Below are 57671 nucleotides of genomic sequence, written 5' to 3'. Positions count from 1 at the left end.
CTACACTGTTTTTAGTGATATTTACTACTAATTTCTTCCTTGTTCATTAGGATATAAGGACGGAAGCGAATCACTTTGCCAAAATTCTTTGGTATCGATATCTAGGATAGTAAGTTTTCCTTTGAAACCTGCTCCCGTATCCATGTTCCAGAGGTTATAGGCTTTTATAGGAGTATCCTTACCATATACAATAGTAGGGGTATGCCCGATATAAATCTCTGAATAATGACTAAATCGTTGTGGAGGGTCATCTCTCAAAGTTACCTCTCCCACTTCATCGGCTAGCATAGCCGATTCCCATAACGTTCGATCCCAATAATAATTAGAATCATACTCCTCATTACCGACTCCGTGCATAGATGTAAACCCTGCATGTACAAAAAGTCTACTTTCTTCATCCAGATAGTAATCTTGTAGTGTATTAAAAAACGCTTTATGAGTTTTTTTGGTAAGCAATCCTGACTGAACATAACTATTGATTGTCTCTTTTCCTCCATGCTCTAACCACACAGGATTAGTTGCTCCTTTTTCTAGCCATAACCCGCACCACAGGTCATGATTTCCTCGTATAAAAACACATGTATTAGACCTAGAAAGGTTTATAAGTTCTTGTATTACTGCAGCCGATTCGCTCCAGCCATCTACATAATCTCCCAAAAAAATCAGGGTATCTTCTGAAGTTACGTTTGCTCGGTCTAAAACCTGAAGCAAAGCCCTATGACCGCCATGTATATCTCCAATTACTAAGGTTCTCATGATCATATTATGATTTAAACTCAATATATTCTGGAGCTACTATATCGGTTAACCACACTTCATTATCCGATTGATAAAACTCTATTCCCCTAGTATACATTTCGCCCGATCTCACCGTTAGAATAATAGGTTTTCCTCTTCTTGATCCTACTTTTATGGCCGTTTCTCTTTCTTCACTAAGATGTACATGATGTCTGTTCATTTTTAGCAATCCTTTTTCTCTAATGGCCTCCATAAATTTGGCTACTGTACCGTGATACAAGAATTCTGGCGGTTGCTTTGGTTGATATTCTAAATCTACCTTGATCGAGTGGCCTTGATTCGCTCTAATCCTGGTATGATCTTCATTAAAAGCAAAGCGCTGTTTATCACAGGATGCTACAACTTCTTCTAATACATCCATATTTAATCCCGGTCGGTGTCTTTTTACTTTTTGTAGTAACTCCTGTACATCTGTCCAACCATTTTCATCGAGTTGTATCCCTACTTTATCAGGATTATGCCTTAGAATAAGGCTTAAAAATTTACTTATATGTTTATTGTTTGTTTTCATTTTTCATTCAAAATCATAGACATAAACGTCTAATTGTTTTTTTAAAAGTGTATTTGTAATAATAGGTTCAATCATTTCCCATCTTCCTCCTGCTAATCCACAACCAATTCTAGGCATATGTATACTTGCATTAAGTTGTTCCGCTTTAATTGCAATTTGTTCTAAACATTGTCTAACTGCTTCATAACGAATCGGAATTTCATTTTTCTTTATTTTTATTCCTTGTTGCCCTATCATATTACCTACATACAGTTTTTCCGAAACTTGAATTAGTTGAACTGCACCTAACTCAAAATCATTATTTGCTCGATCACGATACCACTTTCTGTACGCTTTCTCTGGTTCTGTCCATTTTTTGGATATTGCTAACACAAAACCTTTTCCCCAACCTCCTAAATCATTACAAATATGTACTATAATCTTAATTCCTTCTGCTTCTGGAACGGTTGCATCTCCTTTTATATATGTTATTGTTTTCATTTTAGCTTCAAATATGCATTCAATTTTTCATCCTTAAATACCAGTGGTCTCTCTGCCGGAGTGATCAGGTTTTCTAAATCTTTATTTTTGACAAATTCATATTGCTCACTAACAAAATCAGAAACATCTTCAATCTCCAAAATATCATCTTTTGCATAGCTTTTTATATACTTCTTTCTTAATCCAATCTGGATGGCTCGTCTTTCTAATTTCACTCCATATGGATCATGATCGGGATCCCATTGTAATCTCACGTTTGAGTTTGCAACATCCTTCTGCCAGGCTTCATACGACGCATATAGCTCTGGTTTAAACGATGAATACACCGCATTTTTAACATAGCTCTCAAAAGCTTCTTTTCTAATATGTATGGCTAATACTACTTCTTGTCCTTCTTTTGTTCCCCAACCATTTCTGTACATCATCCATAAAAAATTAGGTTTAATCCATGTCATTCGGTCTAAGCTAAAAGCTCCACCAAAAAATTGATGTTTTACGGCAAAATTTCCTATTTCAGGCCGGTAGGATTGGTATACTATTATTTTCTCATCATCATATTGTGCCATAATATGATACCCGCTTTGGGGCCATTCTTTCTGTTGTTCTTTATATTTTTTAAGTTGTAATTTCATTTTAATTTCTTCTTTACTTCATTAATCAGTTCTTCTAAGCTATTCACTTTTTGTACTCCGTACTGCTCACAGACAACATCTACATTTCCTTTTCTCCAAAATCCATCTGGGCAACATACTACCAATTTATTACTCCTTGCGTACAATCCTAATTCTAGTAATGTTATAGGTGATTTTGTCTTTTTATCAAAATACATAATGATCATATCTGCTTTTTCTAAAGCTTCTAACTCCCAAAGTACTTGCTCTTTAAAAACAGGGTTGTCAAGTTTTTGTTCCCAACTGGCATCCCAACTCGATCTTCTGGGGTTTAACAGTGTGACATTTTCTTCTGATAGTTTCTCTACCACCTTATCCTGCCATTTTTGGGCAACACCTGATTCAATGCTTCCTGCTAAAAAAACACTTAGGTCTTTATTCAATTCCGGAATAATTGGTGGTACTATTAGATTCATATTTTATTATTTATTGTCACAAAACAGATTCTTGTTTATTTTTAGATAACAGGAATTTGCACTACTTTTTCTTCATTTATATCTCTAAAGGAATTTGTTGTAAAAATGGTATCGAACGATTTTGTTAATTCTTCATACCCTTTACTAAAAATACCATGGCTGATAATCAAACTTAGTTTACCTGCATTCTTTTCTTTTAGTGCTGTTGCCAATCCCAGAAAGGTTCCTCCTCCATCACAAATATCATCAACAATCACACAATGTTTCCCTTCTAAATCATCTTCATATACTCTAAAACCAGACAAGGTTCCTGTTTTTACATCTCGTTTTTTAGAGCATTCGACCACTTCTACTCCGCCCAGATACTCAGATACTTTATAGATTTTTTTTAATGCTCCTCCATCGGGAGAAATTAGTACCACTTCTTCTTTTATGATATCTAAACATTGTTTGACAAATTCATAATTCTGAATCACATGTACACGATCTAATAACGCAGGAGTCACTTCTGAATGTGGATCAAAAATTGTTACCATATTATAGTTTTGTGCGTTAATACTATCTGCATATACTTTAACACTAAGTGATTCTCCTGCAACCATTACCCTATCTTGCCTAGCAGCAGGAAAATATGGAATAAATACATCAATCTGCTTTACATTCATTCTACGTAACGCATCGGTAGCAATCAACAACAATCCTAAATCATTAAACGAATTGATTCGTTGTGTAATCGTTACACTGTTCCCAATATTTTTATCTAAAATATTTATATGTGGTTCTCCTCCATTGAAAACAAATGATTTAAAATCAACAGATTTTTCAAAAGGTGTAAACGATGGGTCCAAATGTAAATACTTCATAATTGTGTTATTTTTACGCAAATTTATAACAGAAATATGGTACTACAAAATATTTTGCGTAAAAATTACATTATTTTGATAAAATATATCTTTCTGAAGATCAATAGTATTGAAACAGTGATACTATTATTTGATATCGAAGAGAAAACCTTCTTCTTTAAGTTTGAAGTATTGTTTTTTATTAAATTTAAATAGATTTGCCGGTCTGCCCCTTCCTTCCGAAATTTTTTCATCTAACTCTTCAAGGATTCCGAAACTCAGTATTTTTTTTCTAAAATTTCTACGGTCAATTACCTTTTGAAGAATAGTCATATATAACTTTTCGAGATCCGAAAACAAAAACTTATCAGCAAGTAGATCGAATCCCACGGGTTCGTATGTGAGTTTATTCTGCAATCTCTTTTTTGCAGTTTCCAAAATTTGAATGTGATCAAATGCCAAATCCGGAAGTTCGGTTACATCAAACCATGCAACATCTTTTGCATCGGTATCTGCTTTAATTGCATGATGTTCTGGTTTAACCAATGCGAAATAAGTAACACTTACTACCCTGTTTCTTGGATCTCTCCCGGGATTACCAAAAGAATACAATTGTTCTAAATAATCTATAGTTACATTGGTTTCTTCTTTAAGTTCTCTAACAACAGCTTGTTCTAAACTTTCGTTTTCCAAAACCAAACCTCCTGGTAAAGCCCAGGAATCTTTAAAAGGGTCTATATTTCTTTTTATCAACAAGACGTTAAGTGTCTTGTCTTTATATCCAAAGACTACAGCATCAACAGCAACTTTTATATTTTGGCGTACCATATACGCAAATTTACATATTTCTCTTATGGAATAAAAAAACTTATCAATTTATATTTAAGAGATGTAGAACTTCAATACCAACTTATTTCTTCAAATTAGCATTATGATAATATTCGCTATACCAATTGAATACAAAAAAGTAGTATTTTTATAGATAAGCTCATGTCCTGAGAGCTATACAAAGTTCGGGATTATTACACAAAAGATTATGAAAAATACACTTTTAAACCTAGGGAAAAAATTATCCAGAACAGAACAAAAACAAATTAATGGTGGTGGCAATCCATGTAATACTTACAATGGACCAATAATTGTTAGTTGCAGTCAATATGAAGCATTGCCAGATCATCATAAAAATTGTGTTATGGTTAGCGTAGACTGTTTTCCTCGTTAATTCATTTCAAATCCAAACAAAAAAACTCCCAAATATCATCTTTGGGAGTTTTTATATATTAATTGCTCTTTTATATTATTGTCTTAGGCATTCTGCTTTTTAATCAAGTTTAATGCAGAACCTTCTTTAAACCATTCTATTTGTGAATCATTATAGGTATGATTTAACATCGCAGTATCTTTAGATCCATCTGCATGAACAATTTCTAATGTTAATTGTTTTCCTGAGGCAAATTGATCAAGATCTGTAAAGTTAAAGGTATCATCTTCTTGTATCAAATCATAATCACTTTCATTAGCGAATGTTAAACCAAGCATCCCTTGTTTTTTAAGGTTGGTTTCGTGGATACGAGCGAATGATTTTACAATTACTGCACACACTCCTAGATGACGTGGCTCCATTGCTGCATGTTCTCGTGATGATCCTTCTCCGTAGTTATGATCCCCTACAACAATAGTAGGTACTCCTGCAGCTTTATAGGCTCTTGCAGTATCTGGCACACCTCCAAACTCTCCTGTTAATTGATTTTTAACAAAGTTTGTTTTTTTACCAAATGCATTTACAGCTCCAATCAAACAGTTATTAGAAATATTATCCAAATGACCTCTGTAACGTAACCATGGCCCTGCCATAGAAATATGATCTGTAGTACATTTACCAAATGCTTTTATTAGCAATTTAGCTCCATTAATTTCGCTACCTATTGGCACAAATGGTGTTAATAACTGTAATCTTTCTGAGGTTGGACTTACTTTAACCTCTACACCACTACCATCTTCAACTGGAGCTAAATATCCATTATCTTTTACTTCAAACCCTTTTGGTGGTAGTTCCCATCCTGTTGGCTCATCGAACATTACCTCTTCACCATTTTCATTAATTAACTTATCAGTTAATGGGTTAAAATCTAGTCGTCCCGAAACTGCAATAGCAGCAGTTAATTCTGGTGATGCAACAAAAGCATGTGTATTAGGATTACCATCTGCACGCTTAGCAAAGTTTCTATTAAAAGAGTGTACGATACTATTTTTTGGTGCATTTTTTGGATCGTTATATCTTGCCCATTGTCCAATACAAGGTCCACAAGCATTGGTAAATATTTTTGCATCTAGTTTTTCAAATATCCCAAGGATACCATCTCTATCTGCTGTATATCTTACTTGTTCAGAACCTGGATTGATTCCTAATTCTGCTTTCATTTTCAAACCTTTGTCCAACGCTTGTTGTGCGATCGAAGAAGCACGAGATAAATCTTCGTAAGAAGAGTTTGTACAAGATCCTATTAGTCCCCATTCTACTTGAATTGGCCAATCATTAGCTTTTGCTTTTTCTGTCATTGTACTACCAACTGCTGTTGATAAATCTGGTGTAAAAGGTCCGTTTAACAATGGTCCTAATTCAGATAAATTAATTTCGATTACCTGATCAAAATATTGTTCTGGATTTGCATATACCTCTGGGTCTGCTGTTAAGTGTTCTTTTACTTTGTTTGCTGCATCTGCTACATCTGCTCTTTCTGTCGCTCTTAAGTAACGCTCCATAGACTCATCATAACCAAAGGTAGATGTTGTTGCACCAATTTCGGCACCCATATTACAAATAGTCCCTTTTCCTGTACACGACATTGATGTCGCCCCAGGTCCAAAATATTCTACTATAGCACCAGTTCCTCCTTTTACAGTAAGAATTTCTGCTACTTTTAAAATTACGTCCTTAGGTGCTGTCCAACCAGATAACTTACCTGTTAATTTTACACCAATTAACTTAGGGAATTTTAATTCCCAGGCCATACCTGCCATAACATCTACTGCATCTGCTCCACCTACACCAATTGCAACCATTCCTAGACCACCTGCATTTACTGTATGAGAATCTGTTCCGATCATCATTCCACCTGGGAAAGCATAGTTTTCTAGTACTACCTGGTGAATAATACCTGCTCCTGGTTTCCAGAATCCAATTCCATATTTATCAGATACCGATTCTAAGAAGTTAAACACTTCACTACTAATATCATTAGCATTTTTTAAATCTTTTGCTGCACCCTCTTTTGCTTGGATCAAGTGATCACAATGCACTGTCGTTGGCACTGCTACTTTATTTTTACCAGCTTGCATAAATTGCAATAATGCCATTTGAGCTGTTGCATCCTGACAAGCGATACGATCTGGTGCAAAATCAACATAATCTTTACCTCTTGTAAACGCTTTTTTAGTTTTTACGTCCCACAAGTGTGAATACAAAATTTTCTCTGCCAAGGTTAAAGGTTTACCTGTAACTTCGCGTGCTGCATCAACACGGTCGGCTACCTGACTGTATACCTTTTTTATCATATCGATATCGAATGCCATCTCTAATTATTTTTTAGTATTGAAAAGTCTTGCGAAAATACGAATTTTAAAGGATTTTCTTAAATGAATACATTTAATCCCTTCTTTTTGCATTTTTAAAAAAATATAAGGCTTCATTTATTGAAATTCATAAATTAGAATTACGAAAATTACAATATCGCTAAAAATTAAGATAAGAAAATACTTCGCTATTTCTTCAATTCACGAAAACGTTATAGTTATTTTTCAAAAAATGATCTAAAAAAGGTAAAAACCGGTATAAAATAAAAAAGTGAAGCCATATGACCTCACTTTTTATAACTGCAAAACTTCTAATATTTATACTAATCTTTTCTTTTTCTATGTCTTTCCTTTCTGTGTTTTCTTTTTCTTAATTGCTCATATTGTTCTAATTGAGCTTCTGAGAGCGATGTTTTAAATTCCTCATTTTTATCTTTCATAATGGTTTTATGATTTTCACGCATCTCTTTTTGTGCCTCACTAAGGGTGAGCTTCAATGCTTTTCTTTTTCCTTTCCTAGAAAGATCTTCATTTTTTACAATTGCTAATTGTTCTTTGGTAAAACTGGCATGCATCGCCTTTCTTTGCTCTTTTCTAAGTTCCTTTTTGTTTTCTAATTCCTTTTTCTGGCTTTTCGACAGGCTTTCATAAAATTCTTTTCTTAATGCCTTGCGATCTCTATGATTATCCTCGGATTGGGCTGATATTGCAATAGTTCCTATAAATAGAACCATAATACATATTATACTATTTTTCATCTTTTTCTTTTTCAATTTTTTAAATATTAAACAATACTCTGTTGAACGTTCAATACTATGACCATTAAATATGAAAAAGGTTTAATAGTAATAAAGAAAAATAATTTCTGACAATGCGGGGTTAATTATATGCATCAATATTGAGGACTGACTATATCAGAAATCAACATTTTTTTAAGAGTTTTTATCTTGTAGCTCCTTAAAACAGGCTATGAATCACATCTTCTACGCTAATACCTTCTGCTTCTGCTTTGTAGTTTTTAATAATACGGTGGCGAAGAATACCCATGGCTACAGCTTGTACATCTTCTATATCTGGAGAATATTTCCCTTTGATAGCTGCATTGGCTTTGGCTGCCAGGATTAAATTTTGAGAAGCTCGTGGCCCAGCACCCCAATCTATATAATTTTTCACCAATTCTGTTGCTGTTTCTCCATCAGGTCTTGTTTTACCAACCATGCCTACAGCATATTCAATTACATTATCTGCAACCGGAATACGGCGAATTAAATGTTGAAAATCAATAATTCCCTTAGCAGTAAACAATGAATTAACAGTAGCGGTAGTATCTCCTGTAGTACTTTTTACTACATCTACTTCTTCCTGAAAACTTGGATATTTAAGTTCTATAGCAAACATAAATCGATCTAGTTGTGCTTCTGGTAATGGATATGTTCCTTCTTGCTCAATTGGGTTTTGGGTGGCAAGAACAAAATATGGCAAATCCAAAGTATAATGGTGACCAGCAACGGTTACAGATCTTTCTTGCATTGCTTCAAGAAGTGCTGCCTGGGTTTTTGGCGGAGTACGATTAATCTCATCTGCCAGAATAATATTAGAAAATATAGGTCCTTTAATAAATTTAAAGTGTCTAGTTTCATCCAGTATTTCACTTCCTAATATATCACTAGGCATTAAATCAGGAGTAAACTGAATTCTTTTAAAATCTAATCCCAAAGCTTGTGAAATGGTATTAACCATTAGGGTTTTGGCTAGTCCTGGAACACCAATTAATAATGCGTGACCGCCAGAAAAAATAGAAATAAGTATCTGATCGATAACTTTTTCTTGCCCAATAATGACTTTGGATATTTCTTTTTTGAGTTCTGAATGTTTTTTTACTAGTTTTTCTATAGCCGCTACGTCGTCTGACATATTATTTTATTTTTTTAACCAGTTACCACTATACTCACAGTCTCTATACTCTCCGTTTATTTTAATATACGTATCCATTATTTTTTCACTCTGCCACTTACGAATTGCATCAATTTGCTTTTTCCTTAATGCTAATTCCTGTATTTTAAGATAGTCATTTGCGTAATCTGCTATATGCTCATCATATCGATTAAGTACTGTTATTAATTTATACTTTTTTCGACCTTGACGATCCTGATCAGGAATTACCAAAGAAACTTCATTCATTTTTAGTTTAGATACTTGATCGTACAATATAGGGTCAATTTTGGTAAGTTCAAAACGGGTATCTCCTGTTGTTGGATTAAGTAGTTGCCCTCCATCTTCACGAGTTTCTTTTTCATCACTAAATTTTCTTGCTGCCTCTTTAAATTCGATAGAACCCGAAACAATACTTGTTCGTATAGAATCTATTAATCTTTTGGCTTCATCAACTGTTTTTCTGGTCACTTCGGGAGTAAGTAATATGTGTCTTACATCGATTTCTTCTCCTCGTATTTTATCAACTTTTACAATATGCCATCCAAAATCTGTTTTAAACGGTTCACTTACTTCTCCTTCTTGCAAACTAAAAGCAACATCTTTAAATTCTTTGGCAAAGTTTGTTTTACGATCAAGCGTATATTTCCCACCAGTAGATTTAGAACCCGGATCCTGAGAGTATAATACTGCTTTGGTAGCAAAACTACTACCGTTCTCTACAATATCTTCTCTAAACTGGTTTAATCTATCGATTACTTTTTGCTCTTCTTCATCTGGTATTTCTGGTTCTATTACAATCTGAGCTAATTCAAGTTCTGTACTAAAAAGTGGTCTTTCATCTTCTGGAATGTCATCAAAAAATTCTCTGATTTCTTCTGGAGTAATTTCGATATCTTCGATAATCTTGGTTCTCATTTGCTCTGACAACCTATTCGATTTATTGATTTCAAAAAGTTCTTTTCTAAAATCTACCAGATTATCTTTTTTATAAAACTTTAATACTTTCTCTACAGTACCTAGCTCATTTGTCATATATGCCAATTGTTGATCAACCATAGAATTAACTTCTGCGTCTCTAACCACTATGCTATCCTGGATAGCATGATGGGAATACAATTTGGATTCAAATAAACTACCAGCAAGTTCACAACGACTTACATCAGAAGCTGAAGTCCCTTCACTCATCAACTGCCGATAAGCAATATCTATATCACTATCCAAAATTACATTTTCTCCTATCACTGCAGCTACTCCGTCTATTTTGGTCCTTTGAAATGGGGCTTTTACAGTTTCTACTGCCGTATTTATGGTATCATTTACTATGGGACTGTTCTGCCCATTAATGGTATCCTGTGTTACTATGGAATCCTGCGCTACTTCTTCAATAATCTCTTGTGCATAAAATTGTGTATTCATACTAAAAGTAAGTATAGCACAAAGTACTGTAGTTTTAATCATAAACTTCAAATTGTTTGTTCTCAACTGCATCTCTTGTAATGTCTTTTTCTATTTTCTTAATTAGCTCCAACTTTCTCTTATTTAATATAATCTGCCTTATTGTAGGCTTAATATATTCTATTGGTGCTATTTCATTACGCTTTAATACATCTTTTATTTTCACCATATATACTCCTGTAGAATCTCTAAGTTGCATATATTTTCCACTTTTTAAGAGTTTTGCTCTATCTTGTTTTTTGAGAATTGGAATTTTACTTAATACCTGATCTAACTTGATCCAAGCAGAATCATTTAAAGAATATGTTAGGTATTCTATTTTTTTTTCCTCTCAACTCTTCTACATCCTCTTCATTAAAACGATTGAATTGTTGCTTCGTTGCAACAATATTAGCGTAATCAGGTGGCAAATGTAAGTAACGTAATTTTACTAACTCCTCATTAAGATTAAAATTTTTCAAATTTTGATCATAATATGACTGAAGATCTTGTTCTGTGATCTCCATATTAATGGATTTATTGATCACTGCATTCTTGTAAGCGTTGATATATAGGGTGCTTTGATAGTTTTCTACCAGATCATTAAATTCTTCGAGCTCTTCCTGGGTAAGATTTAATTTAGCCTTGTCGATAAATAATTGGCGGGTAGCCCATGTATTAATATAATTATTAACAATATTAGTGCTATCTCCCTTAGACATATTCTTTGGTACTAGTTTTTTAATATCATCTTTATATAGGTAGGTATCGTTTACTCTGGCAATAGCTTCTTTTTTGATTTGATTTTTAAATTTTTGACAAGAAACAACAATAAGCAATAGTAGTATTAATTTATAATATTTCATCTGTTTATATATAACATTCTTTAGACGATCAGGCCTATGCCGATATAGATACATATGAAATGATCATTATACCTTATGCCACATTCCTACCTTTTTTAATTATTCGTAAAGAAATTAACAACAACATTAAGAGAGCAGTTGCAATTTCACCACTCTCTAATTAAAGGTTTATTAATTTTTTAAATCGATAATTCTTTTTTAGCTTTTTTCAAGGTTTTCTCATTAACTTTTACTGGGTATTTTACTCGTAAATGATCTAACCATTTATTTTCTATACTTTCCTGAAAATCATTAATCACCTCGCCCTTAGTTTCTTCAAAAGTTTTAATTCTTGAAGGTAAGATTTCTTTGACCATAATCAAAGTCTTAAAATTCTCTTCTTCGAGGAATACAATTTTCCCTTTTTCTGCAGAAAAATTCTTGGGTAATATTGCATCTCCTTTTGCCAATTCTTCTTCAGAAAAAAGTACTAAAGCTATATCTCCTTTATTAACCTCATTTTTTATTTCTTTAATCGACTTTTTCTTCTTCAGTAACTTTTCAACCTTACTAATTGCCTCTTTTTTTGATGAAGAAGCCTTAAGAACCTTGTAAGCTTCATTTTGTGTATACTTATCTTTTTGAGTCTCGTAGTATTTTTTAAGTCCGATAGAGTCTGTCTTAGAGACATTCCATATTTTAGACTCCATAAGATCAAAAAGTAAAAGTCCATCACGATACTCTCCTATTACATTTGCAAAATCCTTATTGTCCTCTTCAAGATGCTCTTCATAGTATCGAAGTAAGGTTTTTGATTCGAATCGAGTATACATTTCTTCAACAAAGGCAGAAATATCTGAATATCCTTCTATTCTGATTTGATTACTCTTCAAAAACTCAGCAAAATCTTTGTATAAGTACTTCTCATTTTTAAGACTAAAAAGTTCTTTTTTCAGATTTTTGTCCTTAGGTACATTCCATTCTTCTTTAGAAAACGTAGCTGGAAGTATTTCTTTAAAATATGCAACTGCCTTTTCATTCTTGGTAATCGCATATTTTTTCTTTAATGAATTAATAAACGAAGTAGTTACTAATTTTGATCTACTATCTCTTTTTACTTTTTTGGTAAGTTCGTTTTTTTTGTTCTTCAAAACTTTTGAGAGCGTGTTTTTCTATAAGTTGGACGATATGCCAGCCATACTTAGTTTGTATCGGCACGGAGATTTCTCCTGTTTTTTCTAGAGCAAAAGCTGTTTTTTCGAATTTCTCAGAGTTTAATGCCCCTTGTCCGAAACGTCTAATTTTACCTCCTTCTATTGCTGTACTGGGATCATCACTATATTGTTTTGCCAAAGAAGCAAAAGAAACTCCTTGTTGAAGCTGCTGATTGATTTCTTTTATTCTTTTTTCTGCCTCCTCTGAGGTTCTATTATTATTGATAGCTACCATAATATGAGCAACGGTAACTTCTCCTAATTTTTTCTCTCTACCATTAACTTTTACAACATGGTAACCAAATTGTGTTCTAAATGGTTCTGAGATCTCCCCTACTTTGGTTACATACGCTGCTTCTTCAAACGGATACACCATTCTAAATACAGAAAACCAACCTAAGTTTCCGTTATTTTTAGTAACAGAAGGGTCTTGGCTATAGGCCTTGGCTACAACATCAAAAGATTCTCCATTTACAATCTTATTTCTTGCTTCTATAATTTTTTGATATGCAGCAATCGTATCCTTTGCCGAGGCATTAGGTTTTACCATAATCAAAATATGACTAGCATTTATTTGCTCAAGAGAACGATCATATGCTTGCTGTATTAATGCATCAGAAGTTCTGGTATCGGTAAGATATCCTTTTGCCAGTTGTTTTCTATATCCCTCTAACTCTTCTAAATAAGCCTGTTTTTTATCTAACCCAAGGTGCTTTGCTTCTTTTAACTTTAATTTATAGTTAATAAACAAATTAAGATACTCGTCTATATTCTTCTGTGATTTGTCTTTTACTAAATCTATATTCTTAAGATACACTCTCTTAAATTCTGATATATACACAGGAGATTCGTCAATAGTAAACAACACATCCTTTGATTGTTGTGCATTTGCAAGTGTAAATAAAATACTTCCTAAAAAAAATAATAGCCCCTTTTTATACATAATTTCTATATGATGAAGTCCTAAATCGGACAAAAATAATAATATTAAGATGTTTTACAAGTTCCTTGTTCTAACGAAGCAAGTACCCCCTATAGTATTAACTTTTAAAATTTTTATGATCTATGTATATTGTGGCCACATTACAAAACTAACTAACAACAATCTCGTCATGGAATACACACTCAACATCGAAATAAAACTACCTAGAAATCAGGTCGTTGAAAAATTTAACAATGAAGAAAATATGAAACATTGGCAAAAGGGCTTTGTGAGTATGGAACACATAAATGGTATAAAAGGAAAAACCGGAGCAATTTCAAAACTTATCTACAAAATGGGGAAGCGGGAAATTGAAATGATTGAAACTATTACTTTACTTGATCTTCCTGAGTCGTTTCACCTTACTTTTGATGCAAAAAATGTATACAACATTCAGGAAAACTATTTTGAAGAACTCTCAAACGGAAACACGAAATGGGTCTCTAAAAACGAATTTAAATTTAGTGGCTTCATGAAACTTATGGGATTTCTTATGCCTGGTGCCTTCAAAAAACAATCATATGAATACATGGTAGATTTTAAAGCTTTTGCAGAAGAAGGAAAAAGTGTATTAGATAATTAATTCATAAAAGCGTTTTTGACGTCTATAAAATTGAAAATTATTTTGGAACGAAAAATAAAATTAATTTGGGATTTTAGAGGTCCTGTGGCAAGTAAAACAGCGCAACATCACGAAATTCATCTTAAAGAATATATTACTTCAGAAAAATTATCTCTTAATATCACTGGGTATCATGATCTAAATGATCTACATAGTTTGGCTTATATGATTGTTACTGATTCTGAAATGAAAACAGTACGTGATGCTTTAAAACCACACCGTGGCCAACTCTATGAAGGATAGATTTTAAAAAAAATAATTCGTGGCACGTATATTGTCTAAGACCTTATATATTTGCAAAAATTAGATAATAAAAAAACAAAAAAGTAAAATGAAAAAAATAATATTATCAATCTTAGTATTGATCGTTAGTTTTCAGTTAAATGCTCAATCCAAAACCGGAACTATAGATTCTGAGTATATTCTTTCTCAAATGCCAGAACTTACTAAGGTACAGGAAGATTTAAAAGCTTATAATGCAAAAATGGAGGCTGATTTAAAAGTAAAAGTAGATGAATACCAGGCCAAAGTGAAGGAGTATCAAGACAAAGTAGCCTCTTTTACCGAACCTATTAAAAAAACAAAGCAAGAAGAAATTATTACTTTAGAAAATGATATTGCAAAATTTCGTCAAAACGGTAGTAAGTTAATACAAATAGAACAAAATAGACTACTACAGCCATTATATCAAAAAATCGGAAAAGCACTGGAAGAAGTTGCTAAAACCGAAAAATACACTCAAGTATTTACTATTACTACAAGTGGTTTGGCATATGTTGATCCTAAATACGACGTAACTAAAACGGTAATGACAAAATTAGGAATCACTATAAAAGAAGCTCCTAAAAAATAAAAACACAATAGTACATTATAAAAAAACGCATCGGTTGATGCGTTTTTTTTATAGAAGTGATTTAAACTTTTTTGATTCTGGCGAAGAATAGTTATTTTTTGATCAATTAAAGTGTTTTTTGCACTTCATAGCAGCGCTACGAAGTAAGAAAAAGATAAAAATTGAGTGAAAAGAGCATTTTTATAGCGAATTGAAAAAAGTTTAAATCACTTCATAATATATTACTCGTAATTTCTTTTAGTTTATCCTCTACTTGCATCAAGTATATCTCATTATATACTTCTTTATAAGGATCAGAAGCTTTGTATCCTTGTTCGATTAATTTTTTTGATTGTTCTATTGCTAATATCGCCTCTTTTTTATTACCCATTTCTAATAGGGTAAGTCCCTTATAGTAATACCCCATAGAAGATTTGTCAAATAACTTGATTGCCATATCAAAATCGGCAATAGCTACTTTGTACTTTTTTTGATGCATATAACTTATCCCACGATATACATAAACAGATGCTTTCACATAATCTCCTTCTTCTTTTATTACGTTTGTAAATTCAAGTATAGCCTCTTCATGTCTTTCTAATGCTTGTAACACTTCCCCTTTTAATGAATTAACATTCTCTCCCCAGGCATAATCAGTCTTATCCGGAGTATAGTCATCATATTGATTAAGGTATCGTAAGGCTCGATCATAATCTTTATACAAATCTGTCATTAACCAAGATGTGTAGTATAACGTTTCTTTTGGATCAAGTTCCATTGCTTTTTCAAGTAAAGGAATAGCGATATGATAATCTCCTATCTTACTATTTGCAATTGATTTTTCGATGTAATAATCTGCAGTATCAGGGTTTAGAGCAATTAACGTATCTAAATATGCTTGTTCATTTATCGCTCCTTGAAAAGACCATTTCTTTTCATACTCCAAACGTTTAGTTTCTTCAGACTTTTGTTCTTCTGTCCATTCTAAATAGTCCACAACTTTCCCCTCTTGACAAGAATATAGCAGACCGACAAGACAAACATTAAGGATATATACGAATAATCTTTCCATTTTTAATTCTAAAACTTAAGTAAATATAGGTATCTATGTCTTTGTCACTTTTTGGTTTTCTACCTGGTATCCAATCCTGTAAGCTTTTTGTAATTTCAAGAATCTGATTAGCTACTTCTGCTGAAAACTCCTTATGTTGGTAATTAGTATCAAATGCCTGTGTTTCATACATTCCTGCCTTTCCTTCGCAATTAACTACAAATCGAACCTGAAATATCCCCGATTCTGTATTGCCATCGGGCTCCTTATAGTTCTCTTTAAAAATCTTTCTTATATGATAAAGACCTCCTTTAAATGCTGTTCCCTGATAATAATATCTATCTCCAGGAAAATTCTTGTTAATATATTGATTACAAAGCTGAAATGAAACTGGTTTTATCTCGGCATCTGATCTTTGAATAGGTGTGTATTGTATTTTTTTAAACCCTCCATCCCTAAAACCAAAGGTATAGATACTATTTTCGTTATAAGAAAGTACTTGTTCCCAAAATTGATAATTCTGATCACATGCTAATTGATCTCCTTTTTTGATAAGGAATAAAGCATTCTGAAAAGTAATGAACTCATAACAATAGGTATGATACTCATTACTATTGGTATTTATAAATTGTAGTCGTTTTTCTTCTTTACTAAATCTAAAAACCCCAGTTTCTTCATTTATTTTCCAGTCTTTGGATGACAAAAAATCTTCAAACTCCTGAACATTAATGGTTTTTGTTTCAATCAAACGATGCGCTTCAATTTTACCAAGAAAGCTTAACTTATTATTTTTTATATAAAACTTACGAATAGGATAAGAAGTCGTATCTAATGTAATAGAATCCTTAGAAAATTGTATCCTGTTTTTAAAGAATGTAGTACCGCTCAATTTTTTGAAGTGAAGCGTATCCTTTTTAAATTCCAGCACATAATTACTAGGCAAATAAAAATCCCTATCATATTTAAATGCTCCTCCTACCCAAGTCCCTTGAACTAAAGCTTCATCTATAAATGAGATTTCTTTTTGCTTACAAGAATGTAGACCAATAATAAATATCCCTATAAGAATATATATTATTTGATCTAAGTATTTCATATTAGCTATTATCTTCTACTATAATTAGGTGCTTCTTTGGTAATAGTTACATCATGTGGGTGGCTTTCATTAATACCACTAGCAGTAATCTTCACAAAACGACCATTTTCCTGTAGTGTAGGAATATCTTTTGCTCCACAATATCCCATACCGGCGCGCAATCCTCCTATAAATTGGTGTATGCTTTCTACAAGATCTCCTTTATAAGCTACCCTACCTACTATACCTTCTGGAACCAGTTTTTTGATATCATCTTCAACATCTTGAAAGTACCTATCTTTAGAACCTTTTTTCATAGCTTCTACAGATCCCATACCTCTATAGGTTTTAAATTTTCTTCCTTCGTAGATCACTGTTTCTCCTGGAGATTCTTTAGTTCCTGCCAGAAGTGAACCTAACATTACTGTATCTGCTCCTGCTGCTATAGCTTTTGGGATATCACCAGTATATCTAATACCTCCATCTGCAATCACAGGAACTCCGGATCCTTTTATTGCACTAGCAACTTCTAACACTGCAGAGAACTGAGGAAATCCTACACCTGCTACTACCCTTGTAGTACATATAGACCCTGGGCCAATTCCTACTTTTACGGCATCAGCACCTGCTTCAACCAGATATTTCGCAGCTTCGCCAGTTGCGATATTTCCTACAACTACTTCTAATTCTGGAAATTTTGCTTTCACTTCTTTTAATACCGCAACTACACCTTTGGTATGCCCATGTGCTGTATCGATAACTACAGCATCTACTCCAGATTTCACTAAAGCTTCTGCTCTCTCTACAGCATCACCGGTAACTCCAATAGCAGCTGCTACACGTAAACGTCCTAACTTATCTTTATTTGCATTTGGTTTTAAGGTCAGTTTAGTAATATCTCTAAAAGTAATTAAGCCTACCAGAGTATTTTCTTTATCTACAACTGGTAGTTTTTCGATCTTATTATCTTGCAAAATTACTTCAGCTTGTTGTAAAGACGTTCCTTCACCTACCGTAACCAGATTTTTACTGGTCATTACTTCGGATATAGGTCGTTGATCATTTTTCTCAAAACGAAGATCTCTATTGGTAACAATACCAATCAATTTATAATGATCATCTACAATTGGAATCCCGCCAATGCTATGCTCTCGCATATTGTTTTTGGCATCAATTACTTTGGCATCCAGAGGTAATGTTACCGGATCGATAATCATACCGCTTTCTGCACGTTTTACTTTGCGTACTTTAATTGCCTGTTCTTCGATAGTCATGTTTTTATGCAACACTCCTATCCCACCTTCTTGAGCCATAGCAATAGCCATACGACTTTCTGTAACAGTATCCATTGCTGCAGAAACGATAGGAACATTAAGTATAATATTTTTGGTAAACTTAGTTCTGATACTTACCTCTCTAGGCAGGATTTCAGAAAATGCGGGAACTAGAAGAACATCGTCATAGGTTAAACCTTCTCCAACGATTTTGGATTCATGTGCTGTCATTGCAATTAAAATTTAATTGCGTGCAAATATACGTCTTTTTTAAGGAATATTAAACCTATACCTTTTTATTTTGATAATCAAACCATTTGTACTATCGGTTTATTTTGACACGTAGCATATAAAACTATCGACGAAATGTTAAAACACCAATATTTTTTCAAGAAATGTTAATTATTTATTAACAAAATAAGTTTTATTAACATTATTTTAATAATTATACAGTATATTTAGTTTGTTAGGTTTTTTTGGTATTAAGTTTATCAAAATGATCTACAGCCCCAAAAATATATTGTATGAAAACTATGCTAACCCTGGTATTGATATTTTTATATATCAATATTGCCAATGCTCAATTTACTGATGCGCCACTTACCAATTCAACATTCACGAATTCTAGTCAGATAGAATTTACACCAGAAAAAACTTTATTTAGTAAAAGAATTATACCTGTAGCGTTGATTGCTACTGGTATTCTTTTATCTACGAGTAGTTTTGAAAAATCGCTTCAGAAAGATCTTAGGAATATGCTCGGAGATGATTTTTATTTTGGTATGGATGATTACACTCGATATGCTCCCGTTGTAGAAATGTATGCTGCAGACATTTTAGGAGCAAAGTCAAAAAGTCATTGGTTTGACCAAACCAAAAATCTTGTTCTTTCATCTATCATAAGTAACGGCGCTTCTTCTTTATTAAAAAGAGAAGTTCATAAATACAGGCCAGGAGGTTCTACCAATGCTAATTCTTTTCCATCGGGGCATACTACTACAGCATTTACTACAGCCACGGTATTGTATGAAGAGTTTAAAGACACGAATCCTCTTTTGGCCTATAGTGGTTACTTTTTTGCTATTACTACAGGAAGTTTAAGAATGTTTAATAATATGCATTATCTCTCTGATGTTTTGGTTGGAGCTGGTATAGGGATATTATCTGTAAAGCTAGTATATCATTTTAATCATCTTATCTCCTGGAATCCATTCAAAAAATTAGATGGAATAGCTTTTGCCCCACAATTTAGTGAAAAATCTGTTGGATTTTATCTTTCCAGAACTTTCTAAGATAATAGAAGTTTTTATAAAATTTATAAAGATTTCAAAAAATCAATTTCTATATTATTTTAACAAGCCAGAATAGTATACAAAATGTATCATTCGTATGTGCTTAACCCATATTATCAAATCATATAATTACGGACGATCCATCCAACAAGGGGCAATATCCCCTACTCAAAATCCGTGTTTTCCCTCTACTTTGATAACACTTAATACACTACTTTTGAATAAACAAAAACAGTCTAACTCATATTTTAAAATTTATAAAAATGATTGTTTCACACAAAGTAGAAAGTTATAGTCTTCAAATTGTTAGTAATTATGCCGGTGGTGGCGGTTACCAAATGGGGTTTGTATACCTTTATGGTCAAAGTCAGGAATACATAGGTCATTTAGCTATTATTAAAGACGAAAAGACATTGCCAGAAAACAAACAACATAGCAATGGAGCTATCATACTCTATTTTCATGAAACAGAATTACAATCTATTCTTGAAACCCTTAGAAGTGAAAGTCCTGTATCAATTAAACTTAATACAAGTTCTAAATGGGGATCAATCGAAACAGGCAAAGAAACAGTAGGAAATGGGGAGCTTGCTGCATAGTATCCAAAAGATCTGAAAAACAACAAAGTACCATTACTCTCGATTAACACATGGGCCAGCCAGAAATGAGAGTTCTAAAAAATATAAATTGTGAAGAATGTAATTGGTTCACAATCTGGTGACAGTGGAAGTGTTGTTAAATTAAATGGAATCTACTATTTTTCAGGTCTTTTGGATACTTTATTTTATAGAAACAGATAAGTTCTTTTCTAAAAAAGAAGTGTTGTACATAAACTAATCTATTGATCTCTGTATAGATTTAGAAATTCAACTTCTTAATCAATTGGTTATATTTACAAAAATGATTTCTGTGTATAACGATAACGCATCAAAGTGAATTACTTTAACACTCGCTCTGTTGTTTAGCACATTATACAACACACAAACAGTATTCTTAATGTAGTTAACATTAAGAATACTAGTATAGTAAACAAAACCAAACCTTACACTCTGTAGAATGAAAACACAAACTACAAAACATCGCATAATTATAATTATGTTAACTGTAATTCTATGTGGATGGGTCTTACATTATAATTTAGAAACTTCTAACATTAGAAAAGAACATGAAGCTTTTTTGAACGATACCTATAAAAAAGCATATGTAACACAAGGAGAATTAAATAGTAAAAAACCCGATAGGCCAGATTTTGCTGCACTTCACGAATATCTTACTACTCTAGATCCGGCAACAAAAAATGTACCTAAAGAGCGTTTACTAAAATCATATCAATTTACCAAAGCACAAGCACTAAAGAGTAAATTATTAAAAAAAAGTAGTAGTGATCAAATACAATGGGAAAATATCCCCGCTAATATATCGGGTAGAATTCGAAAAATAGTCTTTGATCCTTCAGACGCAACACATAAGAAAATATGGGGTGGATCGGTTACTGGTGGGTTATGGTATAATAATGATATTACAAATCCGGCATCCTCTTGGGAAAATGCATCTGGTTTTTTTGAAAACCTAGCGATAGGTGCCATTGCTTTTGACCCCGATACTACTACTATGTATGTCGGAACAGGAGAATCCTATACAGCTGTAAATATTTATCGAGAATCTTCTGGTCGAGGTACAGGTATATGGAAATCTGTTGATCACGGTGAAACTTGGCAGCTTTTACCATCAAGTACTGATTTTGCTTATATAAATGATATTCTGGTTAGAAATGAAGCAGGTACAAGTGTACTCTATGCTGCAGTTGCTTCGGGAACCTATAAAGGAGCTCCACATGGGTCTAATACTACCAATGGGCTATATCGGTCAATAGACGGCGGTACCAATTGGGTACAAGTGCTTCCGAATATAATAGGAGATACTACACCATATGCTCCTTCAGATATACTGGAAGTTGATGGAGGAAAACTTCTTGTAGGTACGATGCGAAATGTTGATGAAAATGGAGCAGGTACGATACTTAGTTCTTTAAACGGAACCGATTGGACTATTGATGATTCTTTTGCAACAAGTAGATTTGATCCTACAAGTGACCTTTATCCAGGTAGAGTAAAATTTGCAGTTGCTCCTTCTAACCCAAAGAGAGTTTATGCTATTATAAGCGGAGGGTTCAAATTTCCCTCAGGGTTTATTAGAGATTCAAGTAGTCATTGTATTCTTTTACAATCTTTTGATGCAGGTAATACATGGTCAGAATTTGCAGGTCCAAGTAGAGATTTAGGCTGGGGAGACTGGGGATCTCTTACCTGGCATGCTATGGCGATAGGAGTAGATGCCAATGATGAAAACACTATCATGATTGGTGGTTTTAATAGTTTTAAATTAGTAGGAACTGATACGGCTAATACTACAGATGCCAGTGCTTTAAGATGGCAATCTATCTCCTACTGGTTGCGAAATCGAAAAAAATTCCCACAATATGTACATGCAGATCATCACACCATTGTGTATAGGCCAGGCTCTTCTGATGAAGTTCTTATTTCTACCGATGGAGGTGTATTCTACTCTAATAATATTACAACTTCTAATGTAGCCGAATTTGGAAATCTCTCAAACGTATTTCCTTCCTTTTTTGATGTGAATAAAAACCTGAATACAATTCAGTACTATACCGTTGGTATTCACCCAGGAAAAGGAACTAATTTTTATTTCGGAGGAACACAAGATAATGGCACACTACTGTATGATGGTAATCCCATTGATGTTACCGATATGGTAAGTGGCGGAGATGGTGTATTTGCGTTTGTTGATAAAAACGAACCTCGTATTAGGATCACTTCGGTATATCATAATCAATATTTTATCACCAGGGATGCCGGCAAAAATGTTACTTATGTTGGTCCATTGAGTGGTACTTTTATCAATGCAACAGACTATAACTCGCAAACCAATACCATTTTTGCAAATGCTATGGGGCTTGGCGGCGCAATAACCTCTACTGATAATCAACATATTGATGAATTATTAAGGGTAGAAATAAAAAGTGATGCTATACTTTCGAAATTCACACCGCTAAACACAGGATCGACTGTACCCTATTCTAGTATAAAGGTATCACCATATGATAAAACAAAAACTTCTACTTTGTTTATTGGTACTCAATCTGGTAAATTATTTAAAGTAACAAATGCACAGAGTGATACTCCTGCCGCTACAGAAATCGGCAGCAACTCATTCCCTCCTGCTACTATATCCAGTATTGATATTGGTGAAACTGAGGATGAAATTTTAATTACTTTTTCTAACTATGGTATTAGTTCGGTTTGGTATAGTGATAATGGAGGAAGCTCATGGACAGAAAAAGAAAGTAATCTACCCGATATGCCAGTACGATGGGGATTATTTAATCCTTTTAATCGATCACAAGTGTTGTTGGCTACAGAAATCGGAGTATGGGCTACAGATGATATAAAATCAAGTGGAGTTGAATGGTTTCCTAAAAATGAAACCCTTGCCAATGTAAGAACAGATATGATCGCGATACGGGAGTCGGATGCAAAAATTGTGGCAGCTACTCATGGTCGGGGGATGTTTGAAGGCACTCTAAATGTAAAAGACAATCCAACCGATCCTCCTTTTGTAGATAAAGAGGTTTTTTCTATTTATCCTAATCCAGCCCAAAGTACATTTACAATTAGCTCGGCATTAAAAAGTGTTGTCGCATATGAAGGGGAAATTTTTACAGTAGATGGTAGACTGGTAGAACAATTTTCCTATACTTCTGGTGAGGAATTCGATATTAATATTAGTGGCTATAAGTCTGGTATTTATCTTGTAAATCTGGAAGGAAATGATGGCTCGCAAATTATCACTAAAATAGTAAAACAGTAAACCGGGTTATTCTTTTTTGTTTCTTAAAGCAATCTCCATAGTCCACCAGTATTTTTTATAACTCATGGGCCAAAGTTGTTTAAGAACATCAAACTGGCCATAATATATCCATTCCCATGAAAAAAAGGTGCGAAATAGCATTCTTGAAGAAATACGTTTTCGTATTTGATGTACTTCGTCTTTATCTATTCCGTTTTCTTTAAGTAATTGTATTACATTTTCTTTCTGTGCTTCACTAAATTCTGTATCCAAAAACTCATCACATAATAATGACCAATTATCTACCGGAGTAGTTAAACTGATATTCGATTTTTCTTTAATCTCAATACATTGTTTCTCATCCAGGCCTTGTAGAAAAATGATTTCGTTAGTATTAATTTTTGCGGTAATAGGCCTTGTATTGGTTCTTATTTCATTGATAATTGAAAACGGTAGTTTCTTTTTATCTTTTAGATATCCATACTTAAAATAATATCCTTTTGGGAAATAAATATGATCTTCGGCCACAATACAATTTGTATTTTCAATTCTATTTTTATTTTTCTGTATTGACATAACTACTTCTTACTGATACTATTTTTTTTATGTATTTGAAGCAATATATGTGCTATACGTTCTTCAATTGTAGTATCTCCTTCTATTTGTATAACCGGGCATTTTAGTCTTTTAATCCAATTCTTATGTACTGTAAGACTACGGCCATCAAAAGTAGGATCATCATACTGTTTTGCCCAATCGAGAAATGCTTTTGATTTTGATTGAATTTCGGCATCGGTTTGCAATAAAACTCCATAGCGGGCGACTTCTCGGTTTATTAGTCGTTGTATTCTTACTTCTGGTGGTATATACAAAAATACAGCATAGTCAAACATGCTTTCCCATTCCTTCCCCCAACTAACCATAGAACCACTTATAATAACGGAGTCATATATTTCTATATCTTTTTTAATAGCAATATTTCTTTCCAATAATGGAATTTTAACCTGAAATGGTGGATCAGTTTTTTTCCAGTAATAATCATCTGCATCCAGATGTTTCCATCCTAATCTTTGCTCCAGATTATTTGCCAGTGTCGTAGTACCCGATCCCGAAGCTCCAAATATGTGTATTTTCAAAAGATTTAATTTATGATATTATATAATACCATTTATACTTAGAATTTACCGTAATAAAATTCTATACACAACTGGTATAAAGACCAAGATACCAATTATTCGGTATCCTCTTCTACCCTTTTTTATAAAAACAAAAAACGGAGTAGGTATTTAAACTTACTCCGTTTTCAAAAATGGTTTACGTTTAGTTATGTAAAATGCAATTATAACTAAGCAACAAATATAGTTTTTTATCAGGAAATCCTATAAAAAATACGTTTTTAAGGAAGATATAGTATGTGTAATTAGTCTTTATTAAATCGGCTTCAAGCATATTACACAAATACATATTTCTATATTTCATCGAGCAGGAAGTGTTGTTGAGAGAAAATAATAGTCAAATACTCATAATTTAACGATATTACAATCGATTTTGCCTTGTTTGGGGTATATTTAATAGCATCTACATTATTATGACAACTTCTGTATTTTTTAAAAATCGAACCTTAAAACATATTGTTTTTTGGATTCTTTATTTATTGATTTGGATAGTAATGGATGTAATGTATGGTGCTTCTTTGATAAAAGCTTCTTATAAGTACCTGGGTTGTTTACTCGAAATCCCATTTTATTATATACATATGTATTACTTGTGGCCTAAGTATATTAGTACCAAACGTTATGTATATTATTTTCTGGCTTTCATTCCTCTTCTTATTATAAACTCATTACTTGTAAAACTTTTTCAATATTACTTTGTCTATCCGATTTTATTAGACATACCAAAACTTCCTTCTGATTTTTTTTCTTTTCCCAGAATACTAGATTTTGCAAGAGCAATATTATTATGGTTTGGCCCTCCTACTGCTATCAAGATTTTACAAGATCACTACGATAATAAAATCAACTTAGAAAAAATAAAAAAAGAACAAAAGATCAGTGAATTAAATTTTCTGAGATCTCAGATGAACCCTCATTTTCTCTTTAATACGTTAAACAATCTGTATTCATTATCATTAAAAGGTTCAAAAAAAACTCCAGAAGCTCTATTACAACTATCAAACTTATTATCTTATACTTTATATGAAGGTAGTGAAGACAAAATTTCTTTAGAAAAGGAAATACATCACTTGCATGATTATATTGAATTAGAGAAGTTGCGTTTTGGAAATCGTTTAAACTTACAGATGGAAATCACGGGTAATTTTGGTGGTGTGATGATCACTCCTCTTATCCTAATTCCTATAGTCGAAAATGCTTTTAAACATTGTTCTTTAAATGAAAGAGGAGATGTAGATATACAAATAAAAATAGCGGTTACTAATGGTGAATTACACATTAGCACTATTAATCCGGTAGGGAATTCTGTAAAAGAAGATAATAAAAACGGAATCGGCGTTCAAAATTTATCTAAAAGATTACAGATTATTTACCCTCAAAAACATACCTTTAGGTTAAAAGAACGCGCACATAAATTTTACGTCGACCTAAGTATACAACTAGATAATTGATGAGTATTATAAAATGTATTATTGTAGATGATGAGCCATTGGCTCAAGATGTTATTTCTGATTACATCAGCAGATTAGATTTTTTATCTGAAGTTGGAAAATTTGATGATGCTTTATCGGCTATCGAGTTTTTAAATTCTGAAACTATCGATCTCATTTTTTTAGATATACAAATGCCTATGCTAAACGGGATCAATTTTCTAAAAGCGGTCTCTTCTCCTCCCAAGGTTATTTTTACTACGGCACATCGGCATTATGCCGTAGATGGATTTGAGCTTAATGCTGTTGATTATCTCATAAAACCAATTCCTTTTTATCGATTTGTACAAGCCATTGAAAAAGTAAGAACACATACAGATCAACCTATAAAAGTACCCGAAGCCCCTGCTGGCGCAGCTTTTTTTAAAGTAGATAATAAAAAAATTAAAGTATATTATACTGATATTCTTTTTATTGAAAGCTTAAAGGATTATATTAAAGTAGTCCTTAAAGACAGGTTTTTTGTGACTTATCAAACGCTTTCCGGAATGTTAGAACTATTACCCTCGTCTCAGTTTGTACAAGTACACAAGTCTTTTATAGTAAATTTTCACTATATAAGTGTTATACAAGGAAATGTATTAGAGATAAATGATCATACCATCCCGATGGGAAGAAGCTATAGAGATAATGCTCTAGAGAAAATATACCAGACCGGAAAAAAAGTTTGGAAATAAACTATGGTATTGTAAATAACATGAATATCACATCTTAGCTTTAAAATTACTTAAGTTCTTCTCGTATAATTCTGTTTGTTTATCTTTTTTACGTTTTGCAATAGTTACAGCCGCTTCATAATGTTTTAATGCTAATTTATTTTGCCCATTTTGTGCTAAAACCTCGGCATAGCTATCTTGGGCATTGGGAGAATTAGGAAAGAGGATTGATCCTGCTCTTAAAATTGCCCGAGCAGCTTTTATATTTTTTTCCCGCAAGTAACTATACCCCATATCGTTAATCATAAAACTTTCCATATGACCTCTTTTCAGTATCAATTGTAGAAGTTTACAGACAGTTTCTTCTTCTTGTTTTGTAAACTCATTTTTTTCTAAAATCTTTTCAAGTTGTTTAAAGGGTTTTTCTCTATACTTTGCAGCACTTGCTTCAGCTATTTCTTTAGCTTTTTCTAATGCATCATCGGCAGAAGACTTAACATCTGGGATTACTCCAACACCTTCCCAGTTTGTATTTGTTACAGGGTTGATCGAGCGAGCAATTGGAACAATAAGTCTATATCCTTGTGGTAATCTCATAAAATTTACAGGATGTGCGCCACCACCGGTGTTCTCTCCTATAACTGTGGCTCTTTTTCTTGCTTTCAGATCATATGCAAAGGCTTCGGCCGCAGAAAAAGTTCTACCACTGGTTAATATAAATAAAGGAACCTCTAATCTTTGCATACCTTTTACAGGAACAGTACTATAGTTTTCCATAGTATCTGTTCTTCGAGTATACACACCAGTTAGTGGTAGGTTTTCGGGAAGAAAATAACTACTTAAATTAACACCTACAGGGCCATTACCACCGCCATTTCCTCTCAAATCGATAATTATCGCATCGGCAGTTGATAAATATTTCATTAGCGGATCTACTTTTATAGTGTCTTCTACTCTAAATCCTTTTAAATGAACATAACCTACATTTCCTTCAAAAAAATTAACTTCTCCAAATCCTCCTCTTCGAAAACGTTCTATATTTTGCAGATGCATAGGAATAAAACCTAAAGGATTACTCGGTCTACTATTTCGAGGTCTTGGAGGAGCAATATTGAGATGTTTATCATTTGTGATTTTTTGCATCTCTTTTGTCAATGCTTTTGCAAACTCTCCTGGTTTTTTAAAAGTATCGAAATGCTTTTCCTGCATCAATTCATCCAGACGTTGATTTACTTCTTTTGCTTTATCCAGAAAAACGTAGTTCTCTGTCATAAGCTTCTGTATTCTTTTAATAACATCGGTATTTGATTGAGCTAAAAGAAGTATTGGCGTTAAGGTAATCAGGGCAAATATTGATATTTTATTTTTCATTATTTTAATCTGTATTATAATGTATCTTAGGTGTTATTTTTATTTATTTTGGTTTGGATACCGATCTACATTCTTATGCTGCCAAAGTAAATTTATGATTTGCCATTGGTCATTTGTTTTTACTAAATGCAAATATTCTACCCAATTGTCTGAAATTAATTTAACTGTAGCTATGCGATTATAGATATCTAATATCTTTATTTTATTACTGGGTTTAGGCGGAAACTTAGCTCCGGATTTGTTCCATGATTTTGCAAATTCTACCATCTGTTCATAGCTGGTTTCTCTAATCACTTCTTTTTGTTTTTCTCGATCAAACCCCATCGTCCTCTTAGCTAAACCTTTATGAAACACTTCTTTCATGAGATCAGGTTTTAATTCCTGTAGTGCTACTAAATACCCTAACGCTCTTTCTTTTATTTCTATAGTATCTTTTTTACTTGCTGGGTTAGCCATTCTTATATGAGTAACAGACGGAAAATCTCGCTTGTGTATCAATTCGTTATTTTCATCAAACATTGCTCCTTTTATGAGGTATCCCTTATCGTCAAACTCTTGGTTGTTGGCAGCAAAATTCCACTGGTTTTTAGTTAATTTTCCTTTTGCATTGTGATAAGAATACCTAACATGATTTCCTTTTTCATCATAGGTATCTTCGTAAGAGGCCACTCCTATTGAGTTTTCTTGAATTTCTAATTTTTCATTAAGATTATAATTAGCTTTTGGAGATCCATCTTTTCTATATAAAATTCCTGTTATCCCAAATTCAAAATACGGTGAAATATTAACAGGGTTATTTTGTAGATCATACCGCTTTTCTATCACCATTTTTTTGTTTTTTGACCACCGGTAATTCGCAATTTTCCAATTAGACTCCATAGGTTCATCGTTCAAATCATAAAAATCAAGTGCATTTATGAATCCATTTTTATCATATTGGTATATTTCTTTATAGACCTCGCGATTATTAGTCATTCGCTTTCCTTTCTTATCAAAAAAAGTACGAATCTCTTCAGCATCAGAGTACTCAAAAACCGTTCTATGTGCTCCTATTGTTGCTAAGGGGTGTTTTCGTTGGTCGTGATAATGATAGTTAATAATCTCTATTAATTCTTTTTTTTCATTGTACTTAAAAACATAATGAGACGTACGTTGGGCTTCTTGCTGATTTATTTCGTGAATTCCTTGTATTCTCACATGTGGTGATACATGATTATATCTCATGTGCCTAAAATATTGTTCTGTTATAGCATGTTGAGCACTAGATTTAGGAAAATGCAATACTGTTAGTAACAAAAATGAAGTTATTAAAAACAGGTTATTTCGTTGTCTGTTTTTCATGAGTATATCTTTTTTAGTGTTTTTTTTACATAGTGACACTTCATATCGCTAGATTAATACACCCTATCTAACCAATGTATTAGATTAAGTAACAGCTGGTAGTTTTCTGCTGCTTTTGCAGAGTTCATCCCGACCTTAACCCTATCTCTACCCGCAATTTGAGCCGTAAACATGGCAGCTTCTCCAAATACCGCTATTCTGCCTTTTCCATATTCTAAGACAGCACCCTGAGATAAATTTTCTGCAGAGATCCTTGGGGTTTTTTCATTAAAAACCCACATAGTATCTGTTATAAAGACAGTATATTCTTTTTTTAAATTTAAAATAGAAGAAGCTTTTTTTGGCATCTTAAACCCTTGTCCTGTAAAGGTTCTTATTTTGTGTACTCGTTCCTGATGATTTCTTCCATTTGTTATTATATGATTACCGAGCATTTTATTTTTTCGGGAAAAGTCAAAAATTCCTTTACCATCGGCATCCATTACAAAGCTGTCATAAAGTGTAAAACCAAAAGCTTTTGCAAGATTTGCAGAGGCCCCAGCAAAGGGCATATGATCTGCGATCAAAAAAAGAGAGCCTCCATTTTTAACCCATTCTTTTACATTATTTATTTCACTTGTCGAAAAAGCACTCTCTGTGGGAGCAACAAAAGGAGGTCTGCTATTTTCTGATAACGCATTAGAGATCACCAATATCTTAAGATCTTTTAGCTTCTCTTTTTTGAATTTCCCATCAAAACCATCGACTTTATAACCATCTTCTGACACTAATTTTGCAAAAGGCAAAAACCTATTATTCTTTGTATGAAAATTACGATGTCCCTGATCTATATGTATCGTAGTGCCGGATTTTTTAGGATACATTTTTGTTATTATCCCGGGACTATAGGTTGTATCTGGTATTTGTTGAGAAAATATATGACTTATAGTTAAAAGACTAATTATAAGTATGATGTTTCTGTTCATTGTTTTTTGATTTTTAACTAACAAAAAGAATCAATTACCTGATGAAACTAACTGACTCCTATTAACAGTCATTAATTCTGTTCTATGCATCAAGGTAACACAATCATACTCTTATAGTTAAATATTTTTGCTGAACGGTAAGATCATACCTCTATATTAAATATCTATCTCGACATTCTGTCAAAAGCTAAATATTTGTATTTCGTCGAGAAATAGATGTTGTTTAGAGAAGGTAATGGGTTATATCCTGCTTAGCTTTTTAGTTGTTTTCCGTAGTCACAATCATTCGCTAACCCTTTTGAATAGCTGGTTCTGGCATTTAGATCCATAACAAGATATACTTTTTTCTTTATGAATATGGTTACATATTCTTCTTGCCAATGTATTTTTATATCTTTCTTTTTAAGATTTTTAACATAACTATATCGATTAGCATATAAGGCTGGTAATGGTGCATCTCTTCTTTCCCGAATGTTCTTATACGATTTTACATCAGAAAATCTTGGATCAATTACTGCACATAGAAAGCCATCAAAATCAATATCTTCTTTATCTGTGCTCAAGAGATATGCCCAAACTGCATAGTCTTCTTCTTCGATCATTAAGGTTCTGCCAGAATTAGTATGTGTATCGGTCATAAAAATTTTGGAAGCACTTGTTTCTTGCTTCTTTTCTTTAGTGTTTACACTAAATAATCCATCAAAAATAGATAGTAATTCAATTTTCATTTACAAATTTTCTTTTTGGAGTCCTTAAGCTAGAGCTTATTATATTGGACGTAATCTCACCATAGCAGGTAAGATGTAGAGTTTTTATTTATTTCTTGTTCATTTTCCGATTCTGTATTACACTAAGATATATCCACACAGGATACTAATTCTCTAATTATGATACTGTAGTTGCTCAAACCTATATTCGGTATGACTAAAAACTTTATTATCATATGTGTAATACTGCTAACCTAAGTAATTATTTCTAAAGTTATTTACGGTTTTCCTCAACAGCATTCATGTTTTTTTACCAAGTTAAGCAACTAGATATCAAATAAATACAAAAAAAATATTCAAAAAAAATAGAAGTATCAATCACATAAACTCAAATGAAGTGCTTTTCATAGGTTTTTCTTTTCATTCTGGCTGAAAAAACTTCTTCCTATTCATAAAAAAATATGCTTTTTATTTTTTCTTCATCATAGATAATGTAAATCCTCCTAACAACAGGATCACAATACCCATTATACCCCATAACCAGATTTTATTAGCAAATAAAGGCTTTGTTACAGAAGATTCTTCGTGACCAATAGTCGACTGTGTTTCTGGTGATAGTGTTGTCATCTCATCTGGGATCTTGGCAGATACATAATTAAGATCATATGAAGGTTTTTTCATTTTATCATTTCCATAAACCAAATAATACGTTCCCGGATTTGTAAAACGCGTAACAAGTTCGTGTTGATATCCTTTAACGATGACTTTATTAATTTTTAAAGGTTGATTGTCATGATTATCAATCACTATTCTAAATTTCTGAGCAATTGTACTCGTATTGGTAAATACATTATCTTCTATAGAATTAAGTACTCCAGAACTAAGTTCTCTATACCTGGGTTTCCAACTGCCCTGCTGAGTCTGTATACTATCTGTTACATATCGAATAGATATAGGACGATAGTAATCAAAAGTTTCTTGTACTTCGACACCAATATAACTTACAGGAACTGGAGTTTTAAGACTTACATCGATAATCGTTTTTTTGGTACCCTTAGGATTCTTAATATTTAGTTTTTCTATATCATACTCCTTGTAATTTGCCTTTTTAACTTCATATCTGGTTACATTAGCCGATTGTAAAACTGGTTTTTTAGTACTTTTTATCAGTATCCTGAAATAGTGGTACTGCGCATTAGGAAATCGTACTGTAGTGAATTGATAATCTGTAAGTTCATTTTTTATAGAAAGTATACGATAGTCGTCTTTTATGGTATACCATTCTTTACGGTCCTGAGTTCCTTCTAAGGTAATTAACCAATCAAAATTAGATTGCTCAAAGTCTAAATGAATCTGATTGATTGGTTGTTTAGTTGGGATTTCTAATGTAATATATGTTCCTTTCTCATTAAACGAGGTATTTAAGATGGTAAAAGGTATTTTAGTAAAGGACTTTTTTTCGGTTTTTAATCTTAAAAGGTAAGGAGCTTCTATGGTATCTTTCTTGTTTGTGATTCCAAAAACTCTAATATCAGATAGATTTGGTGAAACTTTACTAAATATTTCATCGGGTAGACTAATAGCATGCCAGGTATCTGTTATCTCTGGCAACATACTTCTATATGCATATTGGTCCATCTGGGCATAAGTCCCAAAGCTAATCAATAGCACCAGGAATTTTATAATTTTCTTTTTCATGAGTTTACACCTTTTTAATTATCTAGAATTAAGAACACATATAATTATGATACTCCCTCTTTACAGGTTTTAAACATATCCTTTATAAAGAAATTTTTAAGGTTTGTTGCTATTGGTTTCATCTGCAATAATATGTTTGTATTTATTGTATAAAAATGAAATAATCAAAAGAAGCACTCCTAAAGCTAAGAATACAATAGTTTTGGCAATAGTTTCCATATGTGAAATATCATAGAAGAATAACTTTATAAGTGTAATTCCGAATACTATAATTGCTAAGACACGTAAATACTTCTTTCGCTTCCATATTCCTAAAACAATGAGCAATAACGCATAAACACCCCATAAGATACTTAATCCAAGCTTATATGTTTCTGTATACCCCGACAAGTCTAACCAATGTATTAATTCGCTACTCACTATCCAGATTAATGTACAATGTAGTATAATTTCAAAAGCAATCTTAAAGGTTCTACCCAGAAATTTTTGCCGTACATACTTATAAAAAGTAAATAGCAAACCTGCTGCAAATACAAAAGAAATATATCGTATACCTATATGAGAAAAAGCTGCTGCACTAAATTCTGTTCCTTTTAATTCTAAATAACTGTCTCTAAACTCGCTTAGCAAGTACAATCCTCTGGTTAAAAACACAAAAAGAGCTAACAACATAAAACTAAGAGTGATATACCCCAAAACATTATTTTTAATTTTTTTGATATTCACAAAAGACAAAATAACCAGAAACAACATACTATAATTAATAAGCCAAATAGCTCCAAAATTTCTGGTATCTGATAATACTGTATATTGTTCTGTACTATCGATATTTTGGGAAATGTAATGGTGATCTAGATCTTGATAAACCTGATTCCAATAACTATCTATCTCTATCCAAAATGTAAAGTAGGTAGTACATACCAATAGTAATGCTAAACCTATGGTAAGCATTGTATACAACCAAGGTTGCTTTGGCCAGGGGAAAGATAGTTTCTCTTTACGATGTGTGATATAGATAAATGCAAAAGACACAATACACAATATTGATGTCATAAGATAAATATTAAACACTGGCATTAGCCTGGTTTCTGGTAGTGTTGGGCTATATCTATAATATACCACGACCCAATCATGCAAAAGGCTAAAAAAAGTTAAGGCCCACAGCGGATATGAGAGAATTTCGTATATCGGTACTTTTTTGGTTCTCCCAATCCAAAATAGCAATGCTGCTTCTCCTGCCCATAGTAATGTAACCCAATTTCCATCTAGTTGTACAGGAAATGCAATCGTAATAAAAATCAAAACCATACCAGATACAAAATAAAACAGGTTGCGATCAGCTAGTTTTAATCTATACACAATAACACTTACTACAAAATGAATTACTGCATTCGCCAATGTAAATACACCTAATAAATCCTTACCGTATTCGTGATTGTTTAACATCGAAAATCCAATACCATAAAAGATAAATGAATTAGATAATTGTAGAATTACATCAATGGTTTTAAAGCTTTCTTTTTTTCTGAGTTTGTACACCAAAAACATAAGATAGAATGTGATAAAAAAGACAGTAAGAAATATAAAACCAAGGGTAAAATGTTCTTCTATTGTGTATTTATCGCCATACCATGACATAAAAATGATCCAGGTAAGTAAAAAGGACGAAAAGTAAAGGGGTTTCCAGTATTTTTTGATGGCAATAATGAGAATACCTATATTAATAATCGCCATATAACTAAACAGAATTACTACTCTACCCGATCCGTCACTTAATAAAAAAGGAACTGCATAGGCTCCTACGAGTCCTATATGAGCTATAATTTGCTTATTATATTGTATTGCTGCAAAAACGGAAAATGCCGTAAATAATAGCATAAGAATAAATGTCAAAGTCTGCGGAATCAAGCCGTATAAGTCGTATGCTAAAAAGGTAATAAAATATAAAATAGCCATGGCACCACTAACCAATACGGCACTAAAGTTTTCATATTTTTTCTTTAGTTTCATCCCAATTCCTAAAAGCCCTAATCCTGTTAAATACCCAAGTATAATTCTGGTTAATGGTCCTATTAGATCATTTTCTATGGTATACTTTGCTCCAATAGCAACACCAATGATAATAATCACAATACCTATTTTATTGATTAAGTTTTCTCCAATAAATTTTTCAAGGTTAGATTTCTTTTTGGGTTTATTTATTTTGGCAATAACAGGCTGTTCTTCTTTTACTAATGCTGGTTGCACTGCCTCTGGCTTAACCGAAGAGGATTGTTCTTTGATACTTTCTTTTGTAGCTTGGGCTGTAGGTGAAACAGGAATTGGATTTTCTGTTTTTATATCAGGCTGGTTGGTCGATGCCGTTTTTAGCCTATATACTTCATCTTTAAGGTTTTGTATTTGAGTCGAGAAATCTTGTTGTTTTTTTAGTAGGATTTCAAGCTTTTCCAAAAGCTGATGTATCTGATCTTGGTTGTTTCCCATATTACAATATTCTTATATTTACCTAATGCTAAATATTCTTCAAAACTCTTATAAATTAAGATACTACAAAATATAATAAGGTTACATTTAACACTATATCATTACTTCTAAGAGTACATACTACTCACTATATAAATTAAAACCTGTTTCTTTTCAAAATTTATTTTTATTCTGTTTCGTTTTTCAAAACTAAATCTATAGTATACACAGTTTGAATAATAAACAAATATCTATAATACGTGCAATTTATAGAACACTGTTTCCCGTGAAAAATATTATTTATTTCGTATGGAGTTACAGAATAAAAGGCATTTATTCTGAAAAGGTAAAAAGATTTTCTGAAACATCGTTATCATAACCGATTTTCAATTCGATATACGAGCAATTTTATCTTTTAAAAACTGTCTTTCTTGTTTGGACTGGGTGAGTTGTATTGCTTTTTGGTAGTATGTTGTAGCTCTGCTATTATCTTCTAATCGTTGGTAGATTTCGCCCAAAGTTGCATGATATAGGTAATATTTTTCTAGTAACTTGTCGTTCTTTACACTTTCGAGTGCTGTTATTGCTTCTTTTGGGCCTTTAAGTTCTAGAATAACTAGGCATCGATTTAAAAAAACAATAGGATCATTAGCTATCTTTAATAAGAGTTCATAATACTCTAATATCATTTTCCAGTTTGTATTTGCATATTGCTTTGCACAGCAATGCTGATATGCTATAGCGGCTTCTAGGTGATATGTTGAGAGCTCTCCTCCAAAAGCAGCTTTATTTAGATACTGTTCTCCAGATCGTATTAATTCTGCATTCCATGTTGTACGATCCTGTTTAGAAAGCAAAATAAGCCTCCCTTCTTCTGTTAGTCTACTATTAATTCTGGAGGCATGAAAACACATTAATCCCATCAAAGCATAAACCTCGGGTAACTGTGTACGTTTTTCGGATAAAAGGGATCGACATAAAAACATTGCTTGACTAATCAGATCTTTACGAATCAATTGATCGGCATGAGTAGAATTATATCCTTCGTTAAACATGAGATAGATTGCACTAAGTACCGTTTTGGTTCTAAGATTAATTTCATTAATAGTAGGAATTACAGGGCGTATCTTACGTTTTCTGAAATATTCTTTGGTTCTATACAATCTCTTAGAAATAGTATCTTCACTGGTAAGAAAAGATCTTGCAACTTCTTTAGTGCTAAATCCACATAATGCTTTTAGGATAAATGTAATTTGATTTTCTTGTGAGATATCGGGGTGACAGCATGCATACATCATTCCCAGGAAATCATCTTTTATATGTTGCTCCTTCCAATAGGTATCCATTGTAGAAGTTAGCGTATATCCAGAAGTTAAAAGTTGTTTTTCGGGATCAGAAAAATCAATAATACTACTATGCTTATTACGCCTGATAATATCTATAGCTTTATTTTTAGCTGTGCGATATAACCATGCTCTTGGATTATCTGGCATCCCTCTAAATTTCCAGGTTTCTAAAGCTTTAACCAGAGCATCCTGTACTACATCTTCTGCTAATTCTATATTTTCGGTACCGAATATTTTAATCAATACAGCAACCATCTTTCCAGATTCTTGTCTAAAAAGATGGTTTAATGTATGATCTATGTGATCTCTATTTTCCAAAAAAGTTATTCCATTGGGCTTATTTCTCGTACTTCGACACTGCATCCATACTCAAAGCTTGGACAACCTTTAGCTATTTGTGCAGCATGATCCAAAGAATCTGCTTTGATTAGCAAGTATCCCCCAACTAGTTCTTTTCCTTCAGCTAATGGGCGATCTGTTATTTTTTTACCACCTTCAGTAAGGGTTTTAGCTTCGCTCATTAAGGGTTGACCACCAATAAGTTGTTCTGATTTTGCTAAACCACCCATCCATTGTTGCCAATGCTGCATATGTTGTTGCATTTCTTCAGGAGAATTATTACTATACTTATCCTCTCCACCTCTAATAATAAACATAAATTCTTTCATCACTATATTTTTTTAATGTTCTGTTATCCTAACTTTCTGGCCATACTTCTCGTACTTCTACACAAGAATCCCATTGTAATCCCGGGCAATCTTTTGCCATCTCGGTAGCTTCTTCCAGATTGTTTGCTTTAATAACCAAATATCCTCCAACCAGTTCTTTTCCTTCTGTTAATGGTCTATCTGTTACTTTGGTTCCTCCCGGGTAAATTGTGTTACCGTGTGAATATAATCGCTCACCTCCAACAAATTTTTCTTGCTGAGCCATCTCACCGATCCATTGTTGCCATTTTTGCATATGCTTTTGTTGTTCTTCTGGAGATTTAGAATCCCATACTTTGTCATCTCCTCTAAAAAGAAACATAAATTCTTTCATTTGTCTGTTTTTTTAAGTGGTTTATTTATTTTTTACACTACTATGACGAACACTTTTTTGATTTTTGGACAAGCAACACGATATTTTTTTAGTACAATGTTGTAAAAAAATATTGCAAAGTCATATTTATAATTTGATATTGTGTTATTTCCCGGCAATTAACCTCATCTCTTTGTTGATGGAATTTACAAATAATCCTCAAAATGATTTAAAAAAAATAACGAGTATATTTTCATATACTCGTTACCTTTTATAAAATCTTGTACTATATTATTGCTTTAAAAAAGCACTTATATTGAGCAATATTTTATTTTTTTTGAGATCTATTATACCACACTCTTTTTTTGTTTATATATAAAAAAAGAGAAGTTTCTGTGACTTCATAATATATACATTCTGAATTACTTATACACACTTCACGATCTTTTATATTTATAGACCATGTATTTTGTGTTGTCTTTGTTTTAGACTTTTCTACTACTGTTTTATCTGATTTGAATATGATAACAGTTTCGGGATCATCTTTCATAACCCATTCTCCTATCAATTCTGTGCCTGCAACCTGTTCAATTACAATTTCTTCAAATTTTAACGTCTGATTTTGCTGTACAGGTTTTGTCTTAAAACTCATTAGCATTGCAGCTAATATAACAGTTGTAAAAATTACGGATATAGATTGGGGTCTTTTCATAATTTAATTTTTAATAAAATAAGGATATAAATTTAATGTTTTTTTGGTAATCTATAGTTTTGATATTTTTTAAATACACAAAAGGTGATAAAATTATCAATTCTTTTATCCTAATCGCAAATTTTATACCATTACTATATTATTATTCTTTAGATCTTGCATAATGAAGTTTCATTTCATTCATAGTAATCACCAGCATATCTTCTCTTAGCACAAATTCTAAGCACTTTTCTGTACCTCCTTCTACCGATGTCGCTTTTAAGCAAAGTTTACTATCTTTTAATAACCAATACCTTTTTAGAGGTTCTCCTAAGGACTTTTCTATGACGGTTCCATCAGACCTTAATTCTATATAAGTATTGGGATCACCATCCATTACCCATTTTCCTATTAATTCTTTTGGGCCGCCCTGATATACACTAGCATTTTCTTTTTCACCATCATTTTTCTGGTGTTCTGGGCTATTTTTAAAACTGCTCAATGTTAGCATAGCTATACTAACGACAGTAAGAATTAATTTGGATTGCATAATTTGGGCATTTAGGTAGGATAAATTTAACGTTTTTTTTGGTTTTATCCCTAATACTATGTTATTAAATATCTTTCTACTTATACGATAAATGCAATATAATTGATGTAAAACAATATAATTTACCGAAACTCTCATTTTAATTTTACTATTATTCGGGTTCCTAATATTAAGGTTTTTAAAAATATTGCACTTATTTTGTTTATCCATTTTTTTATTAGAAAACTCTAAGAACCGCTATAGGAAATTATTTTTTTTTTGAGGGGTAGGGTATTATGTTGTATAAACGTTTTATTATAAAAACGCCCATAACTTATCTATTAACGTAAATGGCTAAAAGGGAACACATAAGGATAGTGTTCCCTTTTTATGTATAAAAAATAAAAGTTATTCTAAATGTTTAGGGGGGCTAAAAATTATACTCTTTCTATTTTACATATAAAACAACCAGCTTCGGCATTTCTGGCATGTAAATATGCTATGTCGTTGTGGCTATGAAATATTTCTGGTATTAAAAGATCTACATCATCATCGCCTACCAATTTTGTAAATACCATATTTTGTTTTGTATTATATCCAATTAGTGATAAAGGGAAATTTTGTTTATCTGCTTTAATTTCTGGTGGAAATTGATGGTTGTTCTTATAAGGTTCGACTTCTTTTTTGTGAACAAAAACAGGACCTGGTTGATTGAATGCATTTTTAATTTCAAAAGGACTATGACTAATTAATAGCCGCGTATCTTTTCCTGGATCAAATTTTTTTAAAGAAATACGACAAGGTCCATAACCTGTAGCTATTTGTTCAACAATAGGGTAATCAAAATCATCTACTTTTGTTTCTTTGATTCGTGATACATATTCTTTTGTTAACGGGACAATCCTAAATTTTTTCATATGTTCATTTTATGATTTAGTTGAGATGATGTAAGAGAAAAACTTATTACATCATCTTGGTGTAGTAAAATTGATAAGAATTCAAAAAGTAAAACACCCGAATCTTGCTTAGTTATGAATTAATTTTTGCAGCTTCCCAGCCAATTATAGCAGTTTTGCGTGTACTACCCCAATGGTATTGCCCTAAATCACCTGTAGATTGGATTACTCGATGACAAGGAATTAAAAACGCAACAGGATTACTACCTATAGCGGTTCCTACGGCCCTGGATGCTTTAGGCTTATGAATATGATTGGCTATGGTTCCATATGTTGTTAATCCTCCCTTTGGGATCTTGAGTAATGTTTCCCAAACTTTTAATTGAAAATCAGTTCCTTTAAGGTGTAGTTTTATTTGACTTAATTTTCTCCAATCTTTAGTGAAGATAAATAGAGCATTTTGTTGAGATCTATCTACAATTTGAGTAAACTTTGCTTTCGGAAAACGTTGTTGTAATGTTCTAAATGCATTGTCATCATCTGCAAATGTCATATGGCAAATACCTTTTGAGGTTGAAGCTACCAGCATTTTACCAAACGGACTTTCGGCATAACTATAATTAATGTCTAGGTTCTGACCACCATTTTTATATTCTCCGGGTGTCATTCCTTCTATTTTTATAAAAAGATCATGTAATCTTCCTGTTCCAGAAAGTCCGGTCTCGTATGCCGCATCAAACAAAGTAGTTTGCTGATCTTTTAAAATATTTTTTGCGTATTCTAAACTAGTGTACTGCAAAAACTTTTTAGGACTTACCCCCACCCAATCTGTAAAGAGTCTTTGAAAATGAAAAGGGCTAATATGTACTTTTTCTGCAATCTCATCCAGGTTAGGTTGATCTTTAAAATTTTGCTTAATATACGTTATAGCCTCTGCAATACGATTGTAATGAAACTGATTTTGCTCACTTATCTTCATAATACTTTAATTTTAAAAACAGTATAAAAGTATATAGCTCTAGGTAGTATTAAAACCCAGAACTTGCTTATTTCAATACAGGATAAAAATAATAGTATTATACAATTAGAAAAATTATGCGGTAATCAACTGATTCAATCCATTATAAAACTAAATCCTCCTGAAAATAAACTAGAGCTAAGTCCAGAGTTACGTTCATATTGTCTAAACCGAAGATCGATACTTTTTAAACCAAGTTTCCAGATATGGAATTTTGTGAAAATATCGGTATAACTAATACCAAAACCATATTGATTTGCATCAAAACCAGATAAATCATAATCCGAGGTATAGAATTGCTGCGTAGACAGATGTTGATTAAACGGTGCAAAGTAATCTGCTTTTGTTTGTGTATAAAAACGATATGAAGGATACAGTGTAAATTTATCTGTGATTTTAATGGGTATTTCTATACTTGCTGTATGTGAATTAATTCCCCAATCATCTGTATAATATCTATAAAATGTTCGTATTGTAAAAATTTCATTAATATAATAATGTAGTCTTCCTCCTGCGGCTATTTTAAACCTAGAATCTGGTAATCTTTCTACATCATCACCATATGTAAATTCTTCAATAATTACATCGGCCACATCGGCAAATTGTACTCGTTGAAACGGTGTTGACAAAAGGCCTTCCTGTTGAATAAAATCTAATGAAAGAGATCCTTGTAACCTTTTAGACAAAATTTGTGAAAACCCTAATCCTACAGAATACGAATTACGAGATTCATCATCAAACTTCGTAAATGTAGGCTGATCCCTTAATTCTGAGGGATATATTGCTTTCCATGTATCTAGAAACACATTGGCTTTTATGCTTAATTCTGTATTTTTTTCATTAAAAAGTCTTGAATAACTACCTCCAAAGCCTACAGAAAAATAGTCATACTCGGTTGCGACCGCAACATTGGCAGACCACACACTATTTCGATCATCACTACTATGACTATAACTTCCTGATATTGTTGTTAACACGTCCTTTTTTGATGCTCCAGAAGAAGCTACATAAGGATTGGCAGCACCATTACCATCAAAAGGATTAACATTACTAGAAGATGCCGATGAATATGCCGATATTCCCGCATCTATAGTTAATATATCATCATCATTTAGTGGGATAGAAACTACTATTGTTGGGGTAAGATCAGTGAGCTCTTCTGTACCCAAACCTCCTGTAACGGCAGCATTATCTCCATCCTGAGTATAGTAACTCATCAAAAAATCTACTTCTGCAGATTCTAATACTCTTTTTTTGTATGTTGTTGTATCATCCTGTTGTTGCTCCTGTGCGGTTACAATCACTATAGATAATATTGCTATTATTAAGGGAATTTTTCTCAAAGGATCTTTACTTTATAAAGGTTTTTAGTATGTTTTTAAATTCTTTATTTAAGAGAAGTATTATCTCTTAATTACAACCACATCCTCCACCTGTTTTTCCTCCATTTGCTCCAGCAGCAGATTCTCTATATGCCTGAAAATTAGTTTCAAAACGATCAATTTTTTTAAGTGCTAATTCCATATCAGGATCATTGATTTGTACTTTTTCGTATTCTTTTACAGCTACACATGAGTTAAGAAAAAGTACTAGTACTAAAAGTATTGGTATCAACTTATTCATAAAGTACGTTTTATAAGAATTATTGTTATTTATTATCTATCTTAATATGATCAGAGGTATAAATATTTCCCTGGTCATCAATTATAATACATTCAATCCCTTTTAATTGATTGATTCTATTTAATCCCGTTTCAATTCCCATCACAAAAACAGAAGTTGCCAATGCATCTGCCAACTCAGCTTTTGGAGCAAAAACTGTAGCGCTTACAATACCAGTAGATGGATATCCTGTTCTGGGATCTATAATATGAGAATACCGTTTACCATCTAAAATTACGTATTTTTCATAATTACCAGAAGTCACTACTGCTTTTTCTACTACTGGTAATAGTGCAAATGCATTATTTTTATTCAAAGGATTGGTAATTGCAACTTTCCACTCGCTTTCGTCGGGTTGTTTTCCCCAGGTATTCATATCTCCAGAGGCGTTTATGATTCCGGCCTTTACTCCTTTACTTATTAGGAGATTTTTGGCCTTATCTGCTGCATATCCTTTTCCAATAGCTCCAAACCCTATCTTCATCCCCTTTTGGGTTAGAAATACTGTAGATTTCTTTTTATCTAAAACAATATACTTGTACCCTACTCTTGCTACTGATGCTTTAATTTCTTCTTCAGAAGGCATTTTTTTCATGCTATTATCAAATTTCCAAATTCGATCCATAGATGCATAACTAATATCAAATGCGCCATCTGTTAATTTAGAAATCTGAATAGCTCTAAATATTAGGTCGAAAAGTTCTGCATCAACTTTCACTGGGTTAATCCCTGCATTGTTATTAATTAAAGAAGTTTGAGAGTTTTTATCCCACGAAGAAATCAATTTTTCGATTCTCTGAATTTCTTCGACAGCAATATCTATGGATTGATTAGCTGTTGTTTTATCTTTTTCGACAACAGTAATATCAAAACGACTTCCCATTAGTTTTAGGGTACGTTTATATATTTGTTGTGAAAAACTACTACTTATCGTAGCAAGGAATAAAAGGGTAAAGAAAAATCTCAAAATATTATTTAATCATTGTACTTAGCATTTCTAAGTATGTATTTGGTGTTACTTTTTTATAACCAATCGCTCCCATTTTTTTACCATTTTTATCTAAAACAACAACTAATGGAAAACCTCCACTTTTATTATATTTCTCTGCCAATGCATTATTCTGATGCTGTAAAGCTTCGGGTAATTGGTTTTTTTTCTTTCGTGGAAAATCTGCTTTTAATAATACGTAATGTTTTTTGGCATATCCCTGAAATTCCTCTGTATTTAAAATCTGTTTCTCTAATTTAATACAAGGTGCACACCAATCTGAACCGGCAAACACCAAAATTATATTTTTATCATTTTCCTGTGCGATTCTTTTTGCTTCTTCAAAATTGGTTAACCACTCTTGAGCACTTACCCAATTAATTCCTGAAAATATTAGGAATACAACTACAATAATCTTTTTCATATCAATGTAAATCTACTTTATAGTAACTATTCAAATTGTTAATTAGTACTTAAAATTCGTTTGAAGGTCATAATACGTACTAAGTCTAAATAATTATTAAAAGAACAATTTTTATACCGAACAAGACTATATACTTACTCTTATTTACTACAACCTTTAATTCGGCCTCTATTTATAATACAGTTATATAAAAAAATACCCTACATTGATTAGTCATTTTTTTTACAAAAAAACGGAAACACCTGTGGGTATTTCCGTTTTTCGAGAATGAATTAACATCCAAAATATATTATAAAGCCCTATAAACTAAAGTTTAGGGCATCTTTTGCAATTAGATTTTCCTTTCTTTTTATATTTTTTACAACATTTTTTCTTTTTCCCTCCACAGGCTATTTCACAATTAACAGCCGGACAAGGAGAATATAATGATGGAGTACCTGAACTTTGCACTGATATAATTTTTATTGAATCTAAATAAAGTACAAAAATATAAAAAAAAGATTCCAAAAAAAGGAATCTCTATTTTATCTTTATTAACTTATTAACAATCATTTAGGTTCCTCTGCTACTTGAAAAGTGTTGATATCTCTATCAAATAAATAATGACCAGACTTATCGTCGCCAATAATTTTAAGTTTATCTAACAATGTTCGTGCTGTTGCCTCTTCTTCTAGCTGTTCTGCTACATACCATTGCATAAAATTATGTACATTATAATCTTTATGTTGCAGGCATTCATATATAACATTATTAATTTTTCCTGTAACAAATTCTTCGCTTTCCAAGAACGTTTCAAAAAGCTCCATCAACGATTTAAAATCATCCCTAGGTTTGCCTACTGCAGGAATAACAGCATTACCACTTCGTTCATTAATAAATTTAACCAGCTTGGTCATATGTACTCGTTCCTCTTCTGATTGCGTATAAAAAAAATCTGCAATGCCATTATATCCTCGAGTATCCGCCCAACAAGCCATCGAAAGATATTGAGCAGAAGCTTTTGCCTCATATTTTATTTGATCATTTAATAGTTGTTCTATTTCTTTTATCATGTTTATTTAGTGTTGTTCGATAATATCGAACTAAAATACATAATTCTATCAGAACAAGAAACAATTACATCACCCTCCCTTGCTGGTTTCGATAATTTGTCTTCAAAAAAGTGAATTTTACTATATAGGCAAAATAGGATTAACTTTTTAATCACATATACTTACAAAATAAAATAAGTATTGAGCTTTATCTCTTTTATCAAAATGAGAACTATATTAATTTAATATCCTTCTCATCAGAAGGGTCAAGAATAGCTGCTTTTACATCTACATTAGCCTCTACCATGTATTTTGATTTTTCGTTAGAGGTAAATTTACTCACCTTTCCAAGTGCGCCAAGAGCTCCTCCTTTTTCAGCTAATGAATCTGCATTAGATTTTAACAACTTAAATGGTAAAACAAAAGGGATTTCTTTTACTTCTCCTGGTTTAATAGAATAAGTGTCAGAAAACTTAACCATACCCAAATCAAAAGATTCCTTGCTCTTGTCATCTCCTCGTCCTATTGTAAACTCTTCTACTAATTTTATTTCAACTTCGACAATTTCTTGTTCACTTTTGGTAGTTAACACAACCTTACCTTCTACTTGTTCACTTTCTTTAGAAACTTGTCCAGGTATTTGCAGCTCAACCTTTACCCCGCCAATACCTAACTTACTTTTCACTTTATTAAGAAACCCCATATCTATTAGTTTAAATTAATTATTGAATACCATTTATTTTTATATCTCATCATCTTTTTGTTGAATTTTATAGAGCACCAACAGTTCTTGTAGTTCATATATTTTATGTTCTACATCTTCGATACTTGTATCTTTTTCTCCAGATTGTATTTGATTTTCGAGTAGCATTTCGTTTTTTGCTTCGTCCATACCATTCATAATAACCCCTATAAACAAGTTTAAGAAAATCATAGTGCCGATAAGGACAAATGACACGAAGTAAGTAACCGAGAGTACTAAAGCACTTTTTGAATTTACACAAAGGTTCATATTACCGCCATACCCATAATTCTCACACCCAAACATATTGATGTACATAATATCCGTCCAATCCTCTAATGTTACTACTCTAAATAAGGATAGCATTGATCTTTGTAAATCCTGAAAATGTATTGGGTCATTTTCTGAAAAGAAGAACACACCGGCTACAGCATAGATATAAAAGAGTAATAATAATAGAATAGAAACATATCCCATAGAAGGGATACTTTTTAATAGTGCTCCTACCAACATTTGAAGTTTTGGTAATGCTTTTATAAGTTTTAAAACCCTTAATAAACGCAGTAAACGTAATATGGCTATAGAGCTTCCTCCAAAAGGAAGAAATGCAGCTGCCACAATGATAAAGTCAAAAACATTCCAGCCATCTGTAAAGTAAAGCCAGGGTTTTCCTCCTTCTGCAATAACTTTAACAACGATTTCTATAATAAAAACTCCTAAAATTATTTGATTTAACAATTCTAGCACTTGTTCATGCTTTGAAGAAAATTTGGGATACGTAGCAATCCCAACCAGAACACCTGCAATTAAAATTGCAATTGTAACCAAGTCTTGAAACCATTTACTTTTACTTATTGATTTACATAGATTTACCATAAACGTTTTTAATATCAATTGTGAGAAAAATTTTACTAGTAAAGTTTCTATTAAAAAATGCCTATAGAAGTTTATAAAGACATGTATATAATAATACAAAGCACTTCTTAAAATCTATAATTGGTTTACTATACTGTTCAAAAGTACCCAAACATAAAGTCTATTTCTAAATGGATTGGCCTAAAAAAACAACTATTACTGTTTGAATTAAGTGTTTTTTAGTATTATACCCGAAAGTTGACTAATCTAACGAAAACAATACTATAATTAGTAGTATGGTAATTTGTCATTTTTAGTCAATTAATTTTATCTTCTTTAAATCGACGTTTCATGCCTCCATAATTGAAATAATCATAAATACCAATTTTTAATAAAATCAAGATTAGTATCACTTCATTTTTAAACAATAATTAACAAACAACTTAATATACAAATGAATTAAAATGCTTTGAATCTTCATCCTTTCTTTGTTTTAAACAAACATTCCTTAGTAACATACCTAAAGGCAAATCTTTAAGAATAAAAAATATATTCAAAATTTTAATATAGCTTTTGTGATGAATACACCCAAAAAAGGGACGAATGAGATGTTGAATAAAAAATGAAAGGTAAAATAAGATTATCTATTTTAATTTTGAAACATAGATTTCTCTAAAAATAGCATTTAATGAAGTTATTAGAACTTAGGTCAAGATTTAGTTTCATAAAAATATGACTATGCTACTTTCTCAAAAGCAATATAATTAACCAATTTACCATGTTTATCCCAAATCGGAAATCCTTTAATCTGGCATAAATATGGGGTTTTATCCTTTTTATAGTTTACAATCGATACTTCAAAAGGAATCTCACTAGCTATAGCAGTTCGTATTTTTGCAGATGTCTTGGTACATGTATCTTCACCCTGAAATATTTTTGGCGAATTGCCTATAACCTCATTAGGTGAATATCCACTTAGTTTTTGAATATTTTGTGAAGCGTATACAATTTTAAGATTGGGATTCGTAATAACAATAACAGATTGTTCTTGAATAAATTCTTGGTAATAGTCTCTCGTAAAATTCCAATTTTTGGTAATTTTCTTTAACGTATTAAGATCTTCTTTAAAGCTTTCGAATACTGAAAGGTGTTCTCCATAAAACTCCCATGAAACTAATGGTAATACGCGATTAGGTGTTTTCTGGTAGTACTTCGCCACCATACTATCGTATTCAAAAAATTCATTCATTACAATTTCATTTTAATACATTACTACACCTAAAGCTATTCTAGTGCTTACCATTTAAACTGTAAAGTGGTATACCAGGTTAAAGGCTCAGAAGGTATAATTCCCGGCCCAGGATAACCGGTCGCTCTTCTGGTAAAATAACGAGTATCTAAAACATTATTTACCCCTGTTTCCAGTTTAAATTTCTTATACCGATAAGAAACTGAAAAATCAAGGATGTGGTACGATGGGATTTCGCCAATAATACCATTACGACTATCTCCAGAAGGTGCATTAGTAGCATTGGTTACATCTGTAAACTGTTCTGACAAATAGGTAAATTGTGTATTGGCAAGAAAGTTTTTGTAACCAAATTTTAATCCGGTTTTTAAGTTCACTACTGGTATAAATTCGACTTTTTTACCTTTTACTCCTGCTTCTTCAGACTCTATATATTCTGATTCTGTAAAAGATGCATTAACAAACCAATTAAATCGGAAATCTGAGTTTCCCGCATAAAATGTATTAAGAATGTTCCAATCCATAAAAGTTTCTAACCCATAAATAAGTGCTTTCCCTATATTCTTTCTAACTCTATTTGCTCTGTCGTCTAATACGATCCCAATTCGATCATCGTATAGCAATCCAAAACCTCCAATATCATAAGACAGTTTATTTCCTCCTATTTTTCCTCTAACGCCAAAATCGGCAGTAAAACCTTCTTCATCAGAAATATCGGGATCAATTATAAAAGTTGGGCTTACTACTCGAATATCACTAAAAGTAACTGACCTATAATTCTGAGATAAATTGGCATATGCTTCTAAATGGGTATTTGGCTTATAACTGGCTCCAATACCAAAAAGTAAAAATGAGCGATCCAGAGTTCTGTTATCTACCAAGGTAGTATTAGATATAGGATTTCCTGCCAGATCAAAATTAACCTGATTATAACTTCCTTCGCTTTCGGTTTTAATATATTCAAATCTAAAACCAGGAGTTACTGAAAAGCGATCAGAAATATTAAAAATATTCTCTCCAAATATGGCTACATTCAGGTTAGGAAAATCAAAATCAGATTGGTTTGGGTAATCTGGAAATGCTTGCGTAGCAAAGTCAAAACTTGCATTAGTTCCGATACTTCCCGGACCTTGTCTAGAGTCATTATTAGCCTGGTAATATTTTGAGCCTATTAAAAAAACTGACTCCTTACCAAACAAATTGTATCTACTTAATAATCTAGCCTCTGCACCCCAATTTCTAAAGTTACCTACAATCAAATCACGTGGAAAAGCAAAATTACCATTAGCATCTGTTTCATCCACATCTGTAATAGGGTTTGAGTTTAGTATAAAAGGATTCCCTCTAAAACCTACTGCTTTTCGAGAAGCATCAAGACCAAAAAGATTTAAACTAAAATCGGTCTTATCAGAGAATTTATGTTCTAGTTTTAGGGAGAATAATTTCCAGTTTACATCAAACCAATTCCTGGTTCGATTGCTAAACTCTGGGTTTTCATCGAATTGAGTATCGGTTAGTCCTCCTGGTTGTTGTGCCAGGTAATCAAGATATGTGGCTTCAAAAGTTAGTTTTGTTTTATCGGTAAAAGTATATCCGACATTCGCATAAAAGTTTTTAGAATCAAATTCTGAATTTGGTCTATAACCGTCACCTTTTTTATAATTAAAATAAGTGTAATAACTAAACTTACCTAAAGTACCACTAATACTATTAAAACTCGTAAATAGATTAAATGATCCTAATGATTGCCTGGATATGAGTTCTATTTTTTTATTGGGATTGGGCTGCTTCATTTTAAAATTGATTAATCCCCCAAACTGAGTTCCATATTGTAATGATGCAGCTCCGCGAACAACCTGTATTTCACTCAAAGCTTCTGCAGGAGGAGTATAATAACTCTCGGGGTATCCTAAAACATCGGCACTTATATCGTAACCATTTTGTTTTATATTAAAATTGGCAGATCGGTTCGGATCTAATCCCCTACCTCCAATATTAAGTTGAAGGCCTGCATCACTGTTTTCGTATATATTTAATCCAACAACCTGAGCATAAATCTGCCTAGAATTATTTGAAGCTAAATTCCCAACTGTTTGGTCTACCAGAATTACTTCACTTTTTTTACCTGCAAAAATTGCAGTTCCTTCTACAGGTCTAAGTTGTTTGAGTCCAAAAATCTTTTCTTTTCGTTGTGTGATCAAAACTTCAGAAAGTTCTTCTCCCAAGGGTTTCAACACAAAATCTTTTGATTCATCGCCTTCAATCTTTATTTGCTGTTCCAGAATTTCAAAATCAAAACTAAAAATAGTAATCAGATACTCTCCTTTTGGTAAGTCTGCAAATTTAAATTGACCATCGGTATTTGTAATGGTCTGCTTACCGTTGGTTCTGTTATATACCTCTGCATTTGCAATAGGTTGATTATCTAAATTTGTTACTGTGCCCTTAAATTGATATTGCCCAAAAACTGAGCTTATCATTAATAATGTTCCAAAAAATACGCTATAATCCCTTAATTTCATCCTTAAATGGAATAATCCAATTTTTATGTTTAAATGATTCTTTTTGTTTTCCCAAATCTACTGTTGGATCTATATATTGTGTACTTAACCTTCCATTAAGTGTTACATAGCTCTCAACAAATACTTGTATGTTTTGATGCCCTTGACTTTCAAAATGTTTTTTTAGATAATGAGCATATTGTAATATAAAGTCAGGTTGCGATGCCATTTGTTTTTGTTGAAAAGCGGTAAGAAAATCGTCGTTATCAACATAAAATCGCTTTTTGGTTACACTATCAACAATTTTAAAATTAGCATAGCCCGCTTTTTCCATTAACATTACTCTCCATGAAAACCGAAACCCTTCTTCTGTCCAGAATAATTCTCCCGGGTATAATATATATCTAAACGGTAGAAGTAACTGAATCGCAAAGAATATAGTTATAGACGTTAAAAAGACTTTATTTTTCTTAGGAAAAAATTGTAATGCTGTATTGGTGTCAAACTGTAGCTTGTTTATTTTAAATACTTTGGAAATAAAATCTAATATCTTATGATGGAGACTAGCATCAAAAAATATCAATGTGCTTACAATCATAATATAAGGAAACATTCCTATAGGAAAAAGAACCCGGGTTAATACATGAAAGATAACGACCAGAATAAAAGCAAAAGGTCTCGTTTTTCTATATAATAACAATAGTGGAATTGTAAGATCATACATCGCACCCGAATAGCTAAATAGATAATGCATCCATTCTTTTTGCATCAAATCTCCCAAAAGAGGTACACCGTATTTAGAAGGCAACCATATTTTAAGAGGCATCGCTTTTACCAGCCAATCAGAATTAAGTTTTGCTAAACCTGCATAAAAATATACAATCCCCAAAAGTAATTTGATAGCATCAATTGTCCAGTTAGGGATTAATTGATAAGAAATTCTTTTCAGTTTCGCATCTAATGCATAATACCTATTTGCAGGTAAAAAAATCATTACAAAACTAAGTAAGCTTATAAAATAGTAATGGTTAAGATATGTTGTCTTGTCCATTAACTCTATGTAAGTAAAACTGATAAAAAAAGTAACTATTGCAATCCTATATTTGAAACCAAGTGCTATAAAAATTGTAGAAATTCCGCATATGGCAAAAATAATGTAGGTATAGATTCCGATAGGTTTTATCCATTCGAAACCATAATATGAGAAAAAAAACTTAGGCTGAATGTATAGTTTATCGATCCATCCGTAGCTCCAAAAACGAATAATACTAATTAGCATCATTACTCCAAAAAAAATACGAAAGACTGCAAGTGGTGCAGCCTCCGTTGTTTTTTTCAGATATTCGTTAAGTTTAAAAGTCATCTAACAATATATGCAAATTTAATCTCCATCGGCATCAACAAAATCTACACGTATAGACATTGCAGAAAGCATATCTACCTTAAGAAAAACTACATTTTTCTGTAATTCATCATAGGTTTGTGTCATTAAACTATTGTTGGTACGAACCTGAGATGAGAAATCGTCATCCAGACTTGATGCTTTTGTTCTTGCAGTATTAAATTGGTTATTGATAAGCGTACTTAAATCTTCGCCATTTTTAATTGTATTTAAGAAATCTAAATATGTTTTTAAACTTTCTCCTGTAGTCGTGCTCCCAAAATGTTTTCCATTAAAAAAATCTTGTAATGCACTAAGATTAGCATTAAAAAGTGCCTTAGATATATCTGTCTTATAAAAAGCTTCTACTGTATTATCTAATGGAGACCCCGAGAACACACCTGCAGGTATTCCTATTTTGGCTGCACGTAAATGCTTTTCATAATGAAAAATAAAATCATTAGTCAATTTATCTACCGAGCTTGTTGCAGAAGATCCACTATTACTTATAAAAGTACCTCTATAACTTCCTTTCCAGTCGTTTAAAACCTCATCGGTAAGATTATTCATACGGTCTACCAAATCAGTTAAATACTTTTTATAACCAGCAGCATTAGCATTGGTAGTATAAAACTCTACGATTCCTGTATCGGTACCTGATAATCCATTCAAAAGATAATCCAAAGCTCCAAATCCTTGTTCGTCTTGTTTTGTTACCGAAGTAAAATCATACGTTCCCGAAGTAATATTAGATTCTATTTCGGCTACAGTAACAGGATATACATTCATAAAATTTCGTAGCGAAAGTTCTTCTGCTTTTCCTATTTCAAACATACTCACCGATTGCCATGAGGTATATGCTTTTATCCAAGCATTCCTTAGCGCAACAAGATTTGCTGTATCGGTTGTAGTTACAAAAGTAGAGGTTGCCGTTTTTAAAGCAGTTATATCGGTAGAAAAACTTTGATACGAAGGTATAACTATATTATCTGCTATATTAGTTAATAAGGCTTTTCGGTCAAAATTATCTGTATTATCGCCTGTACCATTTGAATCATCACTCGATGAGCAGCCCACTATAAAAACCAGCGTGGCCAAAACTAAAAATAATGATTTCTTCATCTTATTTTTATTTATTCTTAATAAATTTTTGCAAATGTAAAAAAAGAGGTTGGAAATGTTATAATTTCCAACCTCTTTTTTTAAACTTTATGAATTGTTCATTATTCTAGCTACCAGCTTGTCCTACAGTAAAACTAAATTTACCTGCAATAGTTTCGGAAATTGATTGCAAAGTTGCCGGAGTTACATCCCAAAGTCCGTTAGTACCTCCCATTAACTGATCTATTAATCCTTGAACCTCGGTTCTTGTTAAATAAGGAACATTACCTTGTGATTTTCTTGTAAATTGTAGACTATATACAAATCCAAACCCTTCAGATAGGTCGTGAAATGCACTAGCATAATCTACAGTAGAGGCCTCTAACGCATTTTTTCCTTGTTGTAAATAATATACCGCTCTTATCGCAATAACTTGTGATATTTTTTCTCTAATAATCGCTGCTTGCGCATCACGTACATCATACCTCTTTGCAACAATGGCTGCCCTACCTAGCTTAAATGCATCAAATATTTCTTTTGCAATACCTGCAAAATCAGAATCTCCTTCTACTCTTCCAATATACTTATTGAGAAAACTATCATCTTTACCTATAGTTTTATTTGGGTCTGCTTTATCCTGAGAAGCTCCATATAAATAACCGTAAGCTTCATCCCATTTATGCTCCATTGTAGTGTAAGGCTTACCTTCTGCTACCACACCATTATTATTATCTGCTACATTAGAAGCTTCATCTAAAACTGCAGTTCCCAAATAATTATTTAAAGCTTGATCAGTCATTAAAGCTCCTATCAAACTCTTGGCAAATGCTTGGTTTAATTCTAATCCTTTTGCATTAACATATCTATTAGATCCTCCACCAGCTTCTTGTATAACTCCCGCTACACCAGCTGAAGCACTTGTTTCCCAATTAGGAAAAACATTATCTACCTGACTTTTTATCCACTCATCAAATTTTCCCTTTATAACTGCAGCATCTGTTGCGTTATCAGAAAAATAATCTCTTGACGCAGCCGTTTTGCTTCTTACACTTTTACCAGATGCATTTAGATTAGCATCAGAAAAATCATTTGTTCCTTCTACATGAGCAAACATTGCATCCAAAATAGCTTCAGTACTTGTTCTATCTTTTAATTTACTTACAATTTCTTCGGCCATTGCAATACGCGTAGTTTGACCTCCAAAACTTACAGAGCTTTCATTATTACGTTCAAAAACGTAGTTTGCGGGTGCCACTACTTCTGGAGTAGTATCATCATCTGAAGAACAAGATCCTAAAACAAAGGCTCCTGATATACATACGATTTTTAGCAAATTTTTAATTTTCATTTCTTTTATTTAGACTTAATATCAATAACTTATGAGTTCGCAAATATATTCATCAAAATGAACTTGACAAAGTTTATTTATTCTAAATCTAAATTAATTTTAAACTTCAGTAAAGAAAGAAAATTACTATGCTGGTTTTAAGTGTGATACAGACTAATGATACAACGAAAATATTTTGGTAGCCTCGTTATGCGAAGATTCAAAACTTAGCGTTTTGATATTCGTTTCGGCATTCACCGTTGTAAAATATGAGATCATACGTTCTGTAGGCATATTACCAGTCAATTCATCTTTTGCCATTGGGCATCCTCCAAATCCTTGAATAGCTCCATCAAAACGTCTGCATCCTGCTTTATATGCAGAATCTACTTTCTCAAACCAGGTTGTTGGTGTAGTATGCAAATGCGCTCCAAATTCAATTTCTGGATAAGCCGGAATTAAATTCGAAAACAAGTAATCAATAATTTCTGGTGAAGAAGTACCAACAGTATCTGATAATGAAAGAATCTTCACCCCCATCTTGCTTAATTTCTCGGTCCACTCTCCTACTATTTCTACACTCCATGGATCTCCATAAGGATTACCAAACCCCATAGAAAGATAAGCCACCACTTCTTTATTTGCTTTATCTGCGATGTGTAATATTTCTTGTAATGTAGCTACAGATTCTGCAATAGTTTTATGTGTATTTCTCATTTGGAAATTTTCTGAAATCGAGAAAGGATATCCCAAATAATTGATTGCTTCATGTTGTACTGCATCATTAGCACCGCGAACATTAGCAATAATTGCCAACAATTTACTTCTGGTATCAGAAAGATCTAATTGCGACAAAACCTCTGCAGTATCTACCATTTGCGGTATTGCTTTTGGTGAAACAAAACTCCCAAAATCTATGGTATCAAAACCACACCGTAACAATGACTGAATATACTGAACTTTTTTTTCGGTAGGAATGAATTCTTTTATACCCTGCATAGCATCTCGAGGGCATTCAATAATTTTTACGTTTTCGGTCATTTTAGAGTAGCAAACTAAGAAATATTCAATTGTGTGTATAAAAGTATGATTATTTTTTAAAATCTAAAGCGTTTCGACACGATTAGAAACCTCATCTGATTTTATCATTTTACAAAAACTATGCAAAAAAGGGCTTCATAAAAGAAAACGTATTCTATTTATTTTTTCTTACTGTACTCATTAGGTGTACAATGATACATTTCTTTAAAACACTTACTAAAATATGCATGATCATTAAAACCAACACTATATCCTACTTGAGATACATTAATATCGGATTTTTTAAGTAATTGTGCCGCTAATTTTAGGCGTTGAGATCGAATAAATTCTGAAGCAGACAACCCTGTTAATGCTTTCAACTTTCTGTGCAGTTGCATACGACTCATACCTAATGCCTGACTAAACAGTTCTATCGAAAAAGAAGATTCTACCAAATTTTCGTCCAATACCTTTTGCATACGGCTTAAAAATTGCTCCTCTACAGAGGTTATAGTTACATCTTTTGGTCTTAAAATAACTTCCTGACTGTATCGCGATTGTAATTTTTTGCGAACTTCTATCAGTTTGTTTATACGTTCTTTTAGTACGCCTTCATGAAATGGTTTAGTGATATAATCATCTGCACCTGTCTTTATGCCTTCTAATTTGTTTTCATCTCCTGCTTTTGCAGTTAATAGAACAATAGGGATATGACTAGTACGCTCATCACTTTTTAATGCATTACATAGCTCAACACCATCTTTTACTGGCATCATAATATCACTAATAATAATATCTGGGATATACACTATGGCTTGTTCAATCCCTTCCTTTCCATTTTTGGCTTTTACGATGGTATAACGTTTTGTAAATATATGCTCTACATAACTTCGAATATCATCATTATCATCTACAATGAGCAAAATGGGTAAATCTACATTTGTTTTATCGGCTTCTACAGCTTGTTCTTCTTTATATTCACTAATAGAGTTACCTATTTCACTTCTGGAAATAGCAATAGAATCATCTATAAATTCTTTTTTAGAAAAAGATTTTTTAGCAATAGGTAATGTTACAGTGAAGACTGTCCATTCATTAGGAATGCTTTCTACACTTATAGTTCCTTTATGCAACGAGACCAATTCCTTTACCAAAGCCAAACCAATACCAATTCCTTCTTTGTTTTCGTTAATCTGATAAAATCGTTCAAAAACTTTGACTTCTTCTTCTTTGGTAAGCCCTTTACCTGTATTCTTTACCACAAAGTGTAATTCATTTTCTTTTACCGTAGCATTGCATACCATAGATCCCTTGTTTGGTGTATACTTTATGGCATTAGATACCAGATTTACAACTACCTTTTCTACTATATCCTTATCAAACCATGTTATAGCCTGGGTTTTATTTATATACGTGAGGTAGTTAATCTTTTTTTCTGTGGCCAAATATGTAAAACTATCGGCTATACTCCCTATAAAAGAGATTACATCTTGTTGACTTATCTTAAGCTTTAAATTTCCTGTTTCTATTTTCGAAAGGTCTAAAAGTTGATCTACCAGAGAAAGTAACTTATGTGAGTTGCGTTGCGCCATTTCAAAATTGGCACGTTCAATCGGATCAAGTTTTTCTTTTTTAAGTTGCTGTTGAATAGGTCCCGAAATTAAGGTAAGAGGCGTACGAAATTCATGAGAAATATTAGCGAAAAATTTAGATTTTGCTTTATCTAGTTCTTGTAATTTTTTGGTAGTTTTTTTAAACATACTATACCTTCCTAATAAATATATTGCTATTAAGAGAAAAAGAACACAACTACCGATAAAATATATAGATTGATAAAAAGGTTGATGAACAATGAATATTAATTCTCGTACTGCTAACACATTTTTATCTTCATCAAGTGCTTGAATGGTTAAATTCTTTTTGCCAGCAGTCAGATCAAAAAGACTTAGCACATTTTCTGTTTTTATAGGAATCCATTTTTCCGAATTTAATCGGTATTTATACGCTATAGAATCTAAAACATAAGGCTTAGAAATAGAAAAATCTAATACTACATTTCGTTCTCCTTCTTTAAGATCTATAGTAGAATAACCCTCGATAGAAGGCCTGCTTTTTAAAACATTATTAGCCACAAAACTGCTTATATCAATGCTATGTTTAAAATGCTGAGTGGTTTTAACCACAGGCTGGGTAGAACGAAATATTCTTCCTCGTTTCGATGCCCATACAAATCCGCTTCTATCTAAGTTTAAGAAAACACCATCTTTCATAGGTTCTGGTGTTTCTAACCACTCATATTTTTTTGTA

At 32.4% G+C, this 57671-nt stretch carries 56 protein-coding genes (1 of these 56 only partly in view); 9 read left to right on the top strand and 47 right to left on the bottom strand.

Going from position 1 to position 57671, the window contains the following annotated elements; all coding sequences use genetic code 11:
- Positions 1-27: 27 nt before the first annotated feature.
- The 7 genes from NNH57_RS00775 to NNH57_RS00745 form a co-directional block, all read right to left on the bottom strand.
- Positions 28-756 carry a metallophosphoesterase gene (locus tag NNH57_RS00775; RefSeq protein WP_074408573.1) on the bottom strand — a complete coding sequence of 243 codons (729 nt, stop codon included), beginning with the start codon at positions 754-756 and terminating at the stop codon, positions 28-30.
- Between the two features lie 7 nt (positions 757-763).
- On the bottom strand, positions 764-1309 hold the full coding sequence (locus NNH57_RS00770; RefSeq protein WP_108808488.1) for an RNA 2'-phosphotransferase: 546 nt from the start codon (positions 1307-1309) through the stop codon (positions 764-766).
- A gap of 3 nt (positions 1310-1312) precedes the next feature.
- Positions 1313-1789 (bottom strand): macro domain-containing protein, encoded by a 477-nt coding sequence (locus NNH57_RS00765; RefSeq protein WP_074408081.1) that lies wholly within the window; start codon positions 1787-1789, stop codon positions 1313-1315.
- On the bottom strand, positions 1786-2421 hold the full coding sequence (locus NNH57_RS00760; RefSeq protein ID WP_108808487.1) for a DUF4291 domain-containing protein: 636 nt from the start codon (positions 2419-2421) through the stop codon (positions 1786-1788). Before NNH57_RS00760 ends, NNH57_RS00765 begins: the two co-directional genes overlap by 4 nt.
- Complete coding sequence (locus NNH57_RS00755; protein WP_074408083.1) at positions 2418-2876, bottom strand: nucleoside 2-deoxyribosyltransferase domain-containing protein; 459 nt, start codon at positions 2874-2876, stop codon at positions 2418-2420. Before NNH57_RS00755 ends, NNH57_RS00760 begins: the two co-directional genes overlap by 4 nt.
- A gap of 41 nt (positions 2877-2917) precedes the next feature.
- The gene (gene prs / locus NNH57_RS00750; protein WP_074408084.1) at positions 2918-3739 is read right to left on the bottom strand and encodes a ribose-phosphate diphosphokinase; all 822 of its coding nucleotides are present in this window, start codon (positions 3737-3739) and stop codon (positions 2918-2920) included.
- Between the two features lie 126 nt (positions 3740-3865).
- Positions 3866-4546 carry an NUDIX hydrolase gene (locus NNH57_RS00745; protein WP_025666072.1) on the bottom strand — a complete coding sequence of 227 codons (681 nt, stop codon included), beginning with the start codon at positions 4544-4546 and terminating at the stop codon, positions 3866-3868.
- A 208-nt stretch (positions 4547-4754) separates the two neighbouring features.
- On the opposite strand from NNH57_RS00745, the gene NNH57_RS00740 reads away from it, so the two are divergent.
- Positions 4755-4940 carry a hypothetical protein gene (locus NNH57_RS00740; protein ID WP_132065802.1) on the top strand — a complete coding sequence of 62 codons (186 nt, stop codon included), beginning with the start codon at positions 4755-4757 and terminating at the stop codon, positions 4938-4940.
- Between the two features lie 83 nt (positions 4941-5023).
- On the opposite strand, the gene NNH57_RS00735 is transcribed toward NNH57_RS00740, so the two are convergent.
- The 8 genes from NNH57_RS00735 to NNH57_RS00700 all read right to left on the bottom strand — a co-directional run bounded on the left by NNH57_RS00735 (position 5024) and on the right by NNH57_RS00700 (position 13695).
- Positions 5024-7291, bottom strand: coding sequence for an aconitate hydratase (locus tag NNH57_RS00735; RefSeq protein WP_074408085.1), 2268 nt, complete (start codon positions 7289-7291; stop codon positions 5024-5026).
- A gap of 323 nt (positions 7292-7614) precedes the next feature.
- Positions 7615-8049, bottom strand: a complete 435-nt coding sequence (locus NNH57_RS00730; protein WP_074408086.1) for a hypothetical protein — start codon at positions 8047-8049, stop codon at positions 7615-7617.
- A gap of 199 nt (positions 8050-8248) precedes the next feature.
- Positions 8249-9205: an AAA family ATPase gene (locus NNH57_RS00725; RefSeq protein WP_074408087.1), complete on the bottom strand. Its 957-nt coding sequence runs from the start codon at positions 9203-9205 to the stop codon at positions 8249-8251.
- A gap of 6 nt (positions 9206-9211) precedes the next feature.
- Positions 9212-10684: a peptidylprolyl isomerase gene (locus NNH57_RS00720; RefSeq protein WP_234423402.1), complete on the bottom strand. Its 1473-nt coding sequence runs from the start codon at positions 10682-10684 to the stop codon at positions 9212-9214.
- Entirely contained in the window at positions 10677-10880 is a 204-nt protein-coding gene (locus NNH57_RS00715; RefSeq protein WP_254504077.1) for a hypothetical protein, read from the bottom strand. The genes NNH57_RS00720 and NNH57_RS00715 overlap by 8 nt, the downstream gene beginning before the upstream one ends.
- Before the next feature lie 91 nt (positions 10881-10971).
- A complete protein-coding gene (locus tag NNH57_RS00710) occupies positions 10972-11526 on the bottom strand; it encodes a hypothetical protein (protein WP_254504075.1) in 555 nt (184 codons plus the stop codon).
- A gap of 179 nt (positions 11527-11705) precedes the next feature.
- Positions 11706-12656: a peptidyl-prolyl cis-trans isomerase gene (locus NNH57_RS00705; protein WP_254504073.1), complete on the bottom strand. Its 951-nt coding sequence runs from the start codon at positions 12654-12656 to the stop codon at positions 11706-11708.
- A complete protein-coding gene (locus NNH57_RS00700) occupies positions 12610-13695 on the bottom strand; it encodes a peptidylprolyl isomerase (protein ID WP_254504071.1) in 1086 nt (361 codons plus the stop codon). Before NNH57_RS00700 ends, NNH57_RS00705 begins: the two co-directional genes overlap by 47 nt.
- 136 nt (positions 13696-13831) lie before the next feature.
- On the opposite strand from NNH57_RS00700, the gene NNH57_RS00695 reads away from it, so the two are divergent.
- The 3 genes from NNH57_RS00695 (at position 13832) to NNH57_RS00685 (ending at position 15176) form a co-directional block, all read left to right on the top strand.
- Positions 13832-14284: an SRPBCC family protein gene (locus NNH57_RS00695; protein ID WP_074408574.1), complete on the top strand. Its 453-nt coding sequence runs from the start codon at positions 13832-13834 to the stop codon at positions 14282-14284.
- A 42-nt stretch (positions 14285-14326) separates the two neighbouring features.
- The gene (locus tag NNH57_RS00690) at positions 14327-14566 is read left to right on the top strand and encodes a hypothetical protein (protein WP_074408575.1); all 240 of its coding nucleotides are present in this window, start codon (positions 14327-14329) and stop codon (positions 14564-14566) included.
- A gap of 88 nt (positions 14567-14654) precedes the next feature.
- Positions 14655-15176 (top strand): OmpH/Skp family outer membrane protein, encoded by a 522-nt coding sequence (locus tag NNH57_RS00685; protein WP_074408091.1) that lies wholly within the window; start codon positions 14655-14657, stop codon positions 15174-15176.
- Between the two features lie 211 nt (positions 15177-15387).
- Here the strand turns inward: NNH57_RS00685 and NNH57_RS00680 are convergent, their stop codons facing one another.
- The 3 genes from NNH57_RS00680 to guaB are packed head-to-tail and all read right to left on the bottom strand — an operon-like array spanning position 15388 to position 18786.
- Positions 15388-16227, bottom strand: a complete 840-nt coding sequence (locus NNH57_RS00680) for a tetratricopeptide repeat protein (protein WP_108808485.1) — start codon at positions 16225-16227, stop codon at positions 15388-15390.
- On the bottom strand, positions 16199-17302 hold the full coding sequence (locus NNH57_RS00675) for a hypothetical protein (protein WP_165944044.1): 1104 nt from the start codon (positions 17300-17302) through the stop codon (positions 16199-16201). The genes NNH57_RS00680 and NNH57_RS00675 overlap by 29 nt, the downstream gene beginning before the upstream one ends.
- A gap of 8 nt (positions 17303-17310) precedes the next feature.
- Complete coding sequence (gene guaB / locus NNH57_RS00670) at positions 17311-18786, bottom strand: IMP dehydrogenase (RefSeq protein ID WP_074408094.1); 1476 nt, start codon at positions 18784-18786, stop codon at positions 17311-17313.
- 293 nt (positions 18787-19079) lie between these two features.
- Here guaB and NNH57_RS00665 point away from each other — a divergent pair, with 293 nt between their 5' ends.
- The 3 genes from NNH57_RS00665 (at position 19080) to NNH57_RS00655 (ending at position 23738) form a co-directional block, all read left to right on the top strand.
- The gene (locus NNH57_RS00665) at positions 19080-19847 is read left to right on the top strand and encodes a phosphatase PAP2 family protein (RefSeq protein WP_074408095.1); all 768 of its coding nucleotides are present in this window, start codon (positions 19080-19082) and stop codon (positions 19845-19847) included.
- A 263-nt stretch (positions 19848-20110) separates the two neighbouring features.
- Positions 20111-20446: a hypothetical protein gene (locus NNH57_RS00660; RefSeq protein WP_025666058.1), complete on the top strand. Its 336-nt coding sequence runs from the start codon at positions 20111-20113 to the stop codon at positions 20444-20446.
- A 457-nt stretch (positions 20447-20903) separates the two neighbouring features.
- Positions 20904-23738, top strand: coding sequence for a T9SS type A sorting domain-containing protein (locus tag NNH57_RS00655; RefSeq protein ID WP_108808484.1), 2835 nt, complete (start codon positions 20904-20906; stop codon positions 23736-23738).
- Between the two features lie 6 nt (positions 23739-23744).
- On the opposite strand, the gene NNH57_RS00650 is transcribed toward NNH57_RS00655, so the two are convergent.
- Together NNH57_RS00650 and NNH57_RS00645 are read right to left on the bottom strand one after the other, a co-directional pair.
- Positions 23745-24293 carry a hypothetical protein gene (locus NNH57_RS00650; protein ID WP_108808483.1) on the bottom strand — a complete coding sequence of 183 codons (549 nt, stop codon included), beginning with the start codon at positions 24291-24293 and terminating at the stop codon, positions 23745-23747.
- Between the two features lie 2 nt (positions 24294-24295).
- Positions 24296-24853 carry a P-loop NTPase family protein gene (locus tag NNH57_RS00645; RefSeq protein WP_074408098.1) on the bottom strand — a complete coding sequence of 186 codons (558 nt, stop codon included), beginning with the start codon at positions 24851-24853 and terminating at the stop codon, positions 24296-24298.
- Positions 24854-25305: 452 nt separating this feature from the next.
- On the opposite strand from NNH57_RS00645, the gene NNH57_RS00640 reads away from it, so the two are divergent.
- Both NNH57_RS00640 and NNH57_RS00635 read left to right on the top strand, forming a co-directional pair.
- A complete protein-coding gene (locus NNH57_RS00640) occupies positions 25306-26343 on the top strand; it encodes a sensor histidine kinase (RefSeq protein WP_108808482.1) in 1038 nt (345 codons plus the stop codon).
- Entirely contained in the window at positions 26343-27059 is a 717-nt protein-coding gene (locus NNH57_RS00635; protein ID WP_199915432.1) for a LytR/AlgR family response regulator transcription factor, read from the top strand. Before NNH57_RS00640 ends, NNH57_RS00635 begins: the two co-directional genes overlap by 1 nt.
- Positions 27060-27086: 27 nt before the next feature.
- Here the strand turns inward: NNH57_RS00635 and NNH57_RS00630 are convergent, their stop codons facing one another.
- From NNH57_RS00630 to NNH57_RS00500, 27 genes are all read right to left on the bottom strand, one after another.
- Positions 27087-28409, bottom strand: a complete 1323-nt coding sequence (locus NNH57_RS00630; RefSeq protein WP_108808481.1) for a S41 family peptidase — start codon at positions 28407-28409, stop codon at positions 27087-27089.
- Positions 28410-28448: 39 nt separating this feature from the next.
- Positions 28449-29750 (bottom strand): nuclear transport factor 2 family protein, encoded by a 1302-nt coding sequence (locus NNH57_RS00625; protein ID WP_108808480.1) that lies wholly within the window; start codon positions 29748-29750, stop codon positions 28449-28451.
- A gap of 53 nt (positions 29751-29803) precedes the next feature.
- Positions 29804-30715, bottom strand: a complete 912-nt coding sequence (locus NNH57_RS00620) for a hypothetical protein (RefSeq protein ID WP_108808479.1) — start codon at positions 30713-30715, stop codon at positions 29804-29806.
- 251 nt (positions 30716-30966) lie between these two features.
- Positions 30967-31443, bottom strand: a complete 477-nt coding sequence (locus NNH57_RS00615) for a hypothetical protein (RefSeq protein WP_074408103.1) — start codon at positions 31441-31443, stop codon at positions 30967-30969.
- 447 nt (positions 31444-31890) lie between these two features.
- Positions 31891-33120, bottom strand: coding sequence for a DUF3999 family protein (locus NNH57_RS00610; protein WP_108808478.1), 1230 nt, complete (start codon positions 33118-33120; stop codon positions 31891-31893).
- Positions 33121-33216: 96 nt separating this feature from the next.
- Positions 33217-35604, bottom strand: coding sequence for a DUF2339 domain-containing protein (locus NNH57_RS00605; RefSeq protein ID WP_108808477.1), 2388 nt, complete (start codon positions 35602-35604; stop codon positions 33217-33219).
- Between the two features lie 365 nt (positions 35605-35969).
- The gene (locus NNH57_RS00600; RefSeq protein WP_074408577.1) at positions 35970-37247 is read right to left on the bottom strand and encodes an RNA polymerase sigma factor; all 1278 of its coding nucleotides are present in this window, start codon (positions 37245-37247) and stop codon (positions 35970-35972) included.
- 5 nt (positions 37248-37252) lie between these two features.
- Positions 37253-37597 carry a YciI family protein gene (locus NNH57_RS00595; protein WP_074408106.1) on the bottom strand — a complete coding sequence of 115 codons (345 nt, stop codon included), beginning with the start codon at positions 37595-37597 and terminating at the stop codon, positions 37253-37255.
- 28 nt (positions 37598-37625) lie between these two features.
- Positions 37626-37970 (bottom strand): YciI family protein, encoded by a 345-nt coding sequence (locus NNH57_RS00590; RefSeq protein WP_074408107.1) that lies wholly within the window; start codon positions 37968-37970, stop codon positions 37626-37628.
- 307 nt (positions 37971-38277) lie between these two features.
- Positions 38278-38661: a hypothetical protein gene (locus NNH57_RS00585; protein WP_132066292.1), complete on the bottom strand. Its 384-nt coding sequence runs from the start codon at positions 38659-38661 to the stop codon at positions 38278-38280.
- Positions 38662-38803: 142 nt separating this feature from the next.
- Positions 38804-39190, bottom strand: a complete 387-nt coding sequence (locus tag NNH57_RS00580) for a hypothetical protein (RefSeq protein WP_132066290.1) — start codon at positions 39188-39190, stop codon at positions 38804-38806.
- 416 nt (positions 39191-39606) lie between these two features.
- Positions 39607-40086, bottom strand: coding sequence for a DUF1203 domain-containing protein (locus tag NNH57_RS00575; protein WP_108808476.1), 480 nt, complete (start codon positions 40084-40086; stop codon positions 39607-39609).
- 112 nt (positions 40087-40198) lie between these two features.
- Positions 40199-41044: a bifunctional helix-turn-helix domain-containing protein/methylated-DNA--[protein]-cysteine S-methyltransferase gene (locus tag NNH57_RS00570; RefSeq protein WP_074408111.1), complete on the bottom strand. Its 846-nt coding sequence runs from the start codon at positions 41042-41044 to the stop codon at positions 40199-40201.
- 134 nt (positions 41045-41178) lie between these two features.
- Positions 41179-42426 (bottom strand): DUF3570 domain-containing protein, encoded by a 1248-nt coding sequence (locus NNH57_RS00565; RefSeq protein ID WP_408608264.1) that lies wholly within the window; start codon positions 42424-42426, stop codon positions 41179-41181.
- Between the two features lie 67 nt (positions 42427-42493).
- Entirely contained in the window at positions 42494-42706 is a 213-nt protein-coding gene (locus NNH57_RS00560) for a DUF4266 domain-containing protein (protein WP_074408112.1), read from the bottom strand.
- Between the two features lie 25 nt (positions 42707-42731).
- A complete protein-coding gene (locus NNH57_RS00555; protein WP_408608263.1) occupies positions 42732-43712 on the bottom strand; it encodes an FAD:protein FMN transferase in 981 nt (326 codons plus the stop codon).
- Positions 43713-43716: 4 nt separating this feature from the next.
- Positions 43717-44157: a thioredoxin family protein gene (locus NNH57_RS00550; RefSeq protein WP_074408114.1), complete on the bottom strand. Its 441-nt coding sequence runs from the start codon at positions 44155-44157 to the stop codon at positions 43717-43719.
- A 548-nt stretch (positions 44158-44705) separates the two neighbouring features.
- Positions 44706-45209, bottom strand: coding sequence for a ferritin (locus NNH57_RS00545; protein ID WP_074408115.1), 504 nt, complete (start codon positions 45207-45209; stop codon positions 44706-44708).
- A 211-nt stretch (positions 45210-45420) separates the two neighbouring features.
- The gene (locus NNH57_RS00540; RefSeq protein WP_074408116.1) at positions 45421-45891 is read right to left on the bottom strand and encodes a sporulation protein; all 471 of its coding nucleotides are present in this window, start codon (positions 45889-45891) and stop codon (positions 45421-45423) included.
- Between the two features lie 39 nt (positions 45892-45930).
- Positions 45931-46806, bottom strand: a complete 876-nt coding sequence (locus tag NNH57_RS00535; RefSeq protein WP_108808474.1) for an ion transporter — start codon at positions 46804-46806, stop codon at positions 45931-45933.
- A gap of 715 nt (positions 46807-47521) precedes the next feature.
- Positions 47522-48034, bottom strand: a complete 513-nt coding sequence (locus NNH57_RS00530; protein ID WP_074408118.1) for a PAS domain-containing protein — start codon at positions 48032-48034, stop codon at positions 47522-47524.
- Between the two features lie 47 nt (positions 48035-48081).
- Positions 48082-50556, bottom strand: coding sequence for a TonB-dependent receptor domain-containing protein (locus tag NNH57_RS00525; protein ID WP_108808473.1), 2475 nt, complete (start codon positions 50554-50556; stop codon positions 48082-48084).
- Positions 50537-51898: an HTTM domain-containing protein gene (locus NNH57_RS00520; RefSeq protein ID WP_074408120.1), complete on the bottom strand. Its 1362-nt coding sequence runs from the start codon at positions 51896-51898 to the stop codon at positions 50537-50539. The genes NNH57_RS00525 and NNH57_RS00520 overlap by 20 nt, the downstream gene beginning before the upstream one ends.
- Positions 51899-51916: 18 nt before the next feature.
- Entirely contained in the window at positions 51917-53038 is a 1122-nt protein-coding gene (locus NNH57_RS00515) for an imelysin family protein (RefSeq protein WP_074408121.1), read from the bottom strand.
- A gap of 106 nt (positions 53039-53144) precedes the next feature.
- On the bottom strand, positions 53145-54365 hold the full coding sequence (locus NNH57_RS00510) for a DUF4856 domain-containing protein (protein WP_108808472.1): 1221 nt from the start codon (positions 54363-54365) through the stop codon (positions 53145-53147).
- A 153-nt stretch (positions 54366-54518) separates the two neighbouring features.
- Positions 54519-55385 carry a hydroxymethylglutaryl-CoA lyase gene (locus NNH57_RS00505; protein ID WP_074408123.1) on the bottom strand — a complete coding sequence of 289 codons (867 nt, stop codon included), beginning with the start codon at positions 55383-55385 and terminating at the stop codon, positions 54519-54521.
- Positions 55386-55543: 158 nt separating this feature from the next.
- Positions 55544-57671 carry the 3' portion of a response regulator gene (locus tag NNH57_RS00500; protein ID WP_108808471.1) on the bottom strand. Its footprint extends 902 nt past the window's final position, so the window shows 2128 of its 3030 coding nt (coding positions 903-3030); the start codon falls outside the window, past its right edge; its stop codon occupies positions 55544-55546.

Origin of the sequence: Aquimarina spinulae (assembly GCF_943373825.1) — a bacterium.
Classification (GTDB): domain Bacteria; phylum Bacteroidota; class Bacteroidia; order Flavobacteriales; family Flavobacteriaceae; genus Aquimarina; species Aquimarina spinulae.
The sequence above is the reverse complement of the archived record's forward strand: the minus strand, read 5'-3'. Positions and strand labels throughout refer to the sequence as shown.

Bases quoted from the DNA above. Each gene is read 5' to 3' on its own strand.
- NNH57_RS00775 (WP_074408573.1), bottom strand. From the start codon at position 756: ATGAGAACCTTAGTAATTGGAGATATACATGGCGGTCATAGGGCTTTG.
- NNH57_RS00770 (WP_108808488.1), bottom strand. From the start codon at position 1,309: ATGAAAACAAACAATAAACATATAAGTAAATTTTTAAGCCTTATTCTA.
- NNH57_RS00765 (WP_074408081.1), bottom strand. From the start codon at position 1,789: ATGAAAACAATAACATATATAAAAGGAGATGCAACCGTTCCAGAAGCA.
- NNH57_RS00760 (WP_108808487.1), bottom strand. From the start codon at position 2,421: ATGAAATTACAACTTAAAAAATATAAAGAACAACAGAAAGAATGGCCC.
- NNH57_RS00755 (WP_074408083.1), bottom strand. From the start codon at position 2,876: ATGAATCTAATAGTACCACCAATTATTCCGGAATTGAATAAAGACCTA.
- prs (WP_074408084.1), bottom strand. From the start codon at position 3,739: ATGAAGTATTTACATTTGGACCCATCGTTTACACCTTTTGAAAAATCT.
- NNH57_RS00745 (WP_025666072.1), bottom strand. From the start codon at position 4,546: ATGGTACGCCAAAATATAAAAGTTGCTGTTGATGCTGTAGTCTTTGGA.
- NNH57_RS00740 (WP_132065802.1), top strand. From the start codon at position 4,755: ATGAAAAATACACTTTTAAACCTAGGGAAAAAATTATCCAGAACAGAA.
- NNH57_RS00735 (WP_074408085.1), bottom strand. From the start codon at position 7,291: ATGGCATTCGATATCGATATGATAAAAAAGGTATACAGTCAGGTAGCC.
- NNH57_RS00730 (WP_074408086.1), bottom strand. From the start codon at position 8,049: ATGAAAAATAGTATAATATGTATTATGGTTCTATTTATAGGAACTATT.
- NNH57_RS00725 (WP_074408087.1), bottom strand. From the start codon at position 9,205: ATGTCAGACGACGTAGCGGCTATAGAAAAACTAGTAAAAAAACATTCA.
- NNH57_RS00720 (WP_234423402.1), bottom strand. From the start codon at position 10,684: ATGATTAAAACTACAGTACTTTGTGCTATACTTACTTTTAGTATGAAT.
- NNH57_RS00715 (WP_254504077.1), bottom strand. From the start codon at position 10,880: ATGCAACTTAGAGATTCTACAGGAGTATATATGGTGAAAATAAAAGAT.
- NNH57_RS00710 (WP_254504075.1), bottom strand. From the start codon at position 11,526: ATGAAATATTATAAATTAATACTACTATTGCTTATTGTTGTTTCTTGT.
- NNH57_RS00695 (WP_074408574.1), top strand. From the start codon at position 13,832: ATGGAATACACACTCAACATCGAAATAAAACTACCTAGAAATCAGGTC.
- NNH57_RS00685 (WP_074408091.1), top strand. From the start codon at position 14,655: ATGAAAAAAATAATATTATCAATCTTAGTATTGATCGTTAGTTTTCAG.
- NNH57_RS00680 (WP_108808485.1), bottom strand. From the start codon at position 16,227: ATGGAAAGATTATTCGTATATATCCTTAATGTTTGTCTTGTCGGTCTG.
- NNH57_RS00675 (WP_165944044.1), bottom strand. From the start codon at position 17,302: ATGAAATACTTAGATCAAATAATATATATTCTTATAGGGATATTTATT.
- guaB (WP_074408094.1), bottom strand. From the start codon at position 18,786: ATGACAGCACATGAATCCAAAATCGTTGGAGAAGGTTTAACCTATGAC.
- NNH57_RS00665 (WP_074408095.1), top strand. From the start codon at position 19,080: ATGAAAACTATGCTAACCCTGGTATTGATATTTTTATATATCAATATT.
- NNH57_RS00660 (WP_025666058.1), top strand. From the start codon at position 20,111: ATGATTGTTTCACACAAAGTAGAAAGTTATAGTCTTCAAATTGTTAGT.
- NNH57_RS00655 (WP_108808484.1), top strand. From the start codon at position 20,904: ATGAAAACACAAACTACAAAACATCGCATAATTATAATTATGTTAACT.
- NNH57_RS00650 (WP_108808483.1), bottom strand. From the start codon at position 24,293: ATGTCAATACAGAAAAATAAAAATAGAATTGAAAATACAAATTGTATT.
- NNH57_RS00640 (WP_108808482.1), top strand. From the start codon at position 25,306: ATGACAACTTCTGTATTTTTTAAAAATCGAACCTTAAAACATATTGTT.
- NNH57_RS00635 (WP_199915432.1), top strand. From the start codon at position 26,343: ATGAGTATTATAAAATGTATTATTGTAGATGATGAGCCATTGGCTCAA.
- NNH57_RS00630 (WP_108808481.1), bottom strand. From the start codon at position 28,409: ATGAAAAATAAAATATCAATATTTGCCCTGATTACCTTAACGCCAATA.
- NNH57_RS00625 (WP_108808480.1), bottom strand. From the start codon at position 29,750: ATGAAAAACAGACAACGAAATAACCTGTTTTTAATAACTTCATTTTTG.
- NNH57_RS00620 (WP_108808479.1), bottom strand. From the start codon at position 30,715: ATGAACAGAAACATCATACTTATAATTAGTCTTTTAACTATAAGTCAT.
- NNH57_RS00615 (WP_074408103.1), bottom strand. From the start codon at position 31,443: ATGAAAATTGAATTACTATCTATTTTTGATGGATTATTTAGTGTAAAC.
- NNH57_RS00610 (WP_108808478.1), bottom strand. From the start codon at position 33,120: ATGAAAAAGAAAATTATAAAATTCCTGGTGCTATTGATTAGCTTTGGG.
- NNH57_RS00605 (WP_108808477.1), bottom strand. From the start codon at position 35,604: ATGGGAAACAACCAAGATCAGATACATCAGCTTTTGGAAAAGCTTGAA.
- NNH57_RS00595 (WP_074408106.1), bottom strand. From the start codon at position 37,597: ATGAAAGAATTTATGTTTATTATTAGAGGTGGAGAGGATAAGTATAGT.
- NNH57_RS00590 (WP_074408107.1), bottom strand. From the start codon at position 37,970: ATGAAAGAATTTATGTTTCTTTTTAGAGGAGATGACAAAGTATGGGAT.
- NNH57_RS00585 (WP_132066292.1), bottom strand. From the start codon at position 38,661: ATGAAAAGACCCCAATCTATATCCGTAATTTTTACAACTGTTATATTA.
- NNH57_RS00580 (WP_132066290.1), bottom strand. From the start codon at position 39,190: ATGCAATCCAAATTAATTCTTACTGTCGTTAGTATAGCTATGCTAACA.
- NNH57_RS00575 (WP_108808476.1), bottom strand. From the start codon at position 40,086: ATGAAAAAATTTAGGATTGTCCCGTTAACAAAAGAATATGTATCACGA.
- NNH57_RS00570 (WP_074408111.1), bottom strand. From the start codon at position 41,044: ATGAAGATAAGTGAGCAAAATCAGTTTCATTACAATCGTATTGCAGAG.
- NNH57_RS00560 (WP_074408112.1), bottom strand. From the start codon at position 42,706: ATGAATAAGTTGATACCAATACTTTTAGTACTAGTACTTTTTCTTAAC.
- NNH57_RS00550 (WP_074408114.1), bottom strand. From the start codon at position 44,157: ATGAAAAAGATTATTGTAGTTGTATTCCTAATATTTTCAGGAATTAAT.
- NNH57_RS00545 (WP_074408115.1), bottom strand. From the start codon at position 45,209: ATGATAAAAGAAATAGAACAACTATTAAATGATCAAATAAAATATGAG.
- NNH57_RS00540 (WP_074408116.1), bottom strand. From the start codon at position 45,891: ATGGGGTTTCTTAATAAAGTGAAAAGTAAGTTAGGTATTGGCGGGGTA.
- NNH57_RS00535 (WP_108808474.1), bottom strand. From the start codon at position 46,806: ATGGTAAATCTATGTAAATCAATAAGTAAAAGTAAATGGTTTCAAGAC.
- NNH57_RS00530 (WP_074408118.1), bottom strand. From the start codon at position 48,034: ATGAATGAATTTTTTGAATACGATAGTATGGTGGCGAAGTACTACCAG.
- NNH57_RS00525 (WP_108808473.1), bottom strand. From the start codon at position 50,556: ATGAAATTAAGGGATTATAGCGTATTTTTTGGAACATTATTAATGATA.
- NNH57_RS00520 (WP_074408120.1), bottom strand. From the start codon at position 51,898: ATGACTTTTAAACTTAACGAATATCTGAAAAAAACAACGGAGGCTGCA.
- NNH57_RS00515 (WP_074408121.1), bottom strand. From the start codon at position 53,038: ATGAAGAAATCATTATTTTTAGTTTTGGCCACGCTGGTTTTTATAGTG.
- NNH57_RS00510 (WP_108808472.1), bottom strand. From the start codon at position 54,365: ATGAAAATTAAAAATTTGCTAAAAATCGTATGTATATCAGGAGCCTTT.
- NNH57_RS00505 (WP_074408123.1), bottom strand. From the start codon at position 55,385: ATGACCGAAAACGTAAAAATTATTGAATGCCCTCGAGATGCTATGCAG.